The following is a 55,280-nucleotide window of genomic DNA, read 5'->3' as shown; positions in this document are numbered from 1 at the left end:
GCAAACAGATGGCCATCGACGCCGACCTCAACGCCGGCCTGATCGACCAGAACCAGGCCAAGGCGCGGCGTTCGGAAGTGGCGCAGGAGGCCGAGTTCTATGGCTCAATGGACGGTGCCAGCAAGTTCGTGCGCGGTGACGCCATCGCCGGCCTGTTGATTCTGTTCATCAACCTGATCGGCGGCATGGCGGTCGGTATCTTCCAGCACAACATGACCTTCGCCGATGCCGGCAAGGTTTACGCCCTGTTGACCATCGGTGACGGTTTGGTGGCGCAATTGCCATCACTGTTGTTATCTACAGCGGCGGCGATCATGGTGACCCGTGCTTCGGGCTCCGAAGATATGGGCAAGCAGATCAATCGGCAGATGTTCGCCTCGCCCAAGGCGTTGGCGGTGTCGGCGGGCTTGATGGCGGTGATGGGGCTGGTGCCGGGTATGCCGCACTTTTCCTTCCTGTCCATGGCCGCGCTGGCTGCAGGTGGTGCGTACCTGTTCTGGAAAAAGCAGAACAGCGCCAAGGTGCAGGCCCTGCAAGAGGTCAAGCGTCAGCAGGAACTGTTGCCATCGCCGGCCCGCGCCCAGGAAACCAAGGAGCTGGGTTGGGATGACGTGACGCCGATCGACATGATCGGCCTGGAAGTGGGCTATCGCCTGATTCCGTTGGTGGACCGCAACCAGGGCGGGCAATTGCTGGCGCGGATCAAGGGCGTGCGCAAAAAGCTGTCCCAGGACCTGGGCTTCCTTATGCCTACGGTTCACATCCGCGATAACCTCGACCTGGCTCCGAGTGCCTATCGCCTTACCCTGATGGGGGTGATCCTGGCCGAGGCGGAGATTTACCCGGACCGCGAACTGGCGATCAACCCGGGGCAGGTCTACGGCACGCTCAATGGCATTACCGCCAAAGATCCGGCTTTTGGCCTGGAGGCGGTGTGGATCGAAATCAGCCAGCGCGCCCAGGCGCAATCGCTTGGCTACACCGTAGTCGATGCCAGTACAGTGGTGGCCACCCACTTGAACCAGATCCTGTACAAGCACTCCAGCGAGCTGATCGGCCACGAAGAAGTCCAGCAACTCATGCAATTGCTGGCGAAAAACTCGCCGAAGCTGGCCGAAGAGCTGGTGCCGGGCGTGCTGTCACTGTCGCAATTGCTCAAGGTCTTGCAAGCGCTATTGGCCGAGCAGGTACCGGTACGCGGCATTCGTAGCATTGCCGAAGCCATCGCGAACAATGCCAGCAAGAGTCAAGATACCGCCGCGCTGGTCGCCGCGGTGCGTGTCGGCGTATCCCGCGCAATCGTGCAAAGCATTGTAGGCACTGACTCCGAGCTGCCAGTGATCACGCTGGAACCCAGGTTGGAACAAATATTGCTCAATAGTCTGCAGAAGGCAGGACAAGGCTCTGAAGAGGGTGTTCTGCTGGAGCCAAGCATGGCTGAGAAGCTGCAGCGCTCGTTGATCGATGCGGCGCAGCGGCAGGAGATGCAAGGTCAACCGGTGATTCTGCTGGTGGCCGGTCCGGTTCGCGCGATGCTCTCGCGATTTGGCCGGCTCGCAGTCCCGGGTTTGCATGTGTTGGCTTATCAGGAAATTCCTGACAACAAGCAAGTGACCATCGTTGCGACAGTAGGGCCCAACGGCTGAGGTAGTGATTCATGCAAGTTAAGCGTTTCTTCGCCGCCGATATGCGTCAGGCCATGAAGCTGGTTCGCGATGAGCTGGGCGCCGATGCCGCGATCATTGGCAACCGCCGCATCGCCGGTGGCGTCGAGATTACGGCTGCCCTGGATTACCAACTGTCGGCGCTGGCCCCGCGCGTTCCGAACATGGAGCTCGAGGACGAACTGCGCAAGACCCAGTCGCGCATCGTCAACGCCCAGGCCGAATTGAGCCTGCGAGGCGAGGGCGAAGGCGATAGCGACAAGAGCACTAATCGCCAGTTGTTTGCCGGCCTGCCGCTGACGGCTGCCGAGCCGCTGATCGAACCGACCCTGGCCGAGCCGCGCCGTCCCGCGCCGACACCGGCCCCGGCGGCGACTATCGATACGCGGGTCTTCGACTCGATGCGTTCGGAACTCAACAGCCTGCGCGAACTGATGGAAGTACAACTCGGTTCCCTCGCCTGGAACCAGCTGCAGGGTAGCCGCCCGGACCAGGCGAACCTGTGGCGTCGCCTGCAGCGCATCGGCTTGTCCGGCCCGTTGTCGCGGGACCTGCTGGCGCTGGTCAGCGAAATTGAAGAACCCCGTCAGGCCTGGCGCATGTTGCTGGCGCACCTGGCGCGGATGATTGTCACGCCGGAAATGGAACCGCTGGAAGAGGGCGGCGTGATTGCCATGGTCGGCCCGGCCGGCATGGGCAAGACCACCACACTGGCCAAGCTGGCGGCCCGTTACGTGCTCAAGTACGGCGCGCAGAACATTGCCCTGGTGAGCATGGACAGCTTTCGCATCGGTGCCCAGGAGCAGCTCAAGACCCTCGGGCGGATTCTCAATGTGCCGGTGACCCACGTCGATCCGAACCAGTCATTGGTCCAGGCGCTGGACCCTTTGTTGCGCAAGCGCGTGGTGCTGATCGATACCGCCGGCCTGCAAGCCAGCGATCCGGCCCTGCGCATGCAGCTCGAAAGCCTGGCCGGTCGAGGCATCAAGTCAAAAAATTACCTGGTCCTGGCAACCACCAGCCAGAAACAGGTTCTAACCGCTGCTTATCACAGTTACAAGCGTTGCGGGCTCGCTGGCTGCATCCTGACTAAACTGGATGAAACGGCAAGTCTGGGCGAAGTGTTGAGTCTGGCGATCAGCCATGAATTGCCGGTGGCCTACCTGACCGATGGCCCGCGGATTCCAGATGATCTGCATCTGCCGCGTCGTCATCAACTGGTCAGTCGGGCCGTCAGCGTGCAAATGCAGGAAGAACCCAGCGAAGAGGCCATGGCTGACATGTTCGCTGATATCTACCACAGTCCGACCAAGCAGGTTGGCTGAGGTAACAATGAATAGTTTTTGTACCCTACATCGATGGCCTGCCATGCATTGTTCCGGTTGTGAACGCGCAGCCAGTTATGTGGCCCCGTCTATGCAGAACAAGGTAAAGAAATAACATGGGCAGCATGCATCCTGTACAGGTGATCGCGGTGACCGGCGGCAAAGGTGGCGTCGGCAAAACTAACGTGTCAGTGAACTTGTCCCTGGCTTTGGCTGAGCTTGGCCGGCGCGTCATGTTGCTGGACGCTGACCTTGGGCTGGCGAATGTCGACGTTCTGTTGGGGCTGACACCCAAACGTACCCTGGCCGACGTGATTGAAGGCCGCTGTGAATTGCGCGACGTGCTGTTGCAGGGGCCCGGCGGCATCCGCATCGTTCCGGCGGCGTCCGGCACCCAGAGCATGGTTCACTTGAGCCCGGCGCAGCACGCTGGCCTGATCCAGGCCTTCAGCGACATTGGCGACAATCTCGACGTGCTGGTGATCGACACCGCTGCAGGTATTGGCGAGTCGGTGGTCAGCTTCGTGCGCGCGGCCCAGGAAGTGTTGCTGGTGGTCTGCGACGAGCCGACCTCGATCACTGACGCCTATGCGTTGATCAAATTGCTCAACCGCGATTACGGCATGAACCGTTTCCGGGTGCTGGCCAACATGGCGCAGAGCCCCCAGGAAGGGCGCAACCTGTTCGCCAAGTTGACCAAGGTCACCGACCGCTTCCTCGACGTCGCCTTGCAATATGTCGGTGCGGTGCCGTACGACGAAAGCGTGCGCAAGGCCGTGCAGAAGCAGCGCGCCGTCTACGAGGCCTTCCCGCGCTCCAAGTGCTCGCTGGCATTCAAGGCGATCGCGCAGAAGGTCGATACCTGGCCACTGCCCGCCAACCCGCGCGGGCACCTGGAATTCTTCGTCGAGCGCCTCGTGCAACAGACGGCAGGACCCGTGCTATGACCGCAAGCGGTTACAACCTCTACAAGGCATCGGCGCGTGACGCGCAGTACGAGCTGATCGAGCGTTACGCGCCGCTGGTTAAACGCATTGCCTATCACTTGCTTGCACGACTGCCGGCCAGTGTCCAGGTCGAAGACCTGATCCAGGCCGGGATGATCGGCCTGCTGGAAGTCTCGACCAAATACGACGCCAGCAAAGGCGCGAGTTTCGAAACCTACGCGGGCATCCGCATCCGCGGCGCCATGCTCGATGAAGTGCGCAAGGGCGACTGGGCGCCTCGTTCGGTCCACCGCAATACGCGGATGGTCAGCGACGCGATTCGCTCGATTGAAGCTAAAACCGGGCGTGACGCTAAAGATCACGAAGTTGCGGCCGAACTCCAATTGAGTCTTGACGATTACTACGGGATTTTGAACGACACCCTGGGCAGTCGGCTGTTCAGTTTCGACGACCTGTTGCAGGACGGCGAACACGAAGGGCTGCACGAGGATGGCGCCAGTGCGCATCTGGAACCGTCTCGCGATCTGGAAGATGAACGCTTCCAAGCGGCGCTGGCGGACGCGATCGCCAACTTGCCGGAGCGCGAGCGATTGGTGTTGGCGTTGTATTACGACGAAGAATTGAATCTCAAGGAAATCGGCGAAGTCCTGGGGGTCAGCGAATCCCGGGTCAGCCAGTTACACAGCCAGTGCGCGGCCCGTTTGCGGGGGCGTCTGGGAGAGTGGCGAGCGCGCTGAAGGCAGTGTGGGGGCACTGCGACGCGGCTGGTGGGGTAATGAACCGCGCCGGTCTCGATCCGTTGTATCCCAAACAGTCATCGAGTGTTTTGCCAGATTGATAGAAATGGCGTGTCCAGGTGCTGGGCGCGTTTTAGTCTGCTTGGAGGTCGAATTGGACAAGAACATGAAAATCCTCATCGTTGATGACTTCTCAACGATGCGGCGGATCATCAAGAACCTGTTGCGTGACCTTGGGTTCACCAACACGGTCGAGGCCGACGATGGCACTACCGCCATTCCGGTACTCAACAGCGGGAGCATCGACTTTCTGGTGACGGACTGGAACATGCCTGGCATGACCGGTATCGATCTGCTGCGTCATGTGCGCGCCGATGAAAAACTCAAGCACCTGCCAGTGCTGATGGTGACTGCCGAAGCCAAGCGCGAGCAGATCATCGAAGCGGCCCAGGCCGGCGTAAATGGCTATGTGGTCAAACCCTTCACGGCCCAGGCGTTGAAAGAAAAAATCGAGAAGATTTTCGAACGCATCGGTTGAACTGCGCCACGGGGGAGCTATGGAGCATAACGAGTCATCCCAGGGCGATTTTGAATCGACCCTGAAAAAACACGCCGTTGAATTGGTCGCGAGCCTTGAAAAGGGCAGGTTCGGCGATGCTGTGCAATTGATCCATGAGCTCAACCAGACCCGTGACCGTGGCTTGTATCAGGAAGTGGGCAAGCTCACCCGCGAGCTGCATAGCGCGATCGTCAATTTCCAGATTGACCCGCACATGCCGCAAGCCGAGGAAGTGTCACAGATCACCGACGCCACCGAGCGCCTGGGGTATGTGGTCAAACTGACGGAAGCCGCCGCCAACCGCACCATGGACCTGGTGGAAAACGCCACGCCATTGGTCAACGGCCTGGCTGAAGAGGCGCAGGGCTTGAGCGCCGACTGGGGACGGTTCATGCGGCGCGAAGTCGGGGCCGAAGAGTTTCGTGAACTGGCCCGGCGCGTCGATGGTTTCCTGGCGCGCAGCAGCGCAGACAATCGCGCCGTGTCCAGCAACCTCAACGACATTCTGCTCGCCCAGGATTACCAGGACCTTACCGGCCAGGTGATCAAGCGTGTGACCCAACTGGTCACCGAAGTGGAAAGCAACCTGCTCAAGCTCGTGCTGATGGCCAGTCAGGTGGACCGCTTTGCGGGCATCGAACATGACCGTGCGGCAATGCTTGCAGAAAAAGATCCACAAAAACATCTCACCAAGGGTGAAGGTCCGCAGATTCATGCCGATAAAAGAGAAGACGTTATGTCCGGTCAGGACGATGTGGACGATTTGCTATCCAGCCTGGGTTTTTAAAGTTCAGGTTTTTTGGGTTTTTAGACCTGTAGGAGCACCCCCTTAATGAGCTTCGGCGCCGATGAAGAGATCCTTCAGGATTTCCTGGTTGAGGCCGGCGAGATTCTAGAGCAACTGTCCGAGCAACTGGTCGAGCTGGAAAGCCGTCCGGATGATGCGGACTTGCTCAATGCAATTTTTCGCGGTTTTCACACTGTAAAAGGGGGCGCCGGCTTCCTCCAGCTCAACGAGCTGGTGGAGTGCTGCCACATCGCCGAGAACGTGTTCGACATCCTGCGCAAGGGCGAACGTCGCGTCGACTCGGAATTGATGGACGTGGTCCTCGAAGCGCTGGATGCGGTGAACGGCATGTTCAGCGAAGTGCGCGAGCGTAGTCCGGTCACGGCTGCAACACCTGAGCTGCTGGCGGCACTGGCGCGTCTGGCCGAGCCGCAATCGGCTGACGAAGTGGCTGCTGCGCCTGTTGCTCCAGAGGTCGAAGCGCCTGTGGTTGCCGCCGATTCAGGCGATATCACCGATAACGAATTCGAACAATTGCTGGACTCGCTGAACGCCGTGAAGGCTCAGGCCGAGGCGCCGGCAGTTGTTCCAGCACCCGCCAGCGAAGTGCCTGCCAGCGACGAAATCACCGACGCCGAGTTCGAGTCGTTGCTCGATCAACTGCACGGCAAGGGCAAGTTCGCCGTCGATGCAGTGGCCCCGGCACCCGCCGCGCCGTCAGAGCCGTCAGCGGCGAAAGAGGCGGGTGATAGTTCCGACATCACCGACGAAGAATTCGAGGCCTTGCTCGACCAGCTTCATGGCAAGGGTAACTTTGCCGTTGAGGCGCTAGAGTCGGCCATTGCCTCTGTTCCAGCACCGGCAGCGCCAACCGCAGCGGCGGCCGGCAGTGATCTGATCAGCGATCATGAATTCGAGGCACTGCTCGACGAATTGCACGGCAAAGGCAAGTTCAGCGAAGTCGGCACCGCGACAACGGCCAGCAGCTCGAACGCCTCCGTGGCGGCATCGACCGCCAAGGTTGTCGCACCCAAGCCCGTTGCCAAGGCGCCCGAACCGCAAGCCAAAGCGCCGGCAGCCGCAGCACCAGTCGCGGCCCGAACTCCGGCCGCGCCGCCTGCGGAAAAACCGGCCAGTGAAGCCGAGACCACCGTGCGGGTCGATACCGCACGGCTCGACGAGATCATGAACATGGTCGGCGAGTTGGTGCTGGTGCGTAACCGCCTGGTGCGCCTGGGCGCCAACAGTGCCGACGAAGCCATGTCCAAGGCCGTGTCGAACCTCGACGTGGTCACGGCCGACCTGCAGACGGCGGTCATGAAGACCCGGATGCAGCCGATCAAGAAAGTGTTCGGACGCTTCCCGCGCCTGGTTCGCGACCTGGCGCGCCAGCTCAAGAAAGAGATCAACCTGGAGCTGGTCGGCGAAGACACCGACCTCGACAAGAACCTGGTCGAAGCCCTGGCCGACCCGCTGGTCCACCTTGTGCGCAACGCGGTCGACCACGGCATCGAATCGCCGGAAGAGCGCGAAGCGTCGGGCAAGGCCCGTGGCGGCAAGGTGATCCTGGCGGCCGAGCAGGAAGGCGATCACATCCTGTTGTCGATTTCCGATGACGGAAAAGGCATGGACCCCAACGTCCTGCGTGCCATCGCGGTAAAACGCGGTGTGATGGACAAGGACGCGGCCGACCGCCTGAGCGATACCGAGTGCTACAACCTGATCTTCGCCCCGGGCTTCTCGACCAAGACCGAGATCTCCGACGTGTCGGGTCGTGGCGTGGGCATGGACGTGGTGAAAACCAAGATCTCCCAGCTCAACGGTTCGATCAACATCTACTCGGCCAAGGGCCAGGGATCGAAGATCGTCATCAAGGTGCCGCTGACCCTGGCGATCATGCCAACCCTCATGGTCATGCTCGGCAACCAGGCGTTCGCCTTCCCGCTGGTGAACGTCAACGAGATTTTCCACCTCGACCTTTCGCGCACCAACGTGGTGGACGGCCAGGAAGTGGTGATCGTGCGGGACAAGGCACTGCCGTTGTTCTACCTCAAGCGCTGGCTGGTCAGCTCCGCCGCTCACGAAGAGCAGCGCGAAGGCCATGTGGTGATCCTTTCGGTGGGCACCCAGCGGATCGGCTTTGTCGTCGACCAGTTGGTGGGCCAGGAAGAAGTGGTCATCAAGCCATTGGGCAAAATGCTCCAGGGAACCCCGGGCATGTCGGGCGCCACCATTACCGGTGACGGCCGCATCGCGCTGATTCTCGATGTTCCGAGCATGCTCAAGCGTTACGCCGCACGGCGTATTTGATTCTGGCGCAGCGGTGGCGACTGACGCCTCGCTGCGTCTAATGGAGTGTTTATGGCAGTCAAGGTCCTGGTGGTGGACGATTCGGGTTTTTTCCGCCGCCGCGTCTCGGAAATTCTTTCCGCGGATCCGAATATCCAGGTCGTCGGCACGGCGACCAACGGCAAAGAGGCGATTGATCAGGCGTTGGCCCTCAAGCCGGACGTGATCACCATGGACTACGAGATGCCGATGATGGACGGCATCACCGCGGTACGGCATATCATGCAGCGCTGCCCGACCCCGGTCCTGATGTTTTCGTCGCTGACCCACGAAGGCGCCCGGGTCACCCTGGACGCGCTGGATGCCGGCGCGGTGGACTTCCTGCCGAAGAACTTCGAAGACATCTCGCGCAACCCCGAGAAGGTCAAGCAACTGCTGTGCGAGAAGATTCTCAGCATCTCGCGCAGTAATCGTCGTGTCAGCAGCTACAGTGCGCCGGCGCCGGTGGTAGCACCGACTCCAGTGCCAACGCCAACGCCAACGCCATCGAGCAGCATCGGTTATGGCAGCAGCGCGCTTGTGCGCCCGTCTCCCGCACCGATCCCGGCCCGTGCACCTGCGCAGGCTCCGTCGTCGCCAGCGCCGAAACGCAAAGCCTACAAGTTGCTGGCTATCGGCACGTCCACCGGCGGCCCGGTGGCCTTGCAGCGGGTATTGACCCAGCTGCCAGCCAACTTCCCCGCACCGATCGTGCTGGTCCAGCACATGCCGGCGGCCTTCACCAAGGCGTTCGCTGAACGCCTGGACAAGCTTTGCCGGATCAGCGTCAAGGAAGCCGAGGACGGCGACATCCTGCGTCCGGGCCTGGCGTTGTTGGCGCCTGGTGGCAAGCAAATGATGATCGACGGCCGGGGAGCGGTGAAAATCCTCCCGGGCGACGAGCGCTTGAACTACAAGCCGTGCGTGGACATCACCTTCGGTTCGGCGGCCAAGTCCTATGGCGACAAAGTTCTGGCGGTGGTACTGACCGGCATGGGCGCGGACGGTCGCGAAGGCGCGCGCCTGCTCAAGCAGAGCGGCAGTTCGATCTGGGCCCAGGATGAAGCCAGCTGCGTGATCTATGGCATGCCCATGGCCATCGTCAAGGCCGAACTGGCCGACGCAGTGTATGCGCTGGACGACATCGGCCGGCACATCGTCGAGGCCTGCGTCTGATGGACGTTTTAAGTCTCATCGGCATCATCATGGCGTTCGTCGCCATCATTGGCGGCAACTACCTCGAAGGCGGGCATATCGGTGCGCTGGCCAACGGACCGGCCGCGTTGATCGTGCTGGGTGGGACCATTGGCGCGGCGTTGTTGCAATCGCCCATGAGCGCCTTCAAGCGGGCCATGCAAATTCTGGCGTGGATCTTGTTTCCTCCGCGGGTCGACCTGGCCGGTGGCATCGATCGCGTCGTCAACTGGAGCCTGACCGCCCGCAAGGAAGGCCTGCTCGGGCTGGAAGGGGTGGCCGATGCCGAACCCGACAACTACTCGCGCAAAGGCCTGCAGTTGTTGGTCGATGGCGCCGAGCCGGAAGCGATCCGCAGCATTCTGGAGGTGGACTTCTACACCCAGGAAAGCCGCGACATCGAAGCCGCCAAGGTCTTCGAAAGCATGGGCGGTTATGCGCCGACCATCGGCATCATCGGCGCGGTGATGGGCCTGATTCACGTCATGGGCAACCTGGGCGATCCGTCGCAGCTGGGCAATGGCATCGCCGTGGCCTTCGTCGCCACCATCTATGGCGTGGCCAGTGCCAACCTGGTGTTGCTGCCGATTGCCGCCAAGCTCAAGTCCATCGCGTTGCGCCAGTCGCGTTATCGCGAAATGTTGCTGGAAGGAATCCTGTCGATCGCCGAAGGTGAAAACCCGCGCTCTATCGAGTTGAAGCTCCAGGGCTTCATGGATTGATGGGGGTAATGGACTATGGCTCGTCGTCGTCAACATGATGAACATGTAAATCATGAACGTTGGCTGGTTTCCTACGCCGACTTCATCACCTTGCTCTTCGCGTTTTTCGTGGTGATGTACTCGATTTCGTCGATCAACGAAGGCAAGTACAAGGTCATTTCCGAGGCGCTGGTGGGCGTCTTTACCGATAGCGATCGTGCGCTCAAGCCGATCCCCATCGGTGACGAGCGGCCGAAGACCGTGACTCCGGCCAAGCCATTGGTCAAGGACAGCGACCAGGTCGATGCCGGTGTCTCGGGTGCCAGCGATCCGCTTAAAAGCATTGCCGATGACATCAGCGCGGCCTTTGGCGACCTGATCAGCTCCAATCAAATGACCGTGCGCGGCAACGAGTTGTGGGTCGAGATCGAACTCAATTCCAGCCTGTTGTTCGGCAGCGGCGATGCCATGCCCAGCGACATTGCCTTCAACATCATCGACAAGGTAGCGGCGATCCTGAAGCCGTTCGACAACCCGATCCACGTCGAAGGCTTCACCGACGACCAACCGATCCGCACCGCGCAGTATCCCACCAACTGGGAACTGTCTTCGGCGCGCTCGGCCAGCATCGTGCGCATGCTGGCGATGCAAGGGGTAAACCCTGGTCGCTTGGCATCGGTGGGGTATGGCGAGTTCCAGCCAGTGGCCAATAACGCCACGGCCGAGGGCCGCGCGCGCAACCGTCGCGTGGTGCTGGTGGTGTCACGCAACCTGGACATACGTCGCAGCCTCACGGCAACCGGAGCGGCCAATGCACAACCGGATGCCGCGTTGAAGCGTGCTGGCACACAAACTGCACCGACCAAGGTCATGTCGCCGGTACGAGAGAACGCCGTCAATTCTCCGTCACCCGCATTAACACGTTGAGCTAATTCCCGGTCGATCCGTTCGGGCGGGAGGAACAATCGAATGAGAGTCTGGGCAGTCGCCAATCAAAAGGGTGGTGTCGGTAAAACCACTTCCTCCATCGCTCTAGCCGGGTTACTGGCCGAGGCGGGCAAGCGCGTGGTCGTGGTCGACCTCGACCCCCACGGCTCCATGACCAGCTATTTCGGTTATGACCCCGACACCCTGGAACACAGCAACTACGACTTGTTCCTGCATAAAGGCAGCGTGCCCCAGGGCCTGCCCGGTCAGTTGTTGCTGCCCACCAGTCACGAGTCCATTTCGCTGTTGCCATCGAGTACCGCGCTGGCCACCCTTGAACGCCAGTCGCCGGGCCAGAGTGGCCTGGGCCTGGTGATCGCCAAGAGCCTGGCGCAGTTATGGCAGGACTTCGATTACGCCGTGATCGACAGCCCGCCACTGCTCGGGGTGCTGATGGTCAATGCCTTGGCGGCGAGCCAGCAACTGGTGATTCCGGTGCAGACCGAACACCTGGCGGTCAAAGGCCTGGAGCGCATGGTCAACACCCTGGCGATGATCAATCGTTCGCGCAAGCAAGCCTTGCCGTTCACCATCGTGCCGACCCTGTTCGATCGCCGCACCCAGGCGTCCCTCGGTACGCTGCGGGTGTTGCGCGATAAGTTTCCAGAAGAGATCTGGCAGGGCTACATCCCGGTCGACACACGCCTGCGCGATGCCAGTCGGGCGGGGCTGACGCCTTCGCAATTCGACGGCAAGAGCCGTGGCGTCGTTGCCTACCGCGCGCTGCTCAAGCATCTGCTGGCGGCCCAACTCGTCGCGCAGGTGGCATAAAATGACACCGATCCCTGTAGGAGCTGCCGCAGGCTGCGATCTTTTGATCTGGCTTTGCGGCGCGTCTGAAATCGCTAAAAGATCGCAGCCTGCGGCAGCTCCTACAGGTGCGCGCCCATGAACCGGCCATTGAAGATCACATCGCGCCCGCAACTGGCGCTGCAGTCTTATCTGGACAGCCTGCTGCAAGACATTACTGAGGAACTTGCGCCGCCCTTCGAAGCCCCTCCCGAGGTGGTCGAGGTTGAAGCCGCGCTGGATGAATTCCAGGCCGCGGTGCTTGAAGAACAAGCTCGCGATGCCGTAGTGGCTACCTCAAAGGTGGTAGCGCCGATTGCGCAGGCACCCGTCGCCGTGGTGGACAGCCCGGCCCCCGTTCTGGCACCGGTCTCGACTATCGCGCCCTTGCTGCAAGCCTTGGCGCCGCCGGCCATGGACGAACCAGAAATTTTGGTTCCTGTCCCTGTCGAAGTGCAGCAGGTGCTGGTACCACCCGTGGTCGAAGTCCATCTGCCACCCGCCAACACGCCGCCACCGGCAGAAACCAACGGTCGTCCGGCCTGGGCGGCCGAGCCCTTCGAATGCCTGTTGTTCGATGTCGCTGGGTTGACCCTGGCAGTGCCCCTGGTGTGCCTGGGTTCGATCTATCCACTGTCCGGTCATGAACTGACGTCGCTGTTCGGCCAGCCGGAGTGGTTCCTCGGCATCCTGCCGAGCCAGGCAGGCAACCTGAAGGTGCTGGACACGGCCCGTTGGGTCATGCCCGACCGCTACCGCGAGGACTTCAAGCAGGGCCTGCAATACGTGATTTCCGTCCAGGGCTATGAGTGGGGGCTGGCGGTGCATCAGGTCAGTCGCTCGTTGCGCCTGGACCCGAACGAAATCAAATGGCGCAGTCACCGTGGCCAGCGGCCATGGCTGGCGGGCACGGTGATTGAACACATGTGTGCATTGCTCGATGTTTCCGAACTGGCCGAATTGATTGCCAGCGGCGGAGCCCGGCACATGGGCGGCAGCAAGCCGCCGCATAAACCTACATAACAGAACAATACCGCCAGGGCGGTTTCTTGAGGGGATCAGGGTATGAATGACAAGGCGACGGCGGCAAAGGGTTCCGAAGATCCGATCCTGCAATGGGTCACCTTCAAGCTGGACAACGAAACCTACGGCATCAACGTGATGCGCGTCCAGGAAGTCCTGCGCTACACCGAAATCGCCCCGGTACCGGGCGCTCCGAGCTATGTGCTGGGCATCATCAACCTGCGCGGCAACGTGGTCACCGTGATCGACACCCGCCAGCGCTTCGGCCTGATGAATGCCGAAATCAGCGACAACACCCGCATCGTCATCATCGAAGCCGACAAGCAAGTGGTGGGGATCATGGTCGACAGCGTGGCCGAAGTGGTTTACCTGCGTCAGTCGGAAATCGAGACAGCGCCGAACGTCGGTAACGAAGAGTCCGCCAAGTTCATTCAAGGCGTGTGCAACAAGAACAACGAACTGCTGATCCTGGTCGAACTCGACAAGATGATGAGCGAAGAAGAATGGTCGGAACTGGAGAGTATCTGATTGATTCTAGAGGTGGCGGTGATTGTCCTGTTCCTGTTCTGGGCAGGCACGCTGGCAATGTTCTTGTCCTACATCCGTGGGCAAAAGCTGATCGCCGCGCAACAGGCCCAGGGCGATGCGCAGCGTGACCAGCGCATCAAGGACCTGGGCAGGCGCGTCGACAACTACCAGGATGGCAATGTGCGCATGGGCGAAGAGCTGCATGAATTGCGCACGCTCGTCGCGCCATTGCCGGACAAACTCACCCGACTGGAACAGCGCGATCCCAAGAGCCTGTCGTTTGATCAGGCGGCGAAGCTGGTCGGTATGGGTGCCAGTGTCGACGAACTGACCCAGTCTTGTGGCCTGACCCAGGCCGAGGCGGAGTTGATGAGCAAGGTGCATAAGAACTGAGCGTACACCCGGATCGTTCCCACGCTCTGCGTGGGAATGCCTCCAGGGACGCTCCGCGTTCCGCTTCCAGGGTGTGACGCGCAGCGCCAGGGGCTTGGTCCGGGCGGTATTCCTACGATGGCGTTCTACAACCCTCAACAGTCTTCCATGCCATTGCCTGTTTCAAGAATAAGGTATCGAAAAAGTCATTGCGAATCATGCCAGCGATATTCGTGGTGATTTCCCTGGCCTCGCTGAATCACTCCAAAGGCGTTGCAATACCGCTCTCGGTGTATGTGCTCGGCATAAATTCAGGGTGGGTAGGTGGCAAAGCGTTTCTACCCGAATCACAGTGGGGAACTCAAGGGAGGGGTTGGTGCTGGGAGGCACGATCAAGGTGTTGATTGTGTATTAGTGTTTCTTTGCCTGGCGTTACTACAGTGGCTGCCAGGAGGCAATGCATACCGAGCGAGCCAATGAAACCACGGCGGTGGCGTGGTCTGCACTCGTGGCTGGACTTATCAATGGCTTGATGTCCGGTCGTAGCCATTTGCTATTACGTTACTTTTGATAGTTGCGCTGTTTTATCAGGAACCTTAATTTTGTCGTCGAACTTACGTAGTTGGTTCGATAACTAATTTATTGATTTCTATTTTAAGGAATGTTTAGCATGGAGCAGGAACTATCTCGTCATACAGGATTCGTCGAGACTTTTGAGTTGGAGTATCCGTGTTTGACCATAACGGCCGGCGCGAAAGGAACAGTTCGGGCCTCATTTAATGGTGCTCTCTGTGAACTGCGCGGGCGTGACTTAATGGGCATGGAATATCTGTTGCCACTTGTTGGTTCACGTATTTCTTTTAATATCTACACAATGCAAGGTAGAAAAATTGCGGGTGATATTAGGCCGGAAGTAAGTGTTAGCGATGCCTGACTGAAGTATTGCTCAAAGTTGTCGCGTTGGCTGTCACTTCAAATGAGTGGCAGCCAACACGTTGTCGTTTTACTCAGTTATATCGCGCTCCACTATCCCTCCATCCGGATCCTGCCCCACCGGAAACTTACCCTTCAAATTCCACGCAAACGCAATGACCTCGGCAACCGTCAGATAAAGCTCCTGCGGAATACTGTCCCCCAACTCCATCCGCGCCAGCAGGCTCACCAGTTCGGCATTCTCATAGATCGGCACTTCGCAGTCGCGAGCGATGCGCAGGATTTCTTCCGCCAGTTCTTCGTCGCCCTTGGCCGAGAGGGTAGGGGCGTGGGTGCCGTCGTACTTGAGGGCGATGGCCTGGCGGGGAGCGTTGGGGTTTTTCATGCGTTTTCGTCGACCCAGCGTTGTTCGAGACGGGTTTGCATTGGGGCGGTTGGTAATTGAGACAGTGGTCGCCTGACAATCGGATGGGGGATTTGGCTTTTGTAAGTGTTACGGAATGATTCATGTTTCATCCTCATTAAGGAAGTTAAGTCCTACTCTTAAGAAGATCTATTTAGACTGTTGCGGTCAATTTGAGTCCTACACAGTAATGTACGAGGTTTCCTACAGGCTTGCCTGTTTTTGAACGATGTGAATGTGTTGAATTTTGTTTGGTTGTGGCTTTTGCATTGACAGGTTTGAGCGTCAGTCATTAAGTTTGTTCTGCAGGTGGATATTGTTTGATTAAGTCTTAAGGGGTTGAGTGTTGCGCAATTAACGTACAAGAGGACGGTTTCGTGAACAATATTTATATTATAGGTGTTGGTCAAATGGGGCGGGCAATTTTGTTCGGGCTAAGACGGAGCATTATTGATTGCCATTTAAAGCCGATTGAAGTCTGTGCTGATCGAGCAGCCTATCTGGCTTCCTGCGGCGTTGAGGTAAGTAAGCGAATTGAAAGTATTGATGATGACGATGTTGTTATTTTAGCTGTCCCACCCCAGCAATTTCAGAGCGTGGTTCGCGACAATCAGTTATTGCTTTCTCACCGTGGACCGGTCATCTCCGTCATGGCTGGCATCACTACTAATTCGCTTTGCCGTACCCTAGGTCATACGCGGATAGTTCGTTCGATTCCAAATACTCCGTCAGAGGTGCAGGAAGGCGTTACTTTTTACTATGTCCAAGAAAGTGCCGGCAGTGATTTGATAACTGTCGCAGAAAAAATTTTCGGCACGATTGGCATTTGCATGCAAGTTGATAATGAGTGGCAGCTTGATTCAGGTACAGCGCTCGCAGGAGGTGGCCCCGCATTGGTCGCGTATTTTGCCAATGCGTTACTGTTATACGCAGAGAGCGAAGGGTTTGACTCCAAGGTCGCTTGGGAAGTTTCTACGCAGTTGTTATACGGAACCTCCTTGCTTTTGAAATCAACCAGAAAAACGCCGATGCAATTGTGTGAGGAGGTGCAAACCAAAGGCGGTACAACCGAACGAGCAGTCCAGTTGTTCGATCAGCATGACTTCAATGGCGTTATGTTATCTGCTCTAGCTGCCGCTGCGGAGCGTTCAAAAGAATTGGAAGCGTATTTTCTTTCGGAGAATCGTAATGAGCGTAGACAGGTCGACTAAAGTCCACTTTGATTGTCTCAATGAATCCAGGGTGAAGGGTGACTTATATAGCGTCTATTTTGGATTGGGGCACTGTATTGAGCTTATTGATGATCCCGCAGTTTTTAAAGTGAGTCTCGCGGGAGAAGCCTTTGGGTCGCTGATAGCGCGCTATGTTACTGAAGAGTGTAAGGGGTTCAGGTTTTTGGATCTTGGAACCGGGAGTGGTGTGCATTCATTGTTGCTAAAAAGTATGGGTGCTATATCCATTACTGGGTCTGATATATCCAGAGAGGCGGTTGCAGCGGCAAAGAAAAACGAGTTTTACAACTTTGGCGTCAATACCATTGAGTTTGCTTGTGGCGACCTTTTTCAAGGACTTCCAGAGGTTCCAGAGAAATACGATTTGATTTTGTTTAATCCTCCTGGCTGGAGAACGCCTTCCGATTCGTTCCTTGAGGTGCTCGATAGATCTAACGGGGAGGGACTCGCTATTGATTCTATGTTTTATGGGGATAGAACCTTGGAGAGGTTTTTTGAATCGTTGCCGAAACATTTAATTGATGGTGGAAAGGTCTTGCTAGGCCTTAACTCACTGGTCGGGATTCGACAGGTTATGAGGAGGCTACGAGACTTGCACGAAGAGAGATATGTAATTAACTGCAGGCTTCTAGAGCGACATGACCTTCCTTTGCTACTGTATTCTGAGAAGTGGGCGAGGATACAGGATCATCTGATCGAAGAGATATTGAGCTGGACAAGGGAGGGCGACGCGTACTGCAGTAGGCAGGAGAATGGTCAGATAATCTGGTGTTATGAAATAGTTGAGCTAACTTTGTGGAAGAGATAGCCGTATGTTGCCCTCAAGCAAGCAGCGGTATTTTTTTATCGGATCCCTCAGTGGCGTTCTTGCAAATGTGCTGTTGGGGTTCTCTTCTGTTTTTTGGAAATATATCGGGTCTTTGAGCGCAGTAGAATTGGTTGCTTATAGGGTATATTTGTCTCTGTTGACGGTTTTTCTAATTTTGTGCGCTTGTAAGGGGGTGGGGAGATTTTTTGCTCAGCTTAACATCAGGCTATTGTTTGTACATGCTCTTGCGGCCCTGTTATTAGCCGTTAATTGGGGAGTGTTTATCTGGGCCTCTATCCATGGTCGTGTCCTGGAAAGCAGCTTTGGTTACTTAGTTGCACCCATTATAAGTATTGCAGCGGGTGTTGTCCTGTATAAAGAGCCGGTCACAATATGTAAAGTGGTGGCTGTGGTGATTATGGTAATTAGTGTGCTTTGGCTATTGGTTTTGAATGATGAGCTCGTCGTGAAGGTTTACTTGACTATCGGCATGTCTTGGGGGGGGTACTCATGCCTGAAAAAAATGACATCGCTGAACGTTTTTAACGGTTTGTTCTTGGAGTCTTCTGTGCTTGCCTTTTTTTACACGTTGATTTTACTTTACTCAGATTTAAGTATGGCGATTCCTGAGGATTTTGGGTTGGAGCGTACGATACTGGTGTTTAGCTGTGGTGTAGTGTCAATTGTTCCTTTGGCTTTGTTTTCGCTTTCAGCTAAGCGTCTTACTATGACTTCTATGGGGTTGTTGCAGTTTGTATTGCCGGTCACGCAGTTTTTTGTTGCGGCAGTAATTTACAAGCAAGAATTTTCAACGGCTGTTTTATGTGTGCTATTGGTCGTCATTAGTGGATTGGCTTTGGTAGTGCTTGAGCCGTTTGTAAAAAACAGGTTTTCGCGAAAACGGGGGCAGTATGGGGCGTAGATACAGTGTGGTTGTGATTGGGTTAGGTGTTGTAGGAAGTGCATCGCTTTGGAGGCTTTCGTGCTCGAAAGTCGATGTGCTAGGCGTTGATTCAGCAGCGCCTATAAATTTATTTGGATCATCACATGGGGGGTCCCGAATTTTTAGGCGTGCTTACTGGGAGGGTACGTCATATCTCCCCTTGCTTTCTCAGTCAGATAACCTATGGCAAGAGTTAGACAGGTCATGTAGTAGACGTCTTGTTTTTCCTACTGGGGGGCTATTTGTCGGGCCGGTGGACTCGGGAGTTGTTCCAAAAAGTGTCGCAACCGCGCTGCAGGGGGGAATCAAACACACGCTTTTGTCTGCGACTGAAATTGCTGAGTCGTTTCGTGCTTTTCATGTTCTGGAAGACATGGAAGCTGTATATGAAAAGGGGGCATACACTATTGCAGCAGATGACTCAAAATTGCACATGGTCAACTTGGCTGTCAGGAACGGTGCTGAGGCTCGGTTCGGTACTTCGGTGGAAAGTATACTGAAAACTTCGCAAGGTTTAGCTGTTCAATTGAGTGGCGGCGAACTTATTCATACGGCGCGAGTGATTTTGTCGACGGGGGCAGCGATAGGTAAGATGCTTGTTGATGATCTCTCAGGTTTGGTGCGCTCTCAAAGTGTGCCTGTTTACTGGTTTAAACCTAAGTCGCGGAGAAGTTTGGATTTTTTAAAAAACTTTCCCGCTTTTTTGTATCAGATGTCAGATGGGCGTTTACTTTATGGTACACCTGAAATCAGTAGTGAGGAGCCAGGGGTCAAGATTGGATTTCATAATTACCAGCAAACACCATTTGATTGTTTGTCGCACGGCCAGCCTGTGGAAGGCAGAGTTATCGACCAAATTTCTTCTTGTGTAATGCGGATATTTCCTAGTTTGAATCCAATTCCGTACGCATCAAAAAAATGTATTTATACAATGACTCCGGATGGTTCTTTTATACTGGGGGAGTCAGTTGATTTACCTGGTGTGTTTTATGTTTCGGCATGCTCTGGGCATGGGTTCAAGTTTGCAACTGGGTTGGGAGAGGTGCTTGCGAGAGCTGCATTGGATGGGCGGCTTGAAGAAGAGGTGTCAATATTTAGCATAAGCAGGTTCGCTGCTACCGAAGGTTGATTTATTCGCTAATTAATTACAATAAAATAATAAATGTATTTATGATTGGATAACCCTATGGCAATCACTTATTTGATTGGACGCTCCGGCAGTCCGTTACATCCTTTTCCGCTACTTCAGCAACTGGACCCTGCCCCACCGGAAACTTACCCTTCAAATTCCACGCAAACGCAATGATCTCGGCAACCGTCAGATAAAGCTCCTGCGGAATACTGTCCCCCAACTCCATCCGCGCCAGCAGGCTCACCAGTTCGGCATTCTCATAGATCGGCACTTCGCAGTCGCGAGCGATGCGCAGGATTTCTTCCGCCAGTTCTTCGTCGCCCTTGGCCGAGAGGGTTGGGGCGTGGGTGCCGTCGTACTTGAGAGCGATGGCCTGGCGGGGAGCGTTGGGGTTTTTCATGCGTTTTCGTCGACCCAGCGTTGTTCGAGACGGGTTTGCGGACCTTGGGGTGGTTTGCCGAGGTGGCAGTCGAGATCGCCGACGTTCAGCCCGGCGGCCAGCATTCGCTGGCGCAATGCCGCCAGGTTGCTTTCAATCAGGCTGGCGGTGTAGGCGCGTTCGGCCCAGAGCTGGCTGCTGAGGCTGCCCTGGATCAGTTGTGCCTGAACCTGCAACGGCCCGAGCGGTTCCATGTCGAACGCCAGTTCGATGCGCCACAGTTGTTGCTTGGGCGCTCGTTCCTCCTGGCGTTCCTTGGGTTGTTCTCTTTCGGGGGCCTCCTCGCGCTGGAACTTGACCTGCAACGGCACGATGTCCTGCAGGTTGCGCATCGGAATCTCCAACTGCCAGGTACTCATCAATCGCCCATCCGGTGTGACGCCGGACTGCTCAAGGCTCGACAGTTGGTGGCTTTGCAGGCGTGAGACCGCCGCAGCGGCCAGGCGCAACAGATGCTCCAGGTCGTCTTCGCCGTCGGCGCTTTGCAACAGCCGCTCAGGCAACGGAAAACCAGTCGGCGACGGCTTGGCGCTGACCTGGCCGAGCATGCCCAGGGCATTGCGCACGAAACTCGGCATGGCCTGGGCCAGGGTGTTGGCGGCGATGATCGCACTGAGCTGGGTGCTGGCCGGCAGCCCGGATGACAACTGGCCGATCAGTTTGAGCAGGTCGCCTTTTATGTCAGGCGCCAGGTTCTGGCCGCCCAGCAATTTCGACTCCAGGAAGGCTCCGCTGCTGGCCAGCGCCTGGGCCAGGCCTTTGGCGCTGCTCAATTGCTGGATGTCCGGCAGCCCGGCGAGCAATCTGTCCACGGCCGTGCGCAGCTCGTTTGAAGTCTGCGTCGAGGCTGGCAGGTTTTGCAGCTGTTTGAGCAAACTATCCAGCGAACCCTGGCGGCTTTGTTGGCTGAGCAATTGCTGGGTCACGGCCAGTTGCTCCTGGCGGCTGCTCAAGGGCACGAACTTGAGGGTCTGACCATCCTCTACCTGTGCGCTGAGCAACGTGCCGATGCGCAACGGTTGCGAGCTGTCGATGCTGAGGGTGCTGCCGCTCAGCGCTGTATTGAGCAGGCTGGCCATCGAGCGAAACACCGTGGCTTGCCCCGGTACAGTCGGCAACACCTGGGAGGTCAGCACCTTACCCTGCAGCAGGGTGCCCACCGGCATTTTCGCAGTGTCGATACGGGTGAGGGTGGCGACGCTGGCGGCGATAGCTTGCTGCACGGTGACCGCCAGGTTGCCCGCCGAAGGCTGGGTAACCGCGATGCTGCTGCCTTGGGCCAGGGGTTGATTGCTGATGGCCTGGAGCGTGGTCTGCCGGCCGCTCTCGAGAGTGAGCTTGAGCAGCAATTGAAAGGCCTGATCCGCCTGTTTGAGCGACAGCACTTCAGCTTTGGCGGTCTGGCCTGCGCTGATCAGGCCCTCCATCGGCGTCAGCAGCTTGAGCAACTCGCCACTGACCGCTGGCGCACGCGGGGTCGTCGCGGTGGCCTGCGGTAGGGGGAGGATGTTCATTTCGCCTGTCATACGCGGTCACAACCTTGGGAAATTGCACGCTTGAGAGTAGGAAATGGCATGTATAATGCCGCCCCGTTGTATACAGAATGCGGAAAATTTCCCAGTTAATTGACGCAGCTCTCTCGTCCGGGCCGCCAATACCTTTATTCTGCATCTCTTTAACGGCCGCGCCAGCGCCGACTTGAACCGTATAAGGCCCGTGAACCCTTGACCAGTCCAGTCTTGCAAACCGTTGCCCTTGCTTGTGAGCGAGACCTTCGGCTGCTCTTCGAAAATCTCGATTTGAGAATGGCCAGTGGCGAAATGGTACAAATCAGCGGTCCCAACGGCAGTGGCAAGACCAGCCTGTTGCGCCTGTTGTCCGGCCTGATGCACCCGACCGCCGGTCAAGTACTGCTTAACGGTCAGCCGCTGAGCGAGCAACGCACAGAACTTGCACGCAATCTCTTGTGGATCGGCCATGCCGCCGGCATCAAGGATTTGCTGACGGCGCAAGAGAACTTGAGCTGGCTGTGTGCCCTGCATCAACCGGCTTCCCATGATGCAATCTGGCAGGCCCTGGCCGCAGTCGGGCTGCGCGGTTTCGAGGATGTTCCCTGCCATACGCTGTCCGCGGGTCAACAGCGCCGAGTGGCGCTGGCGCGGCTTTATCTGGACAGCCCACCGTTGTGGATACTCGATGAGCCCTTTACCGCCCTCGACAAGCAAGGCGTGGCGCAGCTCGAAGAACACTTGGCAGGCCACTGCGAGCGCGGTGGCATGGTGGTCTTGACCACTCACCACACGCTGAGCCGCGTGCCGGCCGCGTACCGCGACATTGATCTGGGGAACTGGGCCGTATGAGTGTTTTTGGCCTGTTGGTTGCCCGCGAAGCCCGTCTGTTGTTCCGCCGTCCGGCTGAACTGGCCAACCCGCTGGTGTTCTTCGCCATCGTCGTTTCGCTGTTCCCCCTCGCGGTCGGTCCCGAGTCTCAATTGTTGCAAACCTTGTCTCCGGGACTGGTCTGGGTGGCGGCCCTTTTATCGGTCCTGCTCTCGCTGGACGGGCTTTTCCGCAGTGATTTCGAGGACGGATCGCTGGAACAGTGGGTCCTTTCGCCGCACCCCCTGGCTCTTCTGGTTTTGGCCAAGGTACTGGCACACTGGGCGTTTTCCGGCCTGGCACTGGTTTTGCTCGCGCCTTTGCTGGCGTTGATGCTCGGTTTGCCTGCCGCCTGTCTGCCGGTGTTGCTGCTTTCTTTATTGCTGGGTACACCGGTACTGAGCCTGCTCGGTGCGGTGGGCGCGGCGTTGACGGTAGGTTTGAAGCGTGGCGGGCTGTTGCTGGCGTTGCTGATCCTGCCGTTGTACATCCCGGTATTGATTCTTGGCAGTGGCGCCTTGCAGGCAGCCTTGCAGGGCATGCCGGCGACCGGTTATCTGTTGTGGCTTGGGAGCCTGACCGCCCTGGCGATAACCCTGACACCCTTTGCAATAGCCGCTGGCCTGAAGATCAGCGTCGGCGAATAATGAGGTCTGGTCAAAATTTGACCAGTAAAGACCCTATGGCTGTCTCGCGATAGCGAGCAGCAACCGTGATGGAAACAGCAATGAACTGGACGTGGTTTCATAAGCTCGGCTCGCCCAAATGGTTTTACGGCATCAGCGGCAGAATGCTGCCATGGCTGAGCATTGCGGCGTTGCTGCTGATCGGCGTTGGCGTGGTCTGGGGCCTGGCCTTCGCGCCGCCGGACTACCAGCAGGGCAATAGCTTTCGCATCATCTACATCCACGTTCCGGCCGCCATGCTGGCACAGTCCATCTACGTGATGCTGGCGGTGTGTGGCGTCGTCGGGCTGGTGTGGAAGATGAAGCTGGCCGACGTCGCCCTGCAGTGCGCGGCGCCCATCGGTGCCTGGATGACCGCCGTGGCGCTGGTCACCGGGGCGATCTGGGGCAAGCCGACCTGGGGCTCGTGGTGGGTCTGGGATGCACGACTGACGTCCATGCTGATTCTTTTGTTCCTGTACTTCGGTCTTATTGCGCTGGGCAACGCCATCAGCAATCGTGACAGTGCGGCCAAGGCCTGTGCGGTGCTGGCCATCGTCGGCGTGATCAACATCCCGATCATCAAGTACTCGGTGGAGTGGTGGAACACCCTGCATCAGGGCGCAACCTTCACGCTCACGGAAAAACCGGCGATGCCCGCCGAGATGTGGCTGCCGTTGCTGCTGACGGCGCTGGGTTTCTATTGTTTCTTCGGCGCGGTATTGCTGCTGCGCATGCGCCTTGAGGTGCTCAAGCGCGAAGCCCGGGCCAGTTGGGTCAAGGCCGAAGTTGAAAACAGCCTGGAGGTTGCTCGATGAGTTTTGCTTCATTCGGCGACTTCCTCGCCATGGGCCATCACGGCCTGTATGTCTGGTCGGCCTATGGCATTTGCCTGGCAGTGCTGGCCCTCAACGTGGCGGCGCCAATCCTGGCCCGCAAGCGGTATCTGCAACAAGAGGCGCGCCGTCTGCGCCGGGAGAACGGCAAGTGAATCCGCTGCGTAAAAAGCGTCTTATCATCATTCTGGCGATCCTGGTTGGGGTCGGCGCCGCCGTGGGCCTGGCCCTCAGCGCCCTGCAGCAGAACATCAACCTGTTTTACACACCGACCCAGATCGCCAACGGCGAAGCCCCGCAGGACACGCGCATCCGCGCGGGCGGCATGGTCGAGGCCGGTTCCCTGCAGCGCTCCGGAGATTCGCTGGACGTGAAGTTCGTCGTCACCGACTTCAACAAATCCGTGACCATCAGCTATCGCGGCATCCTTCCGGACCTGTTCCGCGAAGGGCAGGGCATCGTCGCCCTGGGCAAGCTCAATGCCGAAGGCGTGGTGGTGGCCGATGAAGTGCTGGCCAAGCACGATGAAAAGTACATGCCGCCGGAAGTGACCAAGGCCTTGAAAGACAGTGGTCAATCCGCCCCAACACCCGCTAAGGAGGGTTGATCCATGACTTCCGGCATCTTCATTCCCGAACTGGGTCATCTGGCGATGATCCTGGCCCTGTGCTTTGCGCTGGTTCAGGCCGTCGTGCCATTGGTCGGCGCCTGGCGCGGTGACCGATTCTGGATGAGCCTGGCCCAGCCGGCGGCATGGGGGCAATTCGCCTTCCTGCTGTTCGCTTTTGGCTGCTTGACCTATGCGTTCATGGCCGACGATTTTTCCGTCGCTTATGTCGCCAACAATTCCAACAGTGCCTTGCCCTGGTACTACAAGTTCAGCGCCGTATGGGGCGCGCACGAAGGTTCGTTGCTGTTGTGGGCGTTGATCCTCGGCGGCTGGACGTTCGCCGTGTCGGTGTTCTCCCGACAGTTGCCGCAAGTCATGCTGGCACGGGTGCTGGCAGTGATGGGCATGATCAGCACCGGTTTCCTGCTGTTCCTGATCCTCACCTCGAACCCGTTCAAGCGCATCCTGCCGCAAGTGCCTGGCGACGGTGCCGACCTCAACCCGTTGCTGCAAGATATCGGCCTGATCGTGCACCCGCCGATGCTGTACATGGGCTACGTCGGCTTCTCGGTGGCCTTCGCCTTCGCTATCGCCGCGCTGATGGGCGGTCGCCTGGACGCCGCTTGGGCGCGTTGGTCGCGGCCATGGACCATCGTCGCCTGGGCATTTCTCGGTATCGGCATCACCCTCGGTTCCTGGTGGGCCTACTATGAACTCGGCTGGGGCGGCTGGTGGTTCTGGGACCCGGTGGAAAACGCCTCGTTCATGCCCTGGCTGGTGGGCACCGCGCTGATTCACTCGCTGGCCGTCACGGAAAAACGTGGTGTGTTCAAGAGCTGGACCGTGTTGCTGGCCATCGCCGCCTTTTCGTTGAGCCTGCTGGGCACTTTCCTCGTGCGTTCCGGCGTACTGACCTCGGTGCACGCCTTTGCCTCGGACCCCGAGCGCGGCGTGTTCATCCTGATCTTCCTGCTGTTCGTGGTCGGTGGTTCGCTGACGCTGTTCGCCTTGCGCGCACCGGTGGTCAAGAGCCAGGTCGGCTTCAACCTCTGGTCCCGGGAAACCCTGTTGCTGGGCAACAACCTGGTGTTGGTGGTGGCCGCTTCGATGATCCTGCTGGGCACCTTGTATCCGTTGATTCTCGATGCCATGACCGGTGCCAAGCTGTCGGTCGGCCCGCCGTACTTCAATGCGCTGTTCATTCCATTGATGGCCTTGTTGATGCTGGTGATGGCGGTCGGCGTGATCGTGCGCTGGAAAGACACCCCGGTGAAATGGCTGCTGGGCATGCTCACCCCGGTACTACTCGGCAGCGCCGCGCTGGCGGTGGTGGCGGGCGTGGCTTATGGCGATTTCAACTGGGCGGTGCTGGCGACCTTCATGCTCGCGGCCTGGGTGTTGTTGGCCGGTGTGCGTGACATTTTCGACAAGACTCGCCACAAAGGCCTGATCAAAGGCCTGCCGACCCTGACCCGCAGCTACTGGGGCATGCAGGTTGCACACCTGGGCATCGCCGTCTGCGCCCTCGGCGTGGTGTTGTCGAGCCAGAACAGTGCCGAGCGCGACCTGCGCCTGGCGCCTGGCGAGTCCATGGCCCTGGGCGGTTATCAGTTCATCTTCGAAGGTGCCAAGCACTTCGAAGGCCCGAACTTCACCTCCGACAAGGGTACCGTGCGGGTGATCAAGGACGGCAAGGAAGTCAGTGTCCTGCACCCGGAAAAACGTCTCTACACCGTACAGAATTCGGTGATGACCGAAGCCGGGATCGACGCCGGTTTCACCCGTGACCTCTACGTCGCACTCGGCGAGCCCCTGGGGGATGGCGCCTGGGCAGTACGTGTGCACGTCAAGCCGTTCGTGCGCTGGATCTGGTTCGGTGGTTTGCTCACAGGTCTGGGCGGGTTGCTGGCAGCGCTGGACCGGCGTTATCGGGTCAAGGTGAAAAGCCGTGTGCGGGAAGCACTGGGCATGACGGGAGCGACTGCATGAAGCGTTGGTTGATGTTGTTGCCACTGGCGATTTTCCTCGTGGTGGCTGTTTTCCTGTATCGCGGTCTGTACCTGGACCCGGCCGAGTTGCCCTCGGCGATGATCGGCAAACCCTTCCCGGAGTTTTCCCTGCCAGCGGTGCAGGGCGACAAGACCCTGACCCGCGCCGACATACTCGGCAAACCGGCATTGGTCAACGTCTGGGGCACCTGGTGCATTTCCTGCCGGATCGAGCACCCGGTGTTGAACAAACTGGCCGAGAAGGGCGTGGTGATCCACGGCATCAACTACAAGGACATCAATGCCGACGCCTTGAAATGGCTGGCGGATTTCCATAATCCGTATCAGCTGGATATTCGCGACGACGCCGGCACCCTGGGCTTGAACCTCGGTGTGTACGGCGCCCCGGAAACCTTCTTCATCGACGCCAAGGGCATCATCCGCGACAAATTCGTAGGGGTGATCGACGAGCAGGTCTGGCGCGAGAAACTGGCGGCCAAGTACCAGGCGCTGGTCGACGAGGCGAAGCCATGAAGCGCTGGATTGCCGCCGTTGTCCTGGGCTTGAGCCTGGCCGGCGTGGCCCACGCTGCCATCGACACTTACGAGTTCGCCAAGGAAGGTGATCGCGAGCGTTTTCGCGAGTTGACCAAGGAGCTGCGTTGCCCGAAGTGCCAGAACCAGGACATCGCTGACTCCAATGCCCCGATTGCCGCCGACCTGCGCAAAGAGATCTTCCGCATGCTTGGCGAGGGTAAGGACAACCAGCAGATCATCGACTTCATGGTCGATCGCTACGGTGATTTCGTTCGCTACAAACCGGCCCTGAACGCCAAGACCGCACTGCTCTGGTTCGGCCCCGCTGGCCTGCTGTTGGGCGGTGTGGTGATCATCGCGGTGATCGTGCGTCGTCGTCGCGTGCAACGCGCCGAAACGCCAGGCTCGCTTTCTGCCGAGGAGCGCGAGCGCCTCGACCAACTGTTGGATAAAAACCAAGAATGATTGATTTCTGGCTCGCTGCAGGTCTGCTGCTCCTGGTGGCCCTGAGTTTTCTGCTGATCCCCGTCCTGCGTAGTCGTCGCGCCCAGCTCGAAGAGGATCGTACTGCCCTGAACGTGGCGCTGTATCAAGAACGCGTGGCTGAGCTGCAGGTTCAGCAGCAGGAAGGCGTTCTCGATGCCGCGCAAATGGACGCCGGCCGGGCTGAAGCCGCCCGTGAATTGCTCGCGGACACCGAAGGCGTTGCCGCGCCTCGGGTGACGCGCCTGGGCAAGGCGGCACCGTTGCTGGCAGCCATCCTGGTCCCGGTGCTGGGCCTGGGGCTGTACCTGCATTTCGGTGCCAGCGACAAAGTCGAGTTGACCCGGGAGTTCGCCCAGGCGCCACAGTCGATGGAAGAAATGACCCGGCGCCTGGAGCGCGCGGTCGCGGCGCAGCCCGATTCCGCCGAAGCGCTGTACTTCCTCGGTCGCACCTACATGACCCAGGATCGTCCGGCGGATGCGGCGAAGATCTTCGAGCGCACCGTCAACCTGGCCGGGCGCCAGCCTGAACTGTTGGGGCAATGGGCCCAGGCGCAGTATTTCGCCGATGGCAAGAAGTGGTCGGACAAGGTCCAGGCCCTGACTGACGAAGCGCTCAAGGCCGATCCAAAAGAAGTTACCAGCCTGGGCCTGCTGGGCATCGCCGCCTTCGAAGGCCAGCGTTTTCAGGAAGCGATCGACTACTGGAATCGCCTGCTGGAGCAACTGCCGCCGGACGACCAGTCCCGTATTGCGCTGCAGGGCGGTATTACCCGCGCCAGCGAGAAACTGGTGGCCAGCGGTGGCAAGGTGGCCCAGGCGCCAGCGGCCAAGCCGGCAGCGCTGCTCAAGGTCCGGGTTGACCTGGCGGCCGACCTGAAGGCCAAGGTCCAGCCGGGTGACAGCGTGTTCATCTTCGCCCGCGCCACCTCTGGCCCACCCGCGCCGTTGGCGGCCAAGCGCCTGACCGTGGCTGATCTGCCAGCCACCGTCGAGTTGGGCGATGGCGATGCAATGATGCCGCAGTTGAAACTGTCGAACTTCCCTGAAGTCCAACTGGTTGCGCGCATCTCCCGCGCCGGTCAACCGACGGCAGGCGAGTGGATCGGTCGCAGCCAGCCCCTGGCCAGCAGCACCACCGCGCCGCAACAACTGACCATCGATAGCCCGGACAAATAACAGGAAGCCACCATGACCGCCATTGCTCGTATCACCCTGCTCAGCGTTGTTTTGGGGCTGAGCGCTTGTGCGGTCCAGCGGCCACCTGAGCAGCCGAGCCCGCCACCGATCCCGCCGTCGCAGCCCAGTACCAAACCGGCGCCGTCGACGGTGCCGAGTAAGCCGACGACTCCCGCCAAACCGGCCAAGCCGCTGCCGCGCACCTCGGCCAGCTTCGCGCCGCCACCGGGTGGCAACAGTCATTGGGACCCGAAACTGGGCGTGTATGTGCTCGACGATCAACCGAACACGTTCTATCGCCAGCGCACCTACTACCGTTGGGATAACGGCTGGAGCCGTTCAATCAGCCCGAAAGGACCCTGGGAAGAGACCGATATCCATGGCGTACCGGGTGGGTTGGGACGCCAGTTCGGGCAGTAACGCAAATTGCGACCCTCGGGGGGTTGGATGGCAGGCAGGTTGATTTACCTCATCGGGCCTTCGGGTTCGGGCAAGGACAGCCTGCTCGATGCCGCGCGAGCGCGGTTGGCCGAGCGAGGCTGCCTTATCGTGCGCCGAGTCATCACGCGTTCCGCCGAAGCCGTGGGCGAGGCAGCACTGGGCGTGAGCCCGCAGCAATTCGTCCAGATGCAGGCCCAGGGCGCGTTTGCCCTGAGCTGGCACGCCAATGGCCTGTCCTACGGCATCCCGCGGGAAATCGACGATTGGCTCGCCGCTGGCCAGGACGTGCTGGTGAACGGCTCGCGCGGGCATTTGCAGGATACTCGCGAGCGTTATCCGAATGTGTTGGCGATATTGCTGACCGTGGACCAGGCAGTGCTGCGCCAGCGCTTGCTGGCGCGTGGTCGTGAGTCCTTGGCCGAGATCGACCAGCGCCTGGCGCGCAATGCCCGTTTCGGTGAGCGCCTGCTGGCCGAGGATCCGACAGTGCATGTGCTCGACAACTCCGGGCCACTGGAACAAACCGTTGAACAACTCTTGGCCTGCCTCGTCGAGCCGGCTGCATGCGCCTGATCGCTGTGCCGGCCATTTTGTCGATTTAAAACCTTCTTTCTTCATACCCCGCAATACAACCGAACGTCGTGCTTTCAGTTTTTGTGCTTGAGTAAAGATAACTCTAGGGTTATTTTTGTTGAGGCCAAAGCAAGGAGGCTGGTGGTGCAGAGCAGGCTATTGATCAAGGAATTGATGGAGGCGGGATGGACCCTGGACCGGGTCACAGGCAGTCATCACATTTTCACCCACCGATACAACCCGTACACCATTCCCATCCCCCATCCGAAGAAGGATTTGCCGGTCGGGGCGGTCAAGAGCATCAGGAGGCGAGCCGGGCTGTACTGCCCGCCAGCCAGTTACGCAGGAGATCCATAATGCAATATCCAATCTGTATCGAATGGGGCGATGAGAACACCGCCATCGGTATCCAGATCCCCGATATCCCAGGTGCGGTAACCGCCGGGGATAGCTTTGAAGAGGCCTACAACGCAGCGGTCGAAGTTGCCCACATCATGCTGCAGGAGTTGGCTGCGGATGGTGAGTCGATTCCGATGCCGACGTCGGCTTCGGTGCATCGCAGTAATCCCGAGTTCGCCGACATGGGCTGGGGCATGCTGGAGCTGGACATCTCGCCGTACCTGGGCAAGACCGAGAAGGTCAACGTGACGTTGCCCGGCTATGTGATCCAGCGCATTGATCGTTATGTGCGCGAGCACAATGTAAAAAGCCGGTCGTCGTTCCTGGCGGATGCGGCGATGGAGAAGCTGGTGCGCAATTGATGGATTGGTAACCTTGCCTTGGCGGGCGATCCTACTCGCCCACCAAGCGCTTGAATCTTTACGCCGTCGCCAATGAAGCCTTCTGCGAAACACTCAGGAAGCGCAACAACGCCAACAGTGGAAACGCACTGCCAACCACCACGATCCACAGCCAGCCGCCGTGCTCATATACCGCGCTGGCCACGGATGAGCCGAACGCACCGCCGATGAAGATGCTGGTCATGTACAACGCATTCAGACGGCTGCGGCTTTTGGCGTCCAGGGCGTAGACCGCGCGTTGACCGAGGACCATGTTCATTTGTACGCAGAAATCCAGCACCACGCCGGTCACGGCCAAGCCGATCACGCTATAGACGGGGTGGATGAAAGCGGGCAGGAAGCTCAGGCTGGCGCACAGCAGGGCCAGCAATGAAGCGATGCGGGTATGGCCGGCGTCGGCCAGGCGTCCGGCGATAGGCGCGGCAATGGCGCCGATTGCGCCGACCAAGGCGAAAATCGCGATCTGGCTTTGCGACAGGCCATGATTGCGCGCCAGTTCCAGCGGCACGGCGGTCCAGAACAGGCTGAACGTGGCGAACATGCAGCCTTGATAAAACGCCCGCTGGCGCAATACCGGTTGTTGACGCAGCAGCGTCCAGAGCGAACCCAGCAATTGGCCATAGGACGCGCTGTGGTCAGGCTGGCGCTTGGGGATGGTCAGCGCCAATACGATGCTGATCGCTGCCATCAATAGCGCGGCAATCACAAACATTGCCCGCCAGCCAAAATGATCCGCCACCACGCTGGACACCGGTCGCGCCAGCAATATTCCCAACAACAAACCGCCCATGATCCCGCCGACCACGCGGCCGCGAGATTCTTCCGGCGCCAGGTGTGCGGCCAGCGGAATCAGGATCTGCACCGACACCGAGCTGAAGCCCACCAGTAGCGAAATCAGCAAGAACACGTTCGGCTGATCGGTGAACGCCGCGCCCAGCAGACTGGCAATGGCGACCACGGTGGTGATGATCATCAGCCGCCGGTTTTCCAGCAGATCACCCAAAGGCACGAGGAAGAACAGGCCCAGTGCATAACCGATCTGCGTCAGCGAAACGATCAGGCTGGCCATGGTGCTGGTCAGGCCGATGTCCGGTGCGATCAGGCCGATGATCGGTTGCGCATAGTAGATGTTGGCGACGATCGCGCCACAGCAGAAGGCGAACAGCAGCACCATGCCTCGGGTCATTGTCGCGGTGCCATGGGGCAGCTGGGGCGACGGAGTCATAACGTGTCTCGCTGGAAATAAGTGAATGCGCGCAGGCTAAACGGCTGGCTGAAACGGCGGAAGTGGAATTGGAATGATAGTAATCATTCTTCTGCGCAATGAATGACGAATGCGGGCGTGTTGCAGGGACCACCGGCCATCCGAAGAACTGCCCGTTTTGCCGTGACAGCTAGAATCTACAGGGGGATCACTTCAACGTGTCCTTACAAAGCGGGAGTATCACGATGAAAATCGTATCTTCGCTGGCGTTGGTGGTAGCGGTTGGGTCGATCTTCGGGTGCTCGACAGTGCCGGATGCTCAGGTCACCAACGTTCCCATGAACGCTACTGCCATCAATGCTGGCAACATCGCCCGGCCAATCATGATGCCCGACGGGCAAGCAACAGTGTTCTGGTTTGCTGTCAGTGGAGAATCCATGGGTAGCGCGTTACCAGGTCGTTTGCAGGCCTACATCTACCCGGGAAGCTGTGGAAGTCTGGGTGCCAAACCCGCCTATGACATGAATGACGGCCCGAATGCGCGGTTCTATTCGCAAGCGTCCATGCAATATTTCTGGAAAAGCGCACCCGTACCGGTCGAGACACTTCGAGCGGGGGGCTATGCGTTGGTGGTGCGTGAAAGCCCGGCCGATGGTCACCAGGCGATTTTCTGCGGCAACCTGAGCTAGCGGCATACCCCTGTAGGAGCTGCCGAAGGCTGCGATCTTTTGATTTTGCCTTTTGAAAAACAAGATCAAAAGATCGCAGCCTTCGGCAGCTCCTACAGGGGATCGCGTCTGCTCAGTGGTTACTGGGCGTAAATCTGATCGAAAATCCCGCCATCATTGAAGTGGGTCTTCTGCACGGTGCGCCAGTCGCCGAAAGTTTTTTCCACCGACAGGAAGTCGACTTTCGGGAAGCGGTCGGTGTACTTGGCCAGAACGGCCGGGTCACGTGGACGCAGGTAGTTGGCGGCGGCGATTTCCTGACCTTGTGGCGACCAGAGGTACTTCAGGTATTCCTCGGCGGCAGCGCGGGTGCCTTTCTTGTCGACGGTCTTGTCGACCACCGACACCGGTGGCTCGGCTTCGGCGGATACGCTTGGGTAGATGACCTCGAACTGATCGCGACCAAACTCGCGGGCGATCATTTCCGCTTCGTTTTCGAAGGTCACCAGTACGTCGCCGATCTGGTTGGTCATGAAGGTCGTCGTTGCGGCGCGGCCACCGGTATCCAGCACTGGAGCCTGCTTGAACAGCTTGCCGACGAAGTCCTTCGCCTTGTTTTCGTCGCCGCCATTTTTCAGCACGTAGCCCCAGGCGGAGAGGTAGGTGTAGCGGCCGTTACCAGAAGTCTTCGGGTTTGGCACGATGACTTGCACACCGTCCTTGAGCAGGTCCGGCCAATCTTTCAGGGCTTTGGGGTTGCCTTTGCGGACGATGAACACAGTGGCCGAGGTGAACGGGGCGCTGTTGTTCGGCAGGCGGGTGACCCAGTTGTCCGGGATCAGTTTGCCGTGATCGGCCAGGGCGTTGATGTCGGTGGCCATGTTCATGGTGATCACGTCAGCAGGCAGGCCATCGATGACCGAGCGCGCCTGTTTGCTGGAGCCACCGAAGGACATCTGCAAGGTGATGTTTTCGTTGTGCTCGGCTTGCCAGTGTTTCTGGAACGCAGTGTTGTAGTCCTTGTAGAAATCGCGCATCACGTCGTAGGAAACGTTGAGCAGGGTCGGTGCGGCCTGGGCCACGCTGGTCAGTGCCAGGCCAGCGGCCAGAAGTGAGGCGCCAAAGAGTTTTTTCACTGCGAATTCCTTGTTCTATGTAGGAGCTGCCGCAGGCTGCGATCTTTTGATTTTGATCTTCAAAAGCAAGATCAAAAGATCGCAGCCTGCGGCAGCTCCTACGGGTTATGTGTATTGAACGCGATACTAATTTGCCAGCGACTATAGCCGGCCCCGCATAGTCGTTTAAAGATTAAAAAGCTCTTTGCTTATTCCAGTTTCTTGAACAATGCATTGCCGCAGCGAGAGCAGAACGCGGCGCCGTGTTCGTGGTGGTTTTTCTTGCACACCGGGCAGTCATGTTGCAACTGTTCGCCACGCATGGCGTTGGCCAGCTCGGCAGTGAAAATACCGGTGGGCACGGCAATGATCGAATAACCGGTGATCATGACCAGCGAGGAAATCACCTGGCCCAATGGCGTCTTCGGCACGATGTCGCCGAAGCCCACCGTGGTCAGCGTCACGATGGCCCAGTAGATGCCTTTGGGAATGCTGGTAAAACCGTGCTCCGGGCCTTCGATCACATACATCAATGTGCCGAACACCGTCACCAGGGTGCAGACACTGACCAGGAACACCACGATTTTCTGCTTGCTGCCGCGCAACGCGGACATCAGGTAGTTGGCTTGTTTCAGGTAGGGGCTGAGCTTGAGCACGCGGAAAATCCGCAGCATCCGGATGATCCGGATAATCAACAGGTACTGCGCATCGGCGTAGTACAACGCCAGTATGCCGGGCACGATCGCCAGCAAGTCCACCAGTCCATAGAAGCTGAAGGCGTAGCGCAGGGGTTTGGGCGAGCAGTACAGGCGCAGGCCATATTCGATGGCGAAGATGACGGTGAAGCCCCACTCGATGTACGCCAGCACGTCGGCGTAGTTGCGGTGGACTGTATCGATGCTGTCGAGCATCACGATCACCAGGCTGGCGAGGATGATCAACAGCAAAATGCCGTCGAAGCGCCGACCCGCCTTGGTGTCGCTCTGGAAAATCATGACGTAAAGGTCTTCACGCCAGTTTTTGCTGCTGTCCATGGGAAACGCCTGAATCGGGAATCAGCGCAGCCTAGGTTGATTCTCCCCAGAAGCGCAAGGCGCAGTGGCCCCTGTCGCCTTGCCGAGTAATTGAGCCACCGTACGAATCAGCCAGCAGGCGAGGATGAACGGCGCGGTCAGCGTGGGCAGGCCAACAGCGGCAAACATCGGCGTCAACAGCAGCGCGCAGGCAATGCCCACCAGTGGCAGCCACGGCTGCTGGCGCTGGGCGCTGAAGGCGAGGGCGGCGAGCACGGCGTTGTAGCCACCCAGGCCCAGCAGTGCGGTGTAGAAGTCGTGGTTCAACAGGCTCCAACCCATGCCGGCAACAGACGCCAACAACGCCCAGCAGAAGGCGCGACGATCAGCCACCAGCAAACCGGCGGCAATCATCGCACCGGCCAGCGGATGACCGAGGAACATCACCTGGCCGAGGCCCTTGAGGGGGGCGGCGAGCATGTTCAGCGTGTTGACTTCGATCAGATGCGCCTCGGTCGAGGGCGTGGCGAAGCACAGCAGCAACCAGCTCAAACCCACGAAGGACGCGGTATAGGCAGGCAGGTACTGGCTGAAGCGGGCGCGTTTGAGCCACTGCTGTGTGAGCATGGCGCTCAGGCCACCTGCGGCGAGGATCAGCGGCGGCAACATCGCCGACCAGGGGAAATACAGACTCAGCAGCAAGCCAAGCAAGACGCCGTTGTAACTGAAGAGTCCGGCCTGGCGATCGGCCTTGGCGTAGCCTCGACGTTGCGCGGTGAGCAGCCCGGCGACGCCGCCAAGCAACGCACCGCCGAGCAAGGCGGGCGCGGTAAACAGAATGGCGAGCAGGCACGCCAGACCAAACAGCGGATGGCGTTGGAGGAATATCTGGCTGAAGCCGTTGAGCAAGGCTTCGGCCCAGTCGGGGCAGTGGGTGTTGAAGTGATTGGCAGGCATGGCAAGGGTCGTTTCAGTACAGATCGTTCCCACGCTCTGCGTGGGAATGCCTCAATGGACGCTCTGCGTCTGCTCTTGGGACGCGGAGCGTCCCGGGCTGCATTCCCACGCAGAGCGTGGGAACGATCATGTAGGGGTTAAATCAATGTTTCGATACGCAAAGAGTTAGTCGACCCCGGCAGCCCAAACGGCACACCTGCAGTGATCAATAACGTATCGCCCCGCTGCGCCATGCCTTGGGCCTGGGCAATTTCCAGCGCCGTAGAGCACACCTCGTCCACCTGACGCAGGCGATCGTTGACCACCGAATGCACCCCCCATGCCACGGTCAGGCGTCGAGCGGTTTGCCGGTTCGGCGTCAGGTTGAGGATCGGCACTGTCGGCCGTTCCCGGGCCGCACGCAAACTCGAGGTGCCTGATTCGCTGTAGTTGACCAAGACCGCCACCGGCAACACGTTGCTGATACGGCGAATCGCGCAGCTGATCGCATCGGAAACAGTCGCTTCGGCTTTTGGCCGGCTGACGTCCAGCTGGGTCTGGTAGTCCGGGCCGTTTTCCACCTGGCGGATGATCTTGCTCATCATCTGTACAGCTTCCAGCGGGTATTCGCCGGAGGCGGTTTCCGCCGACAGCATCACCGCGTCGGCACCTTCGGCCACCGCATTGGCGACATCGGTGACTTCGGCGCGGGTGGGCGCCGGGGAGAAGCGCATCGATTCGAGCATCTGCGTCGCCACCACCACCGGCTTGCCCAACTGGCGACAGGTGCTGATGATGTTTTTCTGGATCTGCGGCACGCTTTCGGCCGGCACCTCCACGCCCAGGTCACCGCGAGCGACCATGATCGCGTCGCTCAATTCGGCAATTTCGCGCAATTGCGCCACCGCTGACGGCTTCTCGATCTTGGCCATCAGGAACGCCTTGTCGCCGATCAGGGCACGGGCTTCGCGAATGTCCTCAGGACGCTGCACGAACGACAGGGCCACCCAGTCCACCCCCAGTTCAAGGCCGAAGCTCAAATCGCGACGGTCCTTGGCGGTCAGCGGGCTCAGTTCGAGCAGCGCTTGCGGCACGTTCACGCCTTTGCGGTCCGACAGTTCGCCACCATTGAGCACGGTCGTGTCGATGGCGTCGGCATACTTGGTGACCACTCGCAGGCGCAGCTTGCCGTCGTCCAGCAACAGGTCCATGCCGGGCTCCAGCGCAGCGATGATTTCCGGGTGCGGCAGGTTGACCCGGCGTTCATCACCCGGCGTGGCATCGAGATCCAGGCGCAGGGCTTGACCGCGATGCAGCTGGACTTTGCCTGCGGCAAATTTGCCGACCCGCAATTTCGGCCCTTGCAGGTCCATCAGAATGCCCAGCGGATAATTCAGCTGGCGCTCGACTTCGCGGATCCACTGGTAGCGCTTGGCGTGGTCGGCGTGATCGCCGTGGCTGAAGTTCAGGCGAAAGATATTGACCCCGGCCTGCACCAGTTCACGAATGTCGTCGATCCCGTCGGTAGCGGGGCCCAGGGTGGCGAGGATCTTGACCTTTTTGTCAGGCGTCATGTTTAGGGCTCTCAAGAATCAGGATGGCGCGGAAGTCGTTGACGTTGGTGCGGGTCGGCTCGGTGACGATCAGTGCGTCCAGCGCCTCGAAATAGCCGTAGCCATTGTTGTTGTCCAACTCGTCGCTGGCGCTCAAACCGAGGGCCGCGGCGCTGGCGTAACTGTCCGGGGTCATGATTGCCCCGGCGTTGTCTTCGGAGCCGTCGATGCCATCGGTGTCCCCGGCCAGGGCGTAGACGCCGGGCAAGCCCTTGAGGCTGTCGGTCAGGCTGAGCAGGAACTCGGCGTTGCGCCCACCACGGCCGTTACCGCGAACGGTAACCGTGGTTTCGCCGCCAGAAAGAATCACGCAGGGCGCCGCCAGTGGCTGGCCGTGCTGGACGATTTGCCGAGCGATACCGGCATGCACTTTTGCCACTTCACGGGACTCACCTTCGAGGTCGCCCAGGATCAACGGACTGTAACCGGACTGACGGCACTTCACCGCCGCGGCTTCCAGTGATTGCTGCGGGCGCGCGATCAGCTGGAAGTGACTGCGGGCCAGGCTCGGATCGCCAGGTTTCACAGTCTCTGATTCCGGGCTTTGCAGCCAGTTACGCACGGAGGCGGGCACGTCGATGGCGTAGCGCTTGAGGATTGCCAGCGCTTCCGCCGAGGTGCTCGGGTCGGCCACTGTGGGACCTGAGGCGATGACCGTGGCGAGGTCGCCCGGCACATCGGAAATCGCATAGGTATAGACAGTGGCTGGCCAGCAAGCCTTGCCGAGGCGGCCACCCTTGATCGCCGAGAGGTGTTTGCGTACGCAATTCATCTCGCCAATGGTCGCGCCGGATTTGAGCAGGGCTTTGTTGATCGATTGCTTGTCGGCCAGGGTGATGCCTTCGGCCGGCAGGGCGAGCAGCGCCGAGCCACCGCCGGACAGCAGGAAGATCACGCGGTCTGTTTCGTCGAGGTCGCTGACCAGTTCCAGAACGCGTTTGGCAACGGCCAGGCCGGCGGCGTCCGGAACCGGATGCGCGGCTTCGACCACTTCGATTTTTTCGCAGGGGGCGCCGTGGCCGTAACGCGTCACCACCACGCCGGACACTTCGCCCTGCCAGCAGCGCTCGACCACCTGGGCCATGGCGGCCGCGGCTTTGCCGGCACCAATGACGATCACCCGACCGCTGCGGTCGGCAGGCAAATGGGCTTCAAGGACTTGCTGCGGATGGGCCGCGTCGATGGCTGTGGCGAACAGCTCACGCAGCAATTGTTGCGGATCGACCGACATGGCGGGCTCCCGGAATTCTTGTTATTCGAAAGGGCAACTCGGATCTCTGTGGGAGCGAGCCTGCTCGCGAATCAAACGACACGGTTTGTCAGGGACACCGCGGTGAATTCTTCGCGAGCAGGCTCGCTCCCACAGGTTTATGCAGGGCTTAGTTCTTGTCGCGAATCGAGAAATTTGCCATGTGTTCCAGGCCCTTGATCAGTGCCGAGTGGTCCCAGTTGCTGCCACCGATGGCCGCGCAGGTGCTGAACACTTGCTGGGCGTTGGCGGTGTTCGGCAGGTTGATGTTCAGCTCCTTGGCCCCTTGCAGCGCCAGGTTCAGGTCCTTCTGGTGCAGGCTGATGCGGAAGCCTGGATCGAAGGTGCCCTTGATCATGCGCTCGCCGTGTACTTCGAGGATCTTCGACGAGGCGAAACCGCCCATCAGTGCTTCACGCACCTTGGCTGGATCGGCACCGTTCTTGGCAGCGAACAGCAGGGCTTCGGCCACGGCCTGGATGTTCAGGGCGACGATGATCTGGTTCGCCACCTTGGCGGTTTGACCGTCACCGTTGCCACCCACCAGGGTGATGTTCTTGCCCATGGCCTGGAACAGCGGCAGCGCGCGTTCGAAGGCATCGGCATCGCCGCCGACCATGATGCTCAGGGTCGCCGCCTTGGCACCGACTTCACCGCCGGACACTGGCGCGTCGAGGTACTGGGCGCCTTTTTCGTTGATCCTGGCCGCAAATGCCTTGGTGGCGGTCGGCGAGATCGAGCTCATGTCGATCACCACCTTGCCTTTGCCAAGACCGGCGGCAACGCCGTCGGCACGGAACAGCACGTCATCGACCTGTGGGGTATCCGGGACCATCACGATGATGAATTCGGCTTCCTGGGCGACTTCTTTCGGGTTCGCCAGGGCGACGGCGCCGGCGGCAACCAGGTCAGCAGGAGCGGCGTCGTGGTGCGCCGACAGGAACAGGCTGTGACCGGCTTTTTGCAGGTTCGCCGCCATTGGGTGGCCCATGATGCCGGTGCCGATGAATCCGATTTTAGCCATGAGAAAATCCTCTCTTTTTGTGTGTCACCCTGTAGGAGCTGCCGAAGGCTGCGATCTTTTGATCTTGATCTTGAAAAACAAAGTCAAAAGATCGCAGCCTTCGGCAGCTCCTACAGGAATGTCATGTTCAATTAAATCGCGTTATGGGTCTTGAGCCAGCCCAAACCCGCTTCGGTGGTCGTCAGCGGCTTGTATTCGCAACCGACCCAACCCTGATACCCAATGCGGTCCAGGTGTTCGAACAGGAAGCGGTAGTTGATTTCACCAGTTCCCGGTTCGTTGCGCCCCGGGTTGTCCGCCAACTGCACATGGTTGATTTCGCCCAGGTGCGATTGCAGGGTGCGGGCCAGGTCGCCCTCCATGATTTGCATGTGATAGATGTCGTATTGCAGGAACAGGTTGGCGCTGCCGACCTGTTCGCGAATCGACAGGGCTTGCGCCGTGTTGTTCAAGTAGAAGCCCGGGATGTCGCGGGTGTTGATCGCTTCCATCACCAGCTTGATACCGGCTGCCTGCAGCTTCTCGGCCGCGTACTTGAGGTTGGCGACGAAGGTTTTTTCCACGGTGGCATCGTCAACGCCTTGTGGGCGGATGCCGGCCAGGCAGTTGATTTGGGTGTTGCCCAGCACTTGTGCGTAGGCGATCGCCAGGTCGACACCGGCGCGGAACTCTTCAACTCGATCCGGCAGGCAGGCGATACCACGCTCGCCCTTGGCCCAGTCGCCGGCCGGCAGGTTGAACAGCACTTGAGTCAGACCGTTGGCATCGAGCTTGGCCTTGATTTCGGCAGAGCTGAAGTCGTACGGGAACAGGTACTCGACACCACTGAAACCGGCCTTGGCGGCCGCTTCGAAACGGGCAAGAAAGTCCTGTTCGGTGAACAGCATGGACAGGTTGGCTGCGAAACGCGGCATGGTGGTCTCCCGTAAATATGTGAGGGCGGCCCCTGTGGGAGCGAGCCTGCTCGCGAAAGCAGTGTGCCAGCCAACATTGTTGCTGGATTTGAAGCCGCCTTCGCGAGCAGGCTCGCTCCCACAAGGGGAACGATCAATCGAGCAACGAAATCGCCGTTGGGGCGTCGTTGCCAACCAGCGCCAGGTCTTCGAATTCGTTGACGGCGTTGATCTCGGTGCCCATGGAAATATTGGTCACGCGCTCCAGGATGATCTCGACGATCACCGGAACCTTGAACTCTTCGATCATCTGTTCGGCCTTGCGCAGGGCAGGGGCGATGTCAGCCGGTTCGAACACACGCAGCGCCTTGCAGCCCAAGCCTTCGGCTACCGCGACGTGATCGACGCCATAACCGTTGAGTTCCGGAGCGTTCAGGTTGTCGAAGGACAGCTGCACGCAGTAGTCCATCTCGAACCCGCGCTGCGCCTGACGGATCAGGCCCAGGTACGAGTTGTTCACCACCACATGAATGTACGGCAGCTTGAACTGCGCACCCACCGCCAGTTCTTCGATCATGAACTGGAAGTCATAGTCCCCCGACAGGGCCACGACTTTGCGGTTCGGGTCAGCCTTGACCACGCCCAGCGCAGCAGGAATGGTCCAGCCCAGTGGGCCTGCCTGACCGCAGTTGATCCAGTGGCGCGGCTTGTAGACGTGCAGGAACTGCGCGCCGGCAATCTGCGACAGACCGATGGTGCTGACGTAGCAGGTGTCCTTGCCGAAAACCTGGTTCATCTCTTCATAAACGCGTTGCGGCTTGACCGGAACGTTGTCGAAGTGGGTCTTGCGCTGCAGGCTGGCTTTACGCTGCTGGCAGTCTTGCAGCCAGGCGCTGCGGTTTTTCAGCTTGCCGGCAGCTTGCCACTCGCGAGCGACTTCGATGAACACGGTCAGCGCGGAGGCGGCGTCGGAGACGATGCCCAGGTCCGGGGTGAAAACGCGGCCGATCTGCGTGCCTTCGATGTCGACGTGAATGAACTTGCGGCCTTCGGTGTAGACGTCGACCGAACCGGTGTGGCGGTTGGCCCAACGGTTACCGATGCCCAGTACCACGTCCGATTTCAGCAGGGTCGCGTTGCCGTAGCGGTGCGAAGTCTGCAGGCCGACCATGCCCACCATCAACGGGTGATCGTCCGGGATGGTGCCCCAGCCCATCAGGGTCGGGATGACCGGGATGCCGGTCAGTTCGGCAAACTCCACCAGCAGGTCGCTGGCGTCGGCATTGATGATGCCACCACCGGCCACCAGCAATGGGCGCTCGGCCTGGTCCAGCAGCGCCAGGGCTTTTTCCACCTGAACGCGGGTAGCGCTCGGCTTGGCCAGTGGCAGTGGCTGGTAGGCATCGATGTCGAATTCGATTTCGGCCATCTGTACATCGAACGGCAGGTCGATCAGCACTGGGCCTGGACGACCTGAGCGCATTTCATAGAAAGCTTTCTGGAACGCATAAGGCACCTGGCCCGGCTCCAGAACAGTGGTTGCCCACTTGGTCACTGGCTTGACGATGCTGGTGATATCGACAGCCTGGAAATCTTCCTTGTGCATACGGGCGCGGGGTGCCTGGCCGGTAATGCAGAGGATTGGAATCGAGTCGGCCGAGGCGCTGTAGAGCCCGGTGACCATGTCGGTACCGGCCGGTCCCGAAGTGCCGATGCACACGCCGATGTTGCCGGCCTTGGTGCGGGTGTAGCCCTCGGCCATGTGCGAGGCGCCTTCAACGTGGCGAGCGAGTACGTGATCGATGCCGCCGACCTTTTGCAGGGCGGAGTACAGCGGGTTGATGGCGGCACCGGGGATGCCAAAAGCGGTATCAACCCCTTCACGGCGCATCACCAGAACGGCGGCTTCGATTGCTCTCATTTTGCTCATGGTTTTGTGCCTCTTTACGTTTTGTAATTGTATACAAGTGGCTTTGCGCAGAGTGTATTCACGGCGGACGGCGCAGGTCAATCCATTTTCTCAAGCGCTCGTTTCATTCGTCGGAAGCCCGTTCTACTGTGGCTTTTCGTCGCATGCGGCGCTTTTCGAGAATTATTGTATACAAAAAAATAATTCATTGTGTTCTATTTGTTGCATCTGCCTGCGGCACAACGAAGCAGGCTACCGGCTTTCCTAAAAACAAAATGAGGACGGCACCATGAGCGCTTTAACCTTGAAAGTCGCAGTCAACCTGGTCAACGAGGCCATCACCGCCGCACGGGCAATCTCCGCCGCGCCCCTGGCCATCGCGGTACTGGATGCCGGCGGGCACCTGGTCGCCTTGCAGCGCGAAGACGGCGCCAGCCTGCTGCGCCCGCAAGTCGCCATCGGCAAGGCCTGGGGCGCCATCGCCCTGGGCAAAGGCTCACGCCTGCTGGCGCTGGACGCCCAACAGCGCCCGGCCTTCATCGCGGCATTGAATAGCCTGGGGCAGGGCAGCGTGGTGCCGGCACCGGGCGGTGTGCTGATCCGCGATCAGGATGGGAATGTGTTGGGGGCGGTGGGGATCAGCGGGGATCTGTCGGATGTTGATGAGCAGTGTGCGATCAATGCGATCGAGGCGCTGGGGTTGAGGGCGGATGCTGGGGTGGCTGCTTGATATTTGATGATTGATCGACCGCTTTCGCGAGCAGGATATTTACTTGCACAGTAAATCCACTGTGGGAGCGAGCCTGCTCGCGAAGGCATTTTTCCAGACACATCAAGCTAAAAGTCTGCAAGACGATATGGCATTTCCAAGGCTAGGCTTTTCATGATTCCATCATGAGAGAGGCAAAGGAATGCCTGATTTAGCTGCTTCGCATCGCTTGAGAACCGGGCGTTATGCCGAGCCCAATCGAATCTATCTCCTCACTAGTAACACACATGATCGAGAACCGATTTTTGCCGATTTCACTTTGGGCAGGTTGGTTGTTCATCATTTTCGCCAAGCACAAAATTCAGGGCTAGTGGACTCTCTAGCATGGGTAGTCATGCCGGATCATTTTCACTGGCTAATTGATCTGTGGCGGGGGTCGTTGAGTGAGCTGATGCAAAGGACCAAATCCTTAAGCACCAAGGCGATCAATCTGTGCACTGGTCGTCAGATTAGTCTGTGGCAAAAAGGCTTTCATGACCGAGCACTGCGCCGTGATGAAGACTTGGTAAAAATGGCTCGGTACATTGTGGCCAACCCGCTAAGGGCAGGGCTAGTCGAGCGGCTTGGCGACTATCCGCTGTGGGATGCGATTTGGGTTTGAACTGGAACCGAGTTGCCTTTTTCGCGAGCAGGCTCGCTCCCACAATGGATTGGGGGGAGTCCTCTGTGTGGGAGCTTGCTCGCGAATGGTCGCGCCGCGGTATATCAGTCCGGCTCACACCCCTTGAGCACCAGCCGGATAATCGTCTGCGCAGCCGCTTCATAATCCTCTTCATCCAGCTTGGCCTTGCCGGTGATAGCAGTGATCTGCCAGTCGAAGTCGGCGTAGGTCTGGGTCGCGGCCCAGATGCTGAACATCAGGTGATTGGGGTCGATTGGCGCAATCTGGCCACGATCGATCCAGGTCTGGATGCAGTCGATGTTGTGCTTGGCCTGGCCGTTGAGCTGTTCGACCAGGTCGGAACTCAGGTGCGGCGCGCCATGCATGATTTCGCTGGCGAACACCTTGGAGGCAAAGGGCAGGTCGCGAGAGATGCGGATTTTCGAGCGGATATAGCCGCTCAGCACTTCACTGGGCACACCGTCGGGATTGAACGGTGTCGAGGCCTGCAGAATCGGTTCGATGATGCTTTCCAGGACCTCGCGATAGAGGTTTTCCTTGGATTTGAAGTAGTAGTAGACGTTGGGCTTGGGCAATCCCGCCTTGGCTGCGATGTCACTGGTTTTGGTCGCAGCGAAGCCCTTGTCGGCAAATTCTTCGCTGGCGGCACGCAGGATCAGTTGTTTGTTGCGCTCGCGGATGGTGCTCATAAACCAGGGGGTTCCTTGCCTGTACTGGCGGTGGCGCATGGTAGCACCGGCCTTCGGCGAGGCTCAAGAATGCTCCGTGCGGCGTCAGGCCGCGCTATGCTGCACGGCATTCATTCAAGAAGGAAAGCCGATTCATGGCAGGAAGCAGTTTGCTCGTGCTGATCGACGACATCGCAGCCGTACTGGACGATGTGGCGTTGATGACCAAAATGGCCGCCAAGAAGACCGCCGGGGTGCTGGGCGATGATCTGGCGCTCAATGCCCAGCAGGTCAGCGGCGTGCGGGCCGATCGGGAAATCCCGGTGGTCTGGGCGGTCGCCAAGGGCTCATTTATCAACAAGCTGATCCTGGTGCCATCGGCACTGGCCATCAGCGCGTTCATCCCATGGCTGGTCACGCCATTACTGATGTTGGGTGGCGCTTACCTGTGTTTCGAGGGGTTCGAAAAGCTCGCCCATAAATTCCTCCACAGCAAGGCTGAAGACCAGGCCGAACATGCCGAACTGGTCGAGGCAGTGGCGGACCCGGCGGTCGATCTGGTGGCGTTCGAAAAGGACAAGATCAAGGGCGCGATCCGCACCGACTTCATCCTTTCGGCGGAAATCATCGCCATCACCCTCGGCGTCGTGGCCGACTCGGCGCTGACCCAACAAGTCGTCGTGCTCTCGGGCATCGCCATCGTCATGACTATCGGCGTCTACGGGCTGGTGGCCGGCATCGTCAAGCTCGATGACCTGGGCCTGTGGCTGACCCAGAAGCCTGGGCAGATGGCCAAAAGCATCGGCAACGGCATCCTGCGCGCGGCGCCGTACATGATGAAAAGCCTGTCGGTGATCGGTACGGCGGCCATGTTCCTGGTCGGTGGCGGCATCCTCACCCACGGTGTTCCGGTGGTGCATCACTGGATCGAAAGTGTCAGTGCGGGGGCGGGCGGTGCCGGGTTTATCGTACCGACGCTGCTCAATGGGGTGGCGGGGATTGTGGCGGGGGCGGTGGTGTTGGTGGGGGTTCTGGCCGTCAGCAAAATCTGGCGAGCAGTCAAAGGTTAAACCCGTAGGAGCCGGCTTGCTGGCGATTGGCCCTTGAGTCTTGTGTAGACCTTTCGAGCGCTATCGCTGGCACGCCAGCTCCTACAGGGTGTTTGTGGCCGATGGTATTACTCGGCGATCTGCAACTTGCGCGACTCGGTGTACACGTAGCGCACCTTCTCATACTCGAACGGCGAGTTCAGTTGGCCATAACGGAAGCTGGTCTGGTTGCGTTTGTCGATGCCGCGCAGGATCCAGACTTCTGGATGGGTGGAGCTGACCTCGGACACATTGAGGAAGTTGATTGCATTCTCGGCGCTGAAGTCGACTGCCAGCCCGCCCGTGTCACGCAGATTGGACGGTCCCAGGATCGGCAGTACGAAATAGGCGCCGCCCGGTACACCATAGAAGCCCAGGGTCTGGCCGAAGTCTTCGTTCTGGCGCGGCAGGCCCATGGAGGTGGCCGGGTCCCACAAGCCGGCGATGCCGATGGTGGTGTTGAGCAGCAGTCGACCGGTGATCTCCATCGAACGCTGGCCCTTGAACTGCAACAGGCTGTTCAGCAGGTTCGGTACGTCGCCGAGGTTGTTGAAGAAATTGCTGACGCCAGTGCGCAAGAAGCTCGGCGTGATATAGCGATAGCCGTCGACCACTGGCAGGAACACCCACTGATCGAACCGGTAGTTGAAGTGGTAGACACGGCGGTTCCACTGCTCCAGCGGGTCGTAGACATTCAGGGCGCCGAGTGTCGAGCGTTCGAATTCGCGCTGGTCCAGGCCCGGGTTGAACTTGAGTTTGCTCAGGGGTTCCTTGAAGCCGTCGCTGTCGATGACGACAGGGGCGTTAGCTTTGCTGTTATCTGCATGGGCAATGCCTGCACTGAGTAACGCGGCGATAAGCAGGAGGTATTTAGCCACGGAAGAACTCCAGCATGGCGTCGCTGTTGACGCGATAGTTAAGGTTGCCGCAATGGCCTCCCAGCGGGTAAACGGTCAGGCGATCGCCAAATGTCTTGCGCAGGAAACCCAGGTCTCCAGGGCCGAGAATCACGTCGTCGGCATTGTGCATCACGGCGATTTTCGGGCTGTCATGCAGGTAGTCCTTCAGTGCATACAAGCTCACCTGGTCGATCAATTGCAGCAGGCTGCCGCCGTCGGTGCGGGCGCGCCACATCGGGATGACCTGTTCGGTGATGTAGCAGTCGAAGTCGCACTGCAGTGCTCGCTTGAAGTACGGCGAGAGGCTGGTGCCTTCGGTGATGGGCGTCTTGGGTGGAGTGATCAGGCCACGACGGTTGATCAGGTCCGACGTAAAGGCGATATCGGCGGCTGAAAAGCGGAACGAGGTACCGATGAGCATGGCCATCTGTTCGTTGCTCAGGTGCTGCTTGGACTGCTGGAAGTCGTAGAGCAGCGCGTCGTTGAGATCGATGTAGCCCTTCTGCTGGAAGTAACGGGTCAGTTTGTTCAGCACCAGCTCATAGAACGTTGTGGTGTTGGTGATGCCCTTGACCTCGGTCTGGACCAGCCGGTCCAGGTTGGTGATCGAGGTGTAGAGATTGACCGGAGGATTAAGCAGAAGCACTTTCTTGAAGTTGAAGCTGCGGCGGGTTTCGTCCAGGTGCGCAACGAATGCCGCATCCAGCGCGCCCAGGCTGTAGCCGGTCAGGTAGTAATCGGTGACCGGCAGTTTAGGGTTTTGCGCTCGCACCGCTTGCATCACGCGATACATGTCTTCGGCGTCGTCCTTGGTGATACCGGGCGTGGCAAAGCGTGAGGCGGCGCTCATGAAGTCGAAGCTGGTGGGCGACGACAATTGCACCACGTGGTACCCGGCCTTGTAATAGAGCTTTTTCAGGTATTCGTTAAGGCTGCTGTCATAGCGCGCGCCCGTGCCGGCGATCAGGAAAATCAACGGCGCGACTTTATCCTGGGTGGCAATGCGATAGGTGAGCTTCTTCACTGGCCAGAAGTTGTCAGGCAGTTCGAATGCGCGTTCCGGGCGCAAGGTGACGCTGCGATCCGCCTGATCGATGTCGTCGTCCAGCGGCAGCTCGGGGCGCAAATCCGGCGGCGTCGTGGCAATCGTTGCCTCGAACGGGTTGGTCAAGGGATAGCCATAACTGGCAGCGTCGATATCGACCGCCAGTGCGGACGCACTCAAAATAAGGCCGCCAAACAGGGCGGCGAAGCGCAAGGAACGGAGCATGACTAGATCCCTTAGAGAAGGTGCCGAATGAAGTTCGCAGGCTATGACCACTGGATCCGCGCCAAAGTGCCAAGCATCGGCACCAAACAGGCCTTAATTCCGAGTAATAGTAGCGCGACGATACACTTTGCAGTGATTGAATGACCAGTTATCAGTTGTTATTGCTTGCGTCGGGCTGCCGGGGGATTAAGCTGGCCGCCGTTTTCGCGTATTGGAGTGCCCCATGTCCCGCCGTTTGCCCGTGATTGTGCTGCTTGTCCTGCTGCCCCTCTGGCTGATCGCCAGTTATGGCGCGCGCTACGGCTTCATGGAAGATGCGCAGTGGGTCGGTATTTGCGTGGATGAGGCAAGCCGTTGGGAATGCCAGGTGCGTTCGAACCTGGGGCTGATGATTCACTTCCAGGTATTGGGCTGGGGCGCGTTGGCTGCCGCCGTGATCGGCTTTGTGCTGCCAGGGCGGGCAGGGTGCTGGTTGGCGGTGCTGGCGCTGGTGTTCGGGTTTCCCGCATTGGCGTTGTACAACACGACGATGGCGGTGTTTGCGGTGGTGATTGCGGGGTTGCGGTTGGTCAGGGCCTCCGGTAGCACGCGATAGTGAGCTTTCGCGAGCAGGCTCGCTCCCACAGTAGATTTTCAATGAACACAGATTTTGTGTACTGCGATGATCTCAATGTGGGAGCGAGCCTGCTCGCGAAGAGGCCGGATGCAGCGCCAAATCAGCCCTTGCGAACCCGCAAGCTGCGCCACAACGCCGCCACCATCAATCCACTCACCAGCGCCCAACCCCAGGCCTGCTGGTTGTGCAAACCTTCCTGATAAAGCTGAGGTGCAATACCGGCGCCAATGATGAAGGTCAACAGGGCGATCTCCCGACGCGGCACACTGACCGGGCGGCAAAGATAAACCAGTGCCGGCACGATGAACGCAACGCTGGGGAAACTGCGATAGCGCGGATCAAATACCAGTTCAAGCATCGTTACCGCCGCGGCAAATCCTGCCACTGCCAGTATCCAGCCAGCCCGACGTTCCAGCGCATTGAATGCCCATCCGCGCCAACCGGTGCGGGGACTCAAGGTTAGCGCGGCATGGGCCAGCACCAGCACATTCAACGCGGTCAGCAAAGCAACCCATAGCCACTCACTGGCAAAACGCGTGGTGACCCGTGCCAGGTCGCCCCAGGCGCCAATCGAGCAAGCAGCCAGCGCCCCCAGCAGTGGCAGGACCAGTGCAGCGCGAGTGCTGCGCACGCGTCCACCGAGAAGCAGTGTGCCCAGGAAGATGAACCCACCCACCACCAGCCACTGCGACCAGTACGGCACATTGGTCACCGGTCCTGCGAGCACGCCCTTGTCCTGGCGATCCGCATCGAACAGTCCCCAGTAACCGCCGACTGCGCCCTCGCTGGCACGTTTCCACGGCTGGTCGAAGGCTTCGATGAGGTTGTAGTGCCAACCATGTTGCTCGGCCATGGCGACAAAACCACGAATGAACCTGGCTTCGTCGACCCGGCTTGGCAGGGCAATCCTGCGTTGACGGCCTTCACTCGGCCAGCCGGTCTCGCCTATGAACACATCCTTGGGGGCAAACATGCTGGCGAACGATTCGCGAATCATGGCGAGTTGCGACAGCGAGACCTCGACGTCCCAAGGGTAATCAGCCCAGTACGGCAGCAAATGGATGGTCACGAAGTCCACCGCCGGAGCGATTTCCGGGTGCTTTTGCCAGAACTCCCAGACGTCCGCATAGGTGACGGGCTGTTTGACCTGGCTTTTGACCCGCTCAATCAGTTTCACAAGCTGTGTGCTGGTGACTTCCTTGCGCAGCAGTGCCTCGTTGCCGACGATGACCGCCGTCACCACGTCCGGGTTGGCATTGGCTTCGGCGATCAGCAGCTCTACTTCCTTGGCGGTGTCCACCGGGCTGCTGTTGACCCAGGCGCCGATCATCATTTTCAACCCATGCTTGCGCGCCAGATCGGGTAGCGCCTCGAGCCCCGTCATCGAGTACGTGCGTATGCATTCGAAGCGAGTTGCCAGCAGCGCGAGGTCCGCATCCATGCGCTCGGGACGCAGGTTGAATGGCACGTCGAACGGCGACTGGTCCTTGTCGAAAGGAGTGTAGGAAGCGCATTGCAGCTTGTGCGAGGCACTGGCGACGTCCGGCAGGATCACCGGTTTGCCCAGGCCATACCAGAAGCCGCAGAGAGCAAACAGCCCCAGCAGGCAAGCAAATAAATACGCAAAAAAAGGAAAACGGGATGTCGCGGACATGGTCAGGCCGTGTGGGAGCAAAGCGGCGCATGTTACCTGCATTTATCTCCCGCTTGGTGGCCTGCATGATTTTGACATGCAAAGTTCGGGCGGATTGCCCGGAACGGTTGTCTGGCGCGGGATTAATGGCGTTCTGATGTCGTTTCTCGCTGCCTTGAGGTCGCTGGCAGAGCAGGTCGCTGATAGCGTCAGGTTGATGATCGCAACTGTCAGTACTCCACTGATGATCGAACGAGTTTGCGGTGGGGCGTGATGGGGGCGCTGTGCACTATAACTATACGTTGACGCGACTCGGCATCCGTCGAGCGCAGCACTTTCGGGGAAGTAACGATGAAGATGCGACGACTTTTAGGCGCAGGTGCCGCTCTGGTGCTTGCGATGGGCTCCACATTCGCCAATGCCGAGAACAAGACCCTGAGCATCGGTTACGTTGACGGCTGGTCCGACAGCGTTGCTACCACTCACGTGGCCGCTGAGGTGATCAAGCAGAAGCTGAATTACGACGTGAAGCTGCAAGCCGTCGCCACCGGGATCATGTGGCAGGGCGTGGCCACCGGCAAACTCGACGCCATGCTGTCGGCCTGGCTGCCAGTGACCCACGGCGATTACTGGGCCAAGAACAAGGACCAGGTCGTCGACTACGGTCCGAACTTCAAGGACGCCAAGATCGGCTTGATCGTACCGGAGTACGTCAAGGCCAAGTCGCTTGAAAACCTGAAGACCGATGACAGCTTCAAAAAACGCATCGTTGGCATCGACGCCGGTTCAGGCGTGATGCTCAAGACCGAGCAGGCGATCAAGGACTACGACCTGACCGGTTATCAACTCAAGGCCAGTTCCGGCGCCGGCATGATTGCCGAGCTGACCCGTGCCGAGAAGAAAAACGAATCCATCGCCGTGACCGGCTGGGTGCCACACTGGATGTTCGCCAAGTGGAAACTGCGTTTCCTGGAAGACCCGAAAGGCGTGTACGGCGCGGCTGAAACCGTGAACAGCATCGGCAGCAAAGAGCTGGCGACCAAGGCACCGGAAGTGGCCAAGTTCCTGAAGAACTTCCAGTGGGCTTCGAAGGATGAAATCGGCGAAGTCATGCTGGCGATCCAGGAGGGTGCCAAGCCTGAAGCAGCGGCCAAGGATTGGGTAGCCAAGCACCCGGAGCGCGTGGCTGACTGGATCAAGTAATAGCTGCACCGCCTTACCCTGTGGGAGCGAGCCTGCTCGCGAAGCGTTCTGTCAGTTGACCGAGATGTCGACTGATCTGACGCTTTCGCGAGCAGGCTCGCTCCCACATTTATTTATTCTTGCTGGACTTTGGCGAATACGTCACGTGGTTCTAAGACTAAGGTCGTCTGGAACCTGCCCCGCAGCCGCATAGAGTGGATACCGTTCCAACTAAATCTGTGCTGCGAGGATAAAAACAATGAACGACAGCATTTACCTCTCGATTCAAAACAGCCCGCGATTCAAGGAGCTGGTTAGCAAGAGGGAACGATTCGCCTGGATTCTTTCGGCGATCATGCTAGGGCTTTACTCCGGATTCATCCTTTTGATTGCTTACGGGCCGCAGGTGCTGGGGGCGAAAATCAGCCCTGAGTCATCGATTACCTGGGGCATACCGATAGGTGTCGGGCTGATTGTTTCAGCCTTCATCCTGACCGGGATCTACGTACGACGCGCCAATGGCGAATTCGACGACTTGAACAATGCGATTCTCAAGGAGGCTCAGCAATGATCCGGCGTCTAATGGCTCTCTTGAGCATCGCAGCCTTCGCACCGGGCGCCTGGGCGGCTGACGCCCTGACCGGCGCCGTGCAGAAACAACCGCTTAACGTGTCGGCGATTCTGATGTTCGTCGCATTCGTTGGCGCGACCCTGTGCATCACCTACTGGGCGTCCAAGAAAAACAAGTCGGCCTCCGATTACTACGCGGCGGGCGGCAAGATCACCGGCTTCCAGAACGGCCTGGCGATTGCCGGTGACTACATGTCGGCGGCGTCCTTCCTGGGTATTTCCGCGCTGGTGTTTACCTCCGGCTACGATGGCCTGATCTACTCGATCGGCTTCCTGGTGGGCTGGCCGATCATTCTGTTCCTGATCGCCGAGCGCCTGCGCAACCTGGGCAAATACACCTTTGCCGACGTGGCGTCCTATCGCCTGGGGCAAACCCAGATCCGCTCGCTGTCCGCTTGCGGTTCACTGGTCGTGGTGGCGTTCTACCTGATCGCGCAAATGGTCGGTGCCGGCAAGCTGATCCAGCTGCTGTTCGGTCTCGACTACCACGTTGCGGTGATCCTGGTCGGTATCCTGATGTGCATGTACGTGCTGTTCGGCGGCATGCTGGCGACCACCTGGGTGCAGATCATCAAGGCTGTGTTGCTGCTGTCCGGCGCTTCCTTCATGGCGCTGATGGTGATGAAGCACGTCAACTTCGACTTCAACATGTTGTTCTCCGAGGCGATCAAGGTTCACCCTAAAGGTGAAGCGATCATGAGCCCGGGCGGCCTGGTGAAAGATCCGATCTCGGCATTCTCCCTGGGGTTGGCGCTGATGTTCGGTACCGCTGGCCTGCCGCACATCCTGATGCGCTTCTTCACCGTGAGTGACGCAAAAGAAGCGCGCAAGAGCGTGTTGTACGCCACCGGCTTCATCGGCTACTTCTATATCCTGACCTTCATCATCGGCTTCGGCGCGATCCTGCTGGTCAGCACCAACCCGGCCTTCAAGGATGCGGCTGGCGCGCTGTTGGGCGGTAACAACATGGCGGCGGTGCACCTGGCCAATGCGGTCGGTGGCAGTATCTTCCTGGGCTTCATCTCGGCGGTAGCGTTCGCAACCATCCTGGCAGTGGTGGCCGGCCTGACCCTCGCCGGTGCCTCGGCGGTGTCCCATGACCTGTACGCCAGCGTGATCAAGAAGGGCAAGGCCAACGAGAAGGACGAGATCCGCGTGTCGAAAATCACCACCATCGCCCTGGCGGTGCTGGCGATCGGCCTCGGCATCCTTTTCGAAAGCCAGAACATCGCGTTCATGGTCGGCCTGGCATTCTCTATCGCGGCGAGCTGCAACTTCCCGGTGCTGCTGCTTTCCATGTACTGGAAAAAGCTGACCACTCGCGGCGCGATGATTGGTGGCTGGATGGGTCTGGTGAGCGCTGTGGGCTTGATGGTGCTTGGCCCGACCATCTGGGTGCAGATCCTGCATCACGAGAAGGCGATCTTCCCGTATGAGTACCCTGCACTGTTCTCGATGATCATTGCCTTTATCGGGATCTGGTTCTTCTCGATTACCGACAAGTCGACGGCGGCTGACAACGAGCGGGCGCTGTTCTTCCCGCAGTTCGTTCGTTCGCAGACTGGTTTGGGGGCGAGCGGGGCGGTTTCGCACTAAGGCTTCAAGTTTGTTGGCTTAAATAGAAATGCCCCGATTGAGAGATTGGGGCATTTTTTTTGGGCGGTTATCGGACATTTTAGACGTGAGATTTGTCTGCGAAGGCGGCCTTACAGCCGACCTATCTTTTGTTAACCGGGTACATATCCATTCCTGCGGTAACGGCGACTTATGGTTTCGCCCTTACGGCGACTCACTTTTTTACAAGCGCCTAAAAAAGTAAGCAAAAAAACGCTCGCCCCAGCGTCCGGCCCCTCGCTGGGGCTCGGCGTTCCTTCGCTCCGGTGTCCATCCGGGGACACTGCCCTCCGGTTGGCTTCGCTGGCACCTACATGCAGCGTGTTCGACTGCGTCGAACGGCGCTGCGCGCCACTCCCCGGATGAACACCGGAACGAGGCCTCCCGATATAGGTTGTCCGTTCCTTTCTTCTTCCATACTTCAGCGTCTGGAAGTCAGTTTTATCAAGGAAGGAACATGCACCTGTGGGCTACGAATATGCCTCCCAAGCACGTGATGATTACCCCTTCACTTTCGAGCCCACAGGTGCGCTTGCGCCCTCTAACGAATACTCAGGGAAAGCCCGACACGGCTCTCTATATCGCTTTCGCTGGACGCAAGCATGCATGTCCCTGCATGTACTTTAGCGCCGGTGGAGGTTGTTGATGCAAACGCTCCTGTCTCAGAGATTCACTGCTTATGTCGGAATAGATTGGGCCGATACCAAGCACGACGTGTGTTTGCAGGTCGCGGGGGAATCCCGGCGGCACTTCTCTGTGATCGACCACACGCCCCAGTCGATTGATCGCTGGGCGAAATCGTTATTTGAGCGCTACGGCGCTCCGATTGCGATTGCTCTTGAGCTCAACAAAGGCCCGTTGGTGGCGGCCCTGCAAAAGTACGAGTTCTTTTGCCTGTTCCCCATCAATCCGAGTACCTTGGCCAAACACCGTAAAGCCTTTGTCGGCAGCGGTGCCAAGGATGATCCGACCGATGCGCAATGGGCGCTTGAGTTGTTGCTCACCTATCCCCAACGGTTTGCGCAGCTGATGCCGCAAAGCCCGGCGATGCGTATTTTGGCCAGCCTGACAGAACATCGACGGGCACTGGTTGATGAGCGAGTAAAGGTCAGCAACCGCCTGATCTGTACGCTCAAACAGTACTATCCAGCGGCCCTGGAGCTGTTTAGCAATCATGACAGCGTGGTGTTCTGTGACTTTCTGATGCGCTGGCCCACGCTTGAACACCTCAAGCGCTCTCGCCAGAGTACTTTTCTCAAGTTCTTTAACGAGCACAACGCTCGTCACGCTCAACTCAATCAAACGCGCTGGGAAATCATCACCCAAGCGATGCCCTTGACGCAGGACCCGGGGGTAATACGTCCTTCGCAGTTGTACGCAACAGCCTTGGCGTCGCAACTCAAAGGGCTCATTTGCACCCTCAAGGATTTTGATCGCGAGATTCAAGAAACGGCCAACAGCTTGGCCGATTACCCGATCTTCAAGGCACTCCCTGGCGCCGGCCAACATCTTGCACCGCGTCTGATGGTGGCTTTTGGTGAACAGCGTGATCGATTTAGCGACGCCAATGCAATGCAGCGATATGCCGGAATCGCACCCGTGACCCAGCGTAGCGGCAAGAAGACAGTGGTGTATTGGCGCTACCAATGCTCAACCTTCTTGCGTCAGACCTTTGTGGAATGGGCCGCTCACAGCATCACTCAATCAACGTGGGCCGAGGCTTATTATCGGCAGCAGCGGGCTAAAGGCTGCTCATACCAGGCGACCCTGAGAGCACTCGCTTTCAAGTGGATCAGAATCGTCTATAGGTGCTGGAAAACCAGCACCTACTATGACGAAAAGGCTTACTTGCAGGCTTTGACGGGGCGTGGATCCACGTTGGTAGAGGCGCCGATGGAGGTAGTCTCAGGTTGACGGACAGGCTCAGGGCGTGAAGGGGCGGGTAGATCAAGATCAAAAGCTGAAGGCGAGCTAACGCTCGGCCTGATGAGTGGTGAGGGGCGGGTGTGCGCCAAAGTGTTTTTGTAGGGGAAAGGGTTGCCCGTGATGGCGGCCTGCGGCCGACGTGATTTTTGCAGATACCCCCAATTCCCTGTGGGAGCCAGCCTGCTGGCGATGGACGTCAACGATAACGCACCCTGTCTGGATGAATGCGTTGCCTGGATGTTCATCGCGAGCAGGCTCGCTCCCACAGGGGAATGTGGTCAGACCTGCAATCAGGTCGGCTGTCAGGCCGCCTCGCTTCCGCGTTTGATCTTGATCCGGTTTTTGATTTTCTTGCCCCCTCGAGAGGCCGAGTGGAGGTTCTGCGCAGTGGGTAAACCGGCATGGATGCCGGTTTAG

Annotated in this window: 57 protein-coding genes (1 of these 57 running past the window's edge); 41 read left to right on the top strand and 16 right to left on the bottom strand. The window is 58.9% G+C overall.

From position 1 onward, the window contains the following. From flhA to AC1Q8Q_RS16365, 15 genes are all read left to right on the top strand, one after another. Positions 1-1,646, top strand: the 3' portion of a protein-coding gene (flhA, locus tag AC1Q8Q_RS16435; protein WP_492615259.1) for a flagellar biosynthesis protein FlhA. It extends 484 nt beyond the left edge of the window; the window shows 1,646 of its 2,130 coding nt (coding positions 485-2,130); its start codon lies off the left edge, out of view; it ends in the stop codon at positions 1,644-1,646. An 11-nt stretch (positions 1,647-1,657) separates the two neighbouring features. After that, positions 1,658-2,989, top strand: a complete 1,332-nt coding sequence (flhF, locus tag AC1Q8Q_RS16430; protein WP_083348439.1) for a flagellar biosynthesis GTPase FlhF — start codon at positions 1,658-1,660, stop codon at positions 2,987-2,989. A 116-nt stretch (positions 2,990-3,105) separates the two neighbouring features. Continuing rightward, the gene (gene fleN, locus AC1Q8Q_RS16425) at positions 3,106-3,936 is read left to right on the top strand and encodes a flagellar synthesis regulator FleN (protein WP_007975361.1); all 831 of its coding nucleotides are present in this window, start codon (positions 3,106-3,108) and stop codon (positions 3,934-3,936) included. Continuing rightward, a complete protein-coding gene (gene fliA / locus AC1Q8Q_RS16420) occupies positions 3,933-4,673 on the top strand; it encodes an RNA polymerase sigma factor FliA (protein ID WP_008001745.1) in 741 nt (246 codons plus the stop codon). Before fleN ends, fliA begins: the two co-directional genes overlap by 4 nt. A 166-nt stretch (positions 4,674-4,839) precedes the next feature. After that, positions 4,840-5,211, top strand: coding sequence for a chemotaxis response regulator CheY (locus AC1Q8Q_RS16415; RefSeq protein ID WP_003183998.1), 372 nt, complete (start codon positions 4,840-4,842; stop codon positions 5,209-5,211). 19 nt (positions 5,212-5,230) lie between these two features. After that, positions 5,231-6,019, top strand: a complete 789-nt coding sequence (locus tag AC1Q8Q_RS16410) for a protein phosphatase CheZ (RefSeq protein ID WP_492615258.1) — start codon at positions 5,231-5,233, stop codon at positions 6,017-6,019. 45 nt (positions 6,020-6,064) lie between these two features. Beyond that, the gene (locus AC1Q8Q_RS16405; protein ID WP_033043330.1) at positions 6,065-8,329 is read left to right on the top strand and encodes a chemotaxis protein CheA; all 2,265 of its coding nucleotides are present in this window, start codon (positions 6,065-6,067) and stop codon (positions 8,327-8,329) included. A gap of 51 nt (positions 8,330-8,380) precedes the next feature. Further along, entirely contained in the window at positions 8,381-9,523 is a 1,143-nt protein-coding gene (locus AC1Q8Q_RS16400; protein ID WP_020797022.1) for a protein-glutamate methylesterase/protein-glutamine glutaminase, read from the top strand. Further along, positions 9,523-10,263 carry a flagellar motor protein gene (locus AC1Q8Q_RS16395; protein WP_020796976.1) on the top strand — a complete coding sequence of 247 codons (741 nt, stop codon included), beginning with the start codon at positions 9,523-9,525 and terminating at the stop codon, positions 10,261-10,263. Before AC1Q8Q_RS16400 ends, AC1Q8Q_RS16395 begins: the two co-directional genes overlap by 1 nt. Before the next feature lie 15 nt (positions 10,264-10,278). After that, positions 10,279-11,169: a flagellar motor protein MotD gene (gene motD / locus AC1Q8Q_RS16390; protein WP_020796977.1), complete on the top strand. Its 891-nt coding sequence runs from the start codon at positions 10,279-10,281 to the stop codon at positions 11,167-11,169. Between the two features lie 42 nt (positions 11,170-11,211). Further along, complete coding sequence (locus tag AC1Q8Q_RS16385; RefSeq protein WP_168757449.1) at positions 11,212-12,000, top strand: ParA family protein; 789 nt, start codon at positions 11,212-11,214, stop codon at positions 11,998-12,000. A gap of 117 nt (positions 12,001-12,117) precedes the next feature. Continuing rightward, complete coding sequence (locus tag AC1Q8Q_RS16380) at positions 12,118-13,041, top strand: CheW domain-containing protein (protein WP_168757450.1); 924 nt, start codon at positions 12,118-12,120, stop codon at positions 13,039-13,041. 42 nt (positions 13,042-13,083) lie between these two features. After that, positions 13,084-13,569 carry a chemotaxis protein CheW gene (locus AC1Q8Q_RS16375; RefSeq protein ID WP_007980742.1) on the top strand — a complete coding sequence of 162 codons (486 nt, stop codon included), beginning with the start codon at positions 13,084-13,086 and terminating at the stop codon, positions 13,567-13,569. Next, positions 13,570-13,962, top strand: a complete 393-nt coding sequence (locus tag AC1Q8Q_RS16370) for a DUF2802 domain-containing protein (protein ID WP_020796980.1) — start codon at positions 13,570-13,572, stop codon at positions 13,960-13,962. Positions 13,963-14,611: 649 nt separating this feature from the next. Next, positions 14,612-14,875, top strand: a complete 264-nt coding sequence (locus AC1Q8Q_RS16365; RefSeq protein ID WP_168757451.1) for a hypothetical protein — start codon at positions 14,612-14,614, stop codon at positions 14,873-14,875. Between the two features lie 69 nt (positions 14,876-14,944). Here AC1Q8Q_RS16365 and AC1Q8Q_RS16360 read toward each other — a convergent pair whose 3' ends face one another. Further along, the gene (locus AC1Q8Q_RS16360; protein WP_168757452.1) at positions 14,945-15,259 is read right to left on the bottom strand and encodes an EscU/YscU/HrcU family type III secretion system export apparatus switch protein; all 315 of its coding nucleotides are present in this window, start codon (positions 15,257-15,259) and stop codon (positions 14,945-14,947) included. 395 nt (positions 15,260-15,654) lie between these two features. Here AC1Q8Q_RS16360 and AC1Q8Q_RS16355 point away from each other — a divergent pair, with 395 nt between their 5' ends. The 4 genes from AC1Q8Q_RS16355 to solA are packed head-to-tail and all read left to right on the top strand — an operon-like array spanning position 15,655 to position 19,389. Next, entirely contained in the window at positions 15,655-16,488 is an 834-nt protein-coding gene (locus tag AC1Q8Q_RS16355; protein WP_168757453.1) for a pyrroline-5-carboxylate reductase family protein, read from the top strand. Continuing rightward, positions 16,466-17,317, top strand: coding sequence for a methyltransferase (locus tag AC1Q8Q_RS16350; protein WP_168757454.1), 852 nt, complete (start codon positions 16,466-16,468; stop codon positions 17,315-17,317). The genes AC1Q8Q_RS16355 and AC1Q8Q_RS16350 overlap by 23 nt, the downstream gene beginning before the upstream one ends. A 4-nt stretch (positions 17,318-17,321) precedes the next feature. Beyond that, positions 17,322-18,239 carry an EamA family transporter gene (locus AC1Q8Q_RS16345; protein WP_168757455.1) on the top strand — a complete coding sequence of 306 codons (918 nt, stop codon included), beginning with the start codon at positions 17,322-17,324 and terminating at the stop codon, positions 18,237-18,239. After that, the gene (gene solA / locus AC1Q8Q_RS16340; protein ID WP_492615257.1) at positions 18,229-19,389 is read left to right on the top strand and encodes an N-methyl-L-tryptophan oxidase; all 1,161 of its coding nucleotides are present in this window, start codon (positions 18,229-18,231) and stop codon (positions 19,387-19,389) included. Before AC1Q8Q_RS16345 ends, solA begins: the two co-directional genes overlap by 11 nt. 64 nt (positions 19,390-19,453) lie before the next feature. On the opposite strand, the gene AC1Q8Q_RS16335 is transcribed toward solA, so the two are convergent. Continuing rightward, positions 19,454-19,792: an EscU/YscU/HrcU family type III secretion system export apparatus switch protein gene (locus tag AC1Q8Q_RS16335; protein WP_168757457.1), complete on the bottom strand. Its 339-nt coding sequence runs from the start codon at positions 19,790-19,792 to the stop codon at positions 19,454-19,456. Next, positions 19,789-21,357, bottom strand: coding sequence for a flagellar hook-length control protein FliK (gene fliK, locus AC1Q8Q_RS16330; RefSeq protein ID WP_168757458.1), 1,569 nt, complete (start codon positions 21,355-21,357; stop codon positions 19,789-19,791). The genes AC1Q8Q_RS16335 and fliK overlap by 4 nt, the downstream gene beginning before the upstream one ends. A 198-nt stretch (positions 21,358-21,555) precedes the next feature. On the opposite strand from fliK, the gene ccmA reads away from it, so the two are divergent. The 13 genes from ccmA to AC1Q8Q_RS16265 all read left to right on the top strand — a co-directional run bounded on the left by ccmA (position 21,556) and on the right by AC1Q8Q_RS16265 (position 30,283). Then, positions 21,556-22,191, top strand: a complete 636-nt coding sequence (gene ccmA, locus AC1Q8Q_RS16325) for a cytochrome c biogenesis heme-transporting ATPase CcmA (protein ID WP_110746188.1) — start codon at positions 21,556-21,558, stop codon at positions 22,189-22,191. Continuing rightward, on the top strand, positions 22,188-22,856 hold the full coding sequence (ccmB, locus tag AC1Q8Q_RS16320; protein ID WP_007980754.1) for a heme exporter protein CcmB: 669 nt from the start codon (positions 22,188-22,190) through the stop codon (positions 22,854-22,856). The genes ccmA and ccmB overlap by 4 nt, the downstream gene beginning before the upstream one ends. Positions 22,857-22,936: 80 nt before the next feature. Then, positions 22,937-23,692: a heme ABC transporter permease gene (locus AC1Q8Q_RS16315; RefSeq protein ID WP_020796989.1), complete on the top strand. Its 756-nt coding sequence runs from the start codon at positions 22,937-22,939 to the stop codon at positions 23,690-23,692. Then, positions 23,689-23,865, top strand: a complete 177-nt coding sequence (gene ccmD, locus AC1Q8Q_RS16310; RefSeq protein ID WP_008055370.1) for a heme exporter protein CcmD — start codon at positions 23,689-23,691, stop codon at positions 23,863-23,865. Before AC1Q8Q_RS16315 ends, ccmD begins: the two co-directional genes overlap by 4 nt. Continuing rightward, complete coding sequence (gene ccmE, locus AC1Q8Q_RS16305; protein WP_020796990.1) at positions 23,862-24,317, top strand: cytochrome c maturation protein CcmE; 456 nt, start codon at positions 23,862-23,864, stop codon at positions 24,315-24,317. The genes ccmD and ccmE overlap by 4 nt, the downstream gene beginning before the upstream one ends. A gap of 3 nt (positions 24,318-24,320) precedes the next feature. After that, positions 24,321-26,309 (top strand): heme lyase CcmF/NrfE family subunit, encoded by a 1,989-nt coding sequence (locus AC1Q8Q_RS16300; protein ID WP_020796991.1) that lies wholly within the window; start codon positions 24,321-24,323, stop codon positions 26,307-26,309. After that, positions 26,306-26,842, top strand: coding sequence for a DsbE family thiol:disulfide interchange protein (locus tag AC1Q8Q_RS16295; RefSeq protein WP_020796992.1), 537 nt, complete (start codon positions 26,306-26,308; stop codon positions 26,840-26,842). The genes AC1Q8Q_RS16300 and AC1Q8Q_RS16295 overlap by 4 nt, the downstream gene beginning before the upstream one ends. Next, positions 26,839-27,309, top strand: a complete 471-nt coding sequence (locus AC1Q8Q_RS16290) for a cytochrome c-type biogenesis protein (protein WP_020796993.1) — start codon at positions 26,839-26,841, stop codon at positions 27,307-27,309. The genes AC1Q8Q_RS16295 and AC1Q8Q_RS16290 overlap by 4 nt, the downstream gene beginning before the upstream one ends. Then, positions 27,306-28,508, top strand: a complete 1,203-nt coding sequence (gene ccmI, locus AC1Q8Q_RS16285; RefSeq protein WP_083348448.1) for a c-type cytochrome biogenesis protein CcmI — start codon at positions 27,306-27,308, stop codon at positions 28,506-28,508. Before AC1Q8Q_RS16290 ends, ccmI begins: the two co-directional genes overlap by 4 nt. Positions 28,509-28,520: 12 nt before the next feature. Continuing rightward, positions 28,521-28,928 (top strand): hypothetical protein, encoded by a 408-nt coding sequence (locus AC1Q8Q_RS16280; protein WP_168757459.1) that lies wholly within the window; start codon positions 28,521-28,523, stop codon positions 28,926-28,928. A 27-nt stretch (positions 28,929-28,955) separates the two neighbouring features. Further along, complete coding sequence (phnN, locus tag AC1Q8Q_RS16275; protein WP_168757460.1) at positions 28,956-29,522, top strand: phosphonate metabolism protein/1,5-bisphosphokinase (PRPP-forming) PhnN; 567 nt, start codon at positions 28,956-28,958, stop codon at positions 29,520-29,522. A gap of 144 nt (positions 29,523-29,666) precedes the next feature. Then, on the top strand, positions 29,667-29,879 hold the full coding sequence (locus AC1Q8Q_RS16270) for a type II toxin-antitoxin system HicA family toxin (RefSeq protein WP_033044075.1): 213 nt from the start codon (positions 29,667-29,669) through the stop codon (positions 29,877-29,879). Beyond that, positions 29,879-30,283, top strand: coding sequence for a type II toxin-antitoxin system HicB family antitoxin (locus tag AC1Q8Q_RS16265; protein ID WP_020796998.1), 405 nt, complete (start codon positions 29,879-29,881; stop codon positions 30,281-30,283). Before AC1Q8Q_RS16270 ends, AC1Q8Q_RS16265 begins: the two co-directional genes overlap by 1 nt. Positions 30,284-30,341: 58 nt before the next feature. On the opposite strand, the gene AC1Q8Q_RS16260 is transcribed toward AC1Q8Q_RS16265, so the two are convergent. Then, the gene (locus tag AC1Q8Q_RS16260; protein WP_033044076.1) at positions 30,342-31,547 is read right to left on the bottom strand and encodes an MFS transporter; all 1,206 of its coding nucleotides are present in this window, start codon (positions 31,545-31,547) and stop codon (positions 30,342-30,344) included. A gap of 224 nt (positions 31,548-31,771) precedes the next feature. Between AC1Q8Q_RS16260 and AC1Q8Q_RS16255 the strand changes: the two genes are divergently transcribed. Further along, positions 31,772-32,215, top strand: coding sequence for a hypothetical protein (locus AC1Q8Q_RS16255; protein WP_020797000.1), 444 nt, complete (start codon positions 31,772-31,774; stop codon positions 32,213-32,215). Between the two features lie 119 nt (positions 32,216-32,334). On the opposite strand, the gene AC1Q8Q_RS16250 is transcribed toward AC1Q8Q_RS16255, so the two are convergent. The 8 genes from AC1Q8Q_RS16250 to gcl all read right to left on the bottom strand — a co-directional run bounded on the left by AC1Q8Q_RS16250 (position 32,335) and on the right by gcl (position 41,967). Continuing rightward, the gene (locus tag AC1Q8Q_RS16250; protein WP_168757461.1) at positions 32,335-33,330 is read right to left on the bottom strand and encodes a sulfate ABC transporter substrate-binding protein; all 996 of its coding nucleotides are present in this window, start codon (positions 33,328-33,330) and stop codon (positions 32,335-32,337) included. 188 nt (positions 33,331-33,518) lie between these two features. After that, positions 33,519-34,343, bottom strand: a complete 825-nt coding sequence (locus AC1Q8Q_RS16245; RefSeq protein WP_020797002.1) for an ion transporter — start codon at positions 34,341-34,343, stop codon at positions 33,519-33,521. Between the two features lie 21 nt (positions 34,344-34,364). After that, complete coding sequence (locus AC1Q8Q_RS16240) at positions 34,365-35,279, bottom strand: urea transporter (RefSeq protein ID WP_168757462.1); 915 nt, start codon at positions 35,277-35,279, stop codon at positions 34,365-34,367. A 137-nt stretch (positions 35,280-35,416) separates the two neighbouring features. Then, the gene (pyk, locus tag AC1Q8Q_RS16235; RefSeq protein ID WP_168757463.1) at positions 35,417-36,832 is read right to left on the bottom strand and encodes a pyruvate kinase; all 1,416 of its coding nucleotides are present in this window, start codon (positions 36,830-36,832) and stop codon (positions 35,417-35,419) included. Next, positions 36,822-38,102: a glycerate kinase type-2 family protein gene (locus AC1Q8Q_RS16230; protein ID WP_168757464.1), complete on the bottom strand. Its 1,281-nt coding sequence runs from the start codon at positions 38,100-38,102 to the stop codon at positions 36,822-36,824. Before AC1Q8Q_RS16230 ends, pyk begins: the two co-directional genes overlap by 11 nt. A gap of 148 nt (positions 38,103-38,250) precedes the next feature. After that, positions 38,251-39,144, bottom strand: a complete 894-nt coding sequence (locus tag AC1Q8Q_RS16225) for a 2-hydroxy-3-oxopropionate reductase (RefSeq protein WP_020797007.1) — start codon at positions 39,142-39,144, stop codon at positions 38,251-38,253. Between the two features lie 131 nt (positions 39,145-39,275). Then, positions 39,276-40,058 (bottom strand): hydroxypyruvate isomerase, encoded by a 783-nt coding sequence (hyi, locus tag AC1Q8Q_RS16220; protein ID WP_020797009.1) that lies wholly within the window; start codon positions 40,056-40,058, stop codon positions 39,276-39,278. Positions 40,059-40,191: 133 nt separating this feature from the next. Beyond that, the gene (gene gcl / locus AC1Q8Q_RS16215; RefSeq protein WP_020797010.1) at positions 40,192-41,967 is read right to left on the bottom strand and encodes a glyoxylate carboligase; all 1,776 of its coding nucleotides are present in this window, start codon (positions 41,965-41,967) and stop codon (positions 40,192-40,194) included. A gap of 268 nt (positions 41,968-42,235) precedes the next feature. Between gcl and AC1Q8Q_RS16210 the strand changes: the two genes are divergently transcribed. Further along, positions 42,236-42,676 (top strand): GlcG/HbpS family heme-binding protein, encoded by a 441-nt coding sequence (locus AC1Q8Q_RS16210; RefSeq protein ID WP_020797011.1) that lies wholly within the window; start codon positions 42,236-42,238, stop codon positions 42,674-42,676. Positions 42,677-42,857: 181 nt separating this feature from the next. Next, on the top strand, positions 42,858-43,316 hold the full coding sequence (locus AC1Q8Q_RS16205; RefSeq protein ID WP_168757465.1) for an REP-associated tyrosine transposase: 459 nt from the start codon (positions 42,858-42,860) through the stop codon (positions 43,314-43,316). A gap of 104 nt (positions 43,317-43,420) precedes the next feature. Here the strand turns inward: AC1Q8Q_RS16205 and AC1Q8Q_RS16200 are convergent, their stop codons facing one another. Beyond that, the gene (locus AC1Q8Q_RS16200; protein WP_033043606.1) at positions 43,421-44,026 is read right to left on the bottom strand and encodes a TetR/AcrR family transcriptional regulator; all 606 of its coding nucleotides are present in this window, start codon (positions 44,024-44,026) and stop codon (positions 43,421-43,423) included. Between the two features lie 134 nt (positions 44,027-44,160). Between AC1Q8Q_RS16200 and AC1Q8Q_RS16195 the strand changes: the two genes are divergently transcribed. Next, positions 44,161-45,075 carry a DUF808 domain-containing protein gene (locus AC1Q8Q_RS16195; RefSeq protein ID WP_020797015.1) on the top strand — a complete coding sequence of 305 codons (915 nt, stop codon included), beginning with the start codon at positions 44,161-44,163 and terminating at the stop codon, positions 45,073-45,075. Between the two features lie 107 nt (positions 45,076-45,182). Here AC1Q8Q_RS16195 and AC1Q8Q_RS16190 read toward each other — a convergent pair whose 3' ends face one another. Together AC1Q8Q_RS16190 and AC1Q8Q_RS16185 are read right to left on the bottom strand one after the other, a co-directional pair. Next, the gene (locus AC1Q8Q_RS16190; RefSeq protein ID WP_020797016.1) at positions 45,183-45,971 is read right to left on the bottom strand and encodes an MlaA family lipoprotein; all 789 of its coding nucleotides are present in this window, start codon (positions 45,969-45,971) and stop codon (positions 45,183-45,185) included. Then, complete coding sequence (locus AC1Q8Q_RS16185; protein ID WP_492615256.1) at positions 45,964-47,262, bottom strand: serine/threonine protein kinase; 1,299 nt, start codon at positions 47,260-47,262, stop codon at positions 45,964-45,966. Before AC1Q8Q_RS16185 ends, AC1Q8Q_RS16190 begins: the two co-directional genes overlap by 8 nt. A 223-nt stretch (positions 47,263-47,485) precedes the next feature. On the opposite strand from AC1Q8Q_RS16185, the gene AC1Q8Q_RS16180 reads away from it, so the two are divergent. Next, positions 47,486-47,857 carry a hypothetical protein gene (locus tag AC1Q8Q_RS16180; RefSeq protein WP_492615255.1) on the top strand — a complete coding sequence of 124 codons (372 nt, stop codon included), beginning with the start codon at positions 47,486-47,488 and terminating at the stop codon, positions 47,855-47,857. A gap of 121 nt (positions 47,858-47,978) precedes the next feature. Here AC1Q8Q_RS16180 and AC1Q8Q_RS16175 read toward each other — a convergent pair whose 3' ends face one another. Further along, positions 47,979-49,574, bottom strand: coding sequence for a glycoside hydrolase family 17 protein (locus AC1Q8Q_RS16175; RefSeq protein WP_492615254.1), 1,596 nt, complete (start codon positions 49,572-49,574; stop codon positions 47,979-47,981). A 288-nt stretch (positions 49,575-49,862) separates the two neighbouring features. On the opposite strand from AC1Q8Q_RS16175, the gene AC1Q8Q_RS16170 reads away from it, so the two are divergent. The 4 genes from AC1Q8Q_RS16170 to AC1Q8Q_RS16155 all read left to right on the top strand — a co-directional run bounded on the left by AC1Q8Q_RS16170 (position 49,863) and on the right by AC1Q8Q_RS16155 (position 54,851). After that, positions 49,863-50,714, top strand: coding sequence for a glycine betaine ABC transporter substrate-binding protein (locus AC1Q8Q_RS16170; protein ID WP_492615253.1), 852 nt, complete (start codon positions 49,863-49,865; stop codon positions 50,712-50,714). A gap of 238 nt (positions 50,715-50,952) precedes the next feature. Next, positions 50,953-51,264, top strand: coding sequence for a DUF485 domain-containing protein (locus AC1Q8Q_RS16165; protein ID WP_008052644.1), 312 nt, complete (start codon positions 50,953-50,955; stop codon positions 51,262-51,264). Beyond that, positions 51,261-52,919, top strand: a complete 1,659-nt coding sequence (locus tag AC1Q8Q_RS16160) for a cation acetate symporter (RefSeq protein WP_033044527.1) — start codon at positions 51,261-51,263, stop codon at positions 52,917-52,919. The genes AC1Q8Q_RS16165 and AC1Q8Q_RS16160 overlap by 4 nt, the downstream gene beginning before the upstream one ends. Positions 52,920-53,582: 663 nt before the next feature. After that, the gene (locus AC1Q8Q_RS16155; protein WP_042955929.1) at positions 53,583-54,851 is read left to right on the top strand and encodes an IS110 family RNA-guided transposase; all 1,269 of its coding nucleotides are present in this window, start codon (positions 53,583-53,585) and stop codon (positions 54,849-54,851) included. The last annotated feature ends 429 nt before the right edge of the window (positions 54,852-55,280 follow it).

The organism is Pseudomonas sp. GW823-FHT06B06, from assembly GCF_058795195.1.
Note: the sequence above shows the minus strand (reverse complement) of the source record. Positions and strands in the feature narration are given on the sequence as shown.

Bases quoted from the DNA above. Each gene is read 5' to 3' on its own strand.
- flhF (WP_083348439.1), top strand. From the start codon at position 1,658: ATGCAAGTTAAGCGTTTCTTCGCCGCCGATATGCGTCAGGCCATGAAG.
- fleN (WP_007975361.1), top strand. From the start codon at position 3,106: ATGGGCAGCATGCATCCTGTACAGGTGATCGCGGTGACCGGCGGCAAA.
- fliA (WP_008001745.1), top strand. From the start codon at position 3,933: ATGACCGCAAGCGGTTACAACCTCTACAAGGCATCGGCGCGTGACGCG.
- AC1Q8Q_RS16415 (WP_003183998.1), top strand. From the start codon at position 4,840: ATGAAAATCCTCATCGTTGATGACTTCTCAACGATGCGGCGGATCATC.
- AC1Q8Q_RS16410 (WP_492615258.1), top strand. From the start codon at position 5,231: ATGGAGCATAACGAGTCATCCCAGGGCGATTTTGAATCGACCCTGAAA.
- AC1Q8Q_RS16405 (WP_033043330.1), top strand. From the start codon at position 6,065: ATGAGCTTCGGCGCCGATGAAGAGATCCTTCAGGATTTCCTGGTTGAG.
- AC1Q8Q_RS16400 (WP_020797022.1), top strand. From the start codon at position 8,381: ATGGCAGTCAAGGTCCTGGTGGTGGACGATTCGGGTTTTTTCCGCCGC.
- AC1Q8Q_RS16395 (WP_020796976.1), top strand. From the start codon at position 9,523: ATGGACGTTTTAAGTCTCATCGGCATCATCATGGCGTTCGTCGCCATC.
- motD (WP_020796977.1), top strand. From the start codon at position 10,279: ATGGCTCGTCGTCGTCAACATGATGAACATGTAAATCATGAACGTTGG.
- AC1Q8Q_RS16385 (WP_168757449.1), top strand. From the start codon at position 11,212: ATGAGAGTCTGGGCAGTCGCCAATCAAAAGGGTGGTGTCGGTAAAACC.
- AC1Q8Q_RS16380 (WP_168757450.1), top strand. From the start codon at position 12,118: ATGAACCGGCCATTGAAGATCACATCGCGCCCGCAACTGGCGCTGCAG.
- AC1Q8Q_RS16375 (WP_007980742.1), top strand. From the start codon at position 13,084: ATGAATGACAAGGCGACGGCGGCAAAGGGTTCCGAAGATCCGATCCTG.
- AC1Q8Q_RS16365 (WP_168757451.1), top strand. From the start codon at position 14,612: ATGGAGCAGGAACTATCTCGTCATACAGGATTCGTCGAGACTTTTGAG.
- AC1Q8Q_RS16360 (WP_168757452.1), bottom strand. From the start codon at position 15,259: ATGAAAAACCCCAACGCTCCCCGCCAGGCCATCGCCCTCAAGTACGAC.
- AC1Q8Q_RS16350 (WP_168757454.1), top strand. From the start codon at position 16,466: ATGAGCGTAGACAGGTCGACTAAAGTCCACTTTGATTGTCTCAATGAA.
- AC1Q8Q_RS16345 (WP_168757455.1), top strand. From the start codon at position 17,322: ATGTTGCCCTCAAGCAAGCAGCGGTATTTTTTTATCGGATCCCTCAGT.
- solA (WP_492615257.1), top strand. From the start codon at position 18,229: ATGGGGCGTAGATACAGTGTGGTTGTGATTGGGTTAGGTGTTGTAGGA.
- AC1Q8Q_RS16335 (WP_168757457.1), bottom strand. From the start codon at position 19,792: ATGAAAAACCCCAACGCTCCCCGCCAGGCCATCGCTCTCAAGTACGAC.
- fliK (WP_168757458.1), bottom strand. From the start codon at position 21,357: ATGACAGGCGAAATGAACATCCTCCCCCTACCGCAGGCCACCGCGACG.
- ccmB (WP_007980754.1), top strand. From the start codon at position 22,188: ATGAGTGTTTTTGGCCTGTTGGTTGCCCGCGAAGCCCGTCTGTTGTTC.
- AC1Q8Q_RS16315 (WP_020796989.1), top strand. From the start codon at position 22,937: ATGAACTGGACGTGGTTTCATAAGCTCGGCTCGCCCAAATGGTTTTAC.
- ccmD (WP_008055370.1), top strand. From the start codon at position 23,689: ATGAGTTTTGCTTCATTCGGCGACTTCCTCGCCATGGGCCATCACGGC.
- AC1Q8Q_RS16300 (WP_020796991.1), top strand. From the start codon at position 24,321: ATGACTTCCGGCATCTTCATTCCCGAACTGGGTCATCTGGCGATGATC.
- AC1Q8Q_RS16295 (WP_020796992.1), top strand. From the start codon at position 26,306: ATGAAGCGTTGGTTGATGTTGTTGCCACTGGCGATTTTCCTCGTGGTG.
- AC1Q8Q_RS16290 (WP_020796993.1), top strand. From the start codon at position 26,839: ATGAAGCGCTGGATTGCCGCCGTTGTCCTGGGCTTGAGCCTGGCCGGC.
- ccmI (WP_083348448.1), top strand. From the start codon at position 27,306: ATGATTGATTTCTGGCTCGCTGCAGGTCTGCTGCTCCTGGTGGCCCTG.
- AC1Q8Q_RS16280 (WP_168757459.1), top strand. From the start codon at position 28,521: ATGACCGCCATTGCTCGTATCACCCTGCTCAGCGTTGTTTTGGGGCTG.
- phnN (WP_168757460.1), top strand. From the start codon at position 28,956: ATGGCAGGCAGGTTGATTTACCTCATCGGGCCTTCGGGTTCGGGCAAG.
- AC1Q8Q_RS16265 (WP_020796998.1), top strand. From the start codon at position 29,879: ATGCAATATCCAATCTGTATCGAATGGGGCGATGAGAACACCGCCATC.
- AC1Q8Q_RS16260 (WP_033044076.1), bottom strand. From the start codon at position 31,547: ATGACTCCGTCGCCCCAGCTGCCCCATGGCACCGCGACAATGACCCGA.
- AC1Q8Q_RS16255 (WP_020797000.1), top strand. From the start codon at position 31,772: ATGAAAATCGTATCTTCGCTGGCGTTGGTGGTAGCGGTTGGGTCGATC.
- AC1Q8Q_RS16245 (WP_020797002.1), bottom strand. From the start codon at position 34,343: ATGGACAGCAGCAAAAACTGGCGTGAAGACCTTTACGTCATGATTTTC.
- AC1Q8Q_RS16240 (WP_168757462.1), bottom strand. From the start codon at position 35,279: ATGCCTGCCAATCACTTCAACACCCACTGCCCCGACTGGGCCGAAGCC.
- pyk (WP_168757463.1), bottom strand. From the start codon at position 36,832: ATGACGCCTGACAAAAAGGTCAAGATCCTCGCCACCCTGGGCCCCGCT.
- AC1Q8Q_RS16230 (WP_168757464.1), bottom strand. From the start codon at position 38,102: ATGTCGGTCGATCCGCAACAATTGCTGCGTGAGCTGTTCGCCACAGCC.
- AC1Q8Q_RS16225 (WP_020797007.1), bottom strand. From the start codon at position 39,144: ATGGCTAAAATCGGATTCATCGGCACCGGCATCATGGGCCACCCAATG.
- hyi (WP_020797009.1), bottom strand. From the start codon at position 40,058: ATGCCGCGTTTCGCAGCCAACCTGTCCATGCTGTTCACCGAACAGGAC.
- gcl (WP_020797010.1), bottom strand. From the start codon at position 41,967: ATGAGCAAAATGAGAGCAATCGAAGCCGCCGTTCTGGTGATGCGCCGT.
- AC1Q8Q_RS16210 (WP_020797011.1), top strand. From the start codon at position 42,236: ATGAGCGCTTTAACCTTGAAAGTCGCAGTCAACCTGGTCAACGAGGCC.
- AC1Q8Q_RS16205 (WP_168757465.1), top strand. From the start codon at position 42,858: ATGCCTGATTTAGCTGCTTCGCATCGCTTGAGAACCGGGCGTTATGCC.
- AC1Q8Q_RS16200 (WP_033043606.1), bottom strand. From the start codon at position 44,026: ATGAGCACCATCCGCGAGCGCAACAAACAACTGATCCTGCGTGCCGCC.
- AC1Q8Q_RS16195 (WP_020797015.1), top strand. From the start codon at position 44,161: ATGGCAGGAAGCAGTTTGCTCGTGCTGATCGACGACATCGCAGCCGTA.
- AC1Q8Q_RS16185 (WP_492615256.1), bottom strand. From the start codon at position 47,262: ATGCTCCGTTCCTTGCGCTTCGCCGCCCTGTTTGGCGGCCTTATTTTG.
- AC1Q8Q_RS16180 (WP_492615255.1), top strand. From the start codon at position 47,486: ATGTCCCGCCGTTTGCCCGTGATTGTGCTGCTTGTCCTGCTGCCCCTC.
- AC1Q8Q_RS16175 (WP_492615254.1), bottom strand. From the start codon at position 49,574: ATGCAGGTAACATGCGCCGCTTTGCTCCCACACGGCCTGACCATGTCC.
- AC1Q8Q_RS16170 (WP_492615253.1), top strand. From the start codon at position 49,863: ATGAAGATGCGACGACTTTTAGGCGCAGGTGCCGCTCTGGTGCTTGCG.
- AC1Q8Q_RS16165 (WP_008052644.1), top strand. From the start codon at position 50,953: ATGAACGACAGCATTTACCTCTCGATTCAAAACAGCCCGCGATTCAAG.
- AC1Q8Q_RS16160 (WP_033044527.1), top strand. From the start codon at position 51,261: ATGATCCGGCGTCTAATGGCTCTCTTGAGCATCGCAGCCTTCGCACCG.
- AC1Q8Q_RS16155 (WP_042955929.1), top strand. From the start codon at position 53,583: ATGCAAACGCTCCTGTCTCAGAGATTCACTGCTTATGTCGGAATAGAT.